55 protein-coding genes and 1 tRNA gene (2 of these 56 running past the window's edge) are annotated in these 56,206 nt (G+C 65.6%); 38 read left to right on the forward strand and 18 right to left on the reverse strand.

The window, feature by feature from the left end; all coding sequences use genetic code 11:
• Together DXK94_RS01090 and DXK94_RS01095 are read left to right on the forward strand one after the other, a co-directional pair.
• A protein-coding gene (locus tag DXK94_RS01090; protein WP_079596093.1) for a sulfite exporter TauE/SafE family protein crosses the window boundary here: on the forward strand, positions 1-4 show its 3' end. The gene continues 782 nt to the left of window position 1, outside the view; only the last 4 of its 786 coding nucleotides appear in the window; its start codon lies beyond the left edge, outside the window; its stop codon occupies positions 2-4.
• A gap of 7 nt (positions 5-11) precedes the next feature.
• The gene (locus DXK94_RS01095) at positions 12-863 is read left to right on the forward strand and encodes an RNA methyltransferase (RefSeq protein ID WP_079596094.1); all 852 of its coding nucleotides are present in this window, start codon (positions 12-14) and stop codon (positions 861-863) included.
• On the opposite strand, the gene DXK94_RS01100 is transcribed toward DXK94_RS01095, so the two are convergent.
• On the reverse strand, positions 766-1,482 hold the full coding sequence (locus DXK94_RS01100) for a DUF2306 domain-containing protein (protein WP_115523449.1): 717 nt from the start codon (positions 1,480-1,482) through the stop codon (positions 766-768). The genes DXK94_RS01095 and DXK94_RS01100 overlap by 98 nt on opposite strands.
• Positions 1,483-1,595: 113 nt before the next feature.
• On the opposite strand from DXK94_RS01100, the gene DXK94_RS01105 reads away from it, so the two are divergent.
• The 3 genes from DXK94_RS01105 to DXK94_RS01115 all read left to right on the forward strand — a co-directional run bounded on the left by DXK94_RS01105 (position 1,596) and on the right by DXK94_RS01115 (position 3,928).
• Entirely contained in the window at positions 1,596-2,330 is a 735-nt protein-coding gene (locus DXK94_RS01105) for a TetR/AcrR family transcriptional regulator (RefSeq protein ID WP_115523450.1), read from the forward strand.
• A 145-nt stretch (positions 2,331-2,475) separates the two neighbouring features.
• On the forward strand, positions 2,476-2,733 hold the full coding sequence (locus tag DXK94_RS01110; RefSeq protein ID WP_003802336.1) for a type B 50S ribosomal protein L31: 258 nt from the start codon (positions 2,476-2,478) through the stop codon (positions 2,731-2,733).
• Between the two features lie 97 nt (positions 2,734-2,830).
• Positions 2,831-3,928 carry a biotin/lipoate A/B protein ligase family protein gene (locus DXK94_RS01115; protein WP_115523451.1) on the forward strand — a complete coding sequence of 366 codons (1,098 nt, stop codon included), beginning with the start codon at positions 2,831-2,833 and terminating at the stop codon, positions 3,926-3,928.
• Positions 3,929-3,938: 10 nt separating this feature from the next.
• Here the strand turns inward: DXK94_RS01115 and pepN are convergent, their stop codons facing one another.
• Both pepN and DXK94_RS01125 read right to left on the reverse strand, forming a co-directional pair.
• On the reverse strand, positions 3,939-6,575 hold the full coding sequence (gene pepN, locus DXK94_RS01120) for an aminopeptidase N (protein ID WP_115523452.1): 2,637 nt from the start codon (positions 6,573-6,575) through the stop codon (positions 3,939-3,941).
• A gap of 34 nt (positions 6,576-6,609) precedes the next feature.
• The gene (locus DXK94_RS01125; RefSeq protein ID WP_115523453.1) at positions 6,610-7,665 is read right to left on the reverse strand and encodes a YeiH family protein; all 1,056 of its coding nucleotides are present in this window, start codon (positions 7,663-7,665) and stop codon (positions 6,610-6,612) included.
• A gap of 113 nt (positions 7,666-7,778) precedes the next feature.
• Here DXK94_RS01125 and DXK94_RS01130 point away from each other — a divergent pair, with 113 nt between their 5' ends.
• Genes DXK94_RS01130 through DXK94_RS01140 form a run of 3 tightly spaced genes read left to right on the forward strand, consistent with a single transcriptional unit; the run spans position 7,779 to position 11,170 of the window.
• Positions 7,779-9,335, forward strand: a complete 1,557-nt coding sequence (locus tag DXK94_RS01130) for a circularly permuted type 2 ATP-grasp protein (protein ID WP_115523454.1) — start codon at positions 7,779-7,781, stop codon at positions 9,333-9,335.
• 60 nt (positions 9,336-9,395) lie between these two features.
• Complete coding sequence (locus DXK94_RS01135) at positions 9,396-10,322, forward strand: alpha-E domain-containing protein (protein ID WP_079596101.1); 927 nt, start codon at positions 9,396-9,398, stop codon at positions 10,320-10,322.
• Entirely contained in the window at positions 10,319-11,170 is an 852-nt protein-coding gene (locus DXK94_RS01140; RefSeq protein ID WP_079596102.1) for a transglutaminase family protein, read from the forward strand. The genes DXK94_RS01135 and DXK94_RS01140 overlap by 4 nt, the downstream gene beginning before the upstream one ends.
• A gap of 19 nt (positions 11,171-11,189) precedes the next feature.
• On the opposite strand, the gene DXK94_RS01145 is transcribed toward DXK94_RS01140, so the two are convergent.
• The 3 genes from DXK94_RS01145 to glgC all read right to left on the reverse strand — a co-directional run bounded on the left by DXK94_RS01145 (position 11,190) and on the right by glgC (position 14,659).
• Positions 11,190-11,675, reverse strand: a complete 486-nt coding sequence (locus tag DXK94_RS01145; RefSeq protein ID WP_115523455.1) for a pyridoxamine 5'-phosphate oxidase family protein — start codon at positions 11,673-11,675, stop codon at positions 11,190-11,192.
• Between the two features lie 16 nt (positions 11,676-11,691).
• On the reverse strand, positions 11,692-13,143 hold the full coding sequence (locus DXK94_RS01150; protein ID WP_115523456.1) for an SDR family NAD(P)-dependent oxidoreductase: 1,452 nt from the start codon (positions 13,141-13,143) through the stop codon (positions 11,692-11,694).
• A gap of 94 nt (positions 13,144-13,237) precedes the next feature.
• The gene (glgC, locus tag DXK94_RS01155) at positions 13,238-14,659 is read right to left on the reverse strand and encodes a glucose-1-phosphate adenylyltransferase (protein WP_115523457.1); all 1,422 of its coding nucleotides are present in this window, start codon (positions 14,657-14,659) and stop codon (positions 13,238-13,240) included.
• A 102-nt stretch (positions 14,660-14,761) separates the two neighbouring features.
• Here glgC and glgA point away from each other — a divergent pair, with 102 nt between their 5' ends.
• Positions 14,762-15,967 (forward strand): glycogen synthase, encoded by a 1,206-nt coding sequence (glgA, locus tag DXK94_RS01160; protein WP_115523458.1) that lies wholly within the window; start codon positions 14,762-14,764, stop codon positions 15,965-15,967.
• Between the two features lie 110 nt (positions 15,968-16,077).
• Here glgA and DXK94_RS01165 read toward each other — a convergent pair whose 3' ends face one another.
• On the reverse strand, positions 16,078-18,186 hold the full coding sequence (locus tag DXK94_RS01165) for an acyl-CoA dehydrogenase (protein WP_115523459.1): 2,109 nt from the start codon (positions 18,184-18,186) through the stop codon (positions 16,078-16,080).
• A gap of 48 nt (positions 18,187-18,234) precedes the next feature.
• Positions 18,235-18,915: a TetR/AcrR family transcriptional regulator gene (locus DXK94_RS01170; RefSeq protein WP_395927802.1), complete on the reverse strand. Its 681-nt coding sequence runs from the start codon at positions 18,913-18,915 to the stop codon at positions 18,235-18,237.
• 61 nt (positions 18,916-18,976) lie between these two features.
• On the opposite strand from DXK94_RS01170, the gene DXK94_RS01175 reads away from it, so the two are divergent.
• From DXK94_RS01175 to DXK94_RS01185, 3 genes are read left to right on the forward strand one after another with little or no spacing between them, the layout of a single operon-like run.
• Positions 18,977-20,338: an acetyl-CoA C-acetyltransferase gene (locus DXK94_RS01175; protein WP_115523461.1), complete on the forward strand. Its 1,362-nt coding sequence runs from the start codon at positions 18,977-18,979 to the stop codon at positions 20,336-20,338.
• 10 nt (positions 20,339-20,348) lie between these two features.
• Positions 20,349-21,689 carry a 3-oxoacyl-ACP reductase gene (locus DXK94_RS01180; protein WP_115523462.1) on the forward strand — a complete coding sequence of 447 codons (1,341 nt, stop codon included), beginning with the start codon at positions 20,349-20,351 and terminating at the stop codon, positions 21,687-21,689.
• Positions 21,686-22,597 (forward strand): MaoC/PaaZ C-terminal domain-containing protein, encoded by a 912-nt coding sequence (locus tag DXK94_RS01185; protein ID WP_115523463.1) that lies wholly within the window; start codon positions 21,686-21,688, stop codon positions 22,595-22,597. The genes DXK94_RS01180 and DXK94_RS01185 overlap by 4 nt, the downstream gene beginning before the upstream one ends.
• Here DXK94_RS01185 and DXK94_RS01190 read toward each other — a convergent pair.
• The 5 genes from DXK94_RS01190 to DXK94_RS01210 form a co-directional block, all read right to left on the reverse strand.
• Entirely contained in the window at positions 22,594-23,646 is a 1,053-nt protein-coding gene (locus tag DXK94_RS01190; RefSeq protein WP_115523464.1) for an aromatic acid exporter family protein, read from the reverse strand. The genes DXK94_RS01185 and DXK94_RS01190 overlap by 4 nt on opposite strands.
• A 145-nt stretch (positions 23,647-23,791) precedes the next feature.
• On the reverse strand, positions 23,792-24,916 hold the full coding sequence (locus tag DXK94_RS01195) for a serine hydrolase domain-containing protein (protein ID WP_115523465.1): 1,125 nt from the start codon (positions 24,914-24,916) through the stop codon (positions 23,792-23,794).
• A 30-nt stretch (positions 24,917-24,946) separates the two neighbouring features.
• Positions 24,947-26,038 carry a glutathione S-transferase family protein gene (locus DXK94_RS01200; RefSeq protein WP_115523466.1) on the reverse strand — a complete coding sequence of 364 codons (1,092 nt, stop codon included), beginning with the start codon at positions 26,036-26,038 and terminating at the stop codon, positions 24,947-24,949.
• A gap of 9 nt (positions 26,039-26,047) precedes the next feature.
• The gene (locus DXK94_RS01205) at positions 26,048-26,788 is read right to left on the reverse strand and encodes a M50 family metallopeptidase (RefSeq protein WP_115523467.1); all 741 of its coding nucleotides are present in this window, start codon (positions 26,786-26,788) and stop codon (positions 26,048-26,050) included.
• A 163-nt stretch (positions 26,789-26,951) separates the two neighbouring features.
• Positions 26,952-27,254: a DUF4193 domain-containing protein gene (locus DXK94_RS01210; protein ID WP_066275770.1), complete on the reverse strand. Its 303-nt coding sequence runs from the start codon at positions 27,252-27,254 to the stop codon at positions 26,952-26,954.
• Positions 27,255-27,464: 210 nt separating this feature from the next.
• On the opposite strand from DXK94_RS01210, the gene DXK94_RS01215 reads away from it, so the two are divergent.
• Both DXK94_RS01215 and DXK94_RS01220 read left to right on the forward strand, forming a co-directional pair.
• Positions 27,465-28,610: a glycosyltransferase family 9 protein gene (locus DXK94_RS01215; RefSeq protein WP_115523468.1), complete on the forward strand. Its 1,146-nt coding sequence runs from the start codon at positions 27,465-27,467 to the stop codon at positions 28,608-28,610.
• Positions 28,607-29,578, forward strand: a complete 972-nt coding sequence (locus DXK94_RS01220; protein ID WP_115523469.1) for a glycosyltransferase family 9 protein — start codon at positions 28,607-28,609, stop codon at positions 29,576-29,578. The genes DXK94_RS01215 and DXK94_RS01220 overlap by 4 nt, the downstream gene beginning before the upstream one ends.
• Before the next feature lie 284 nt (positions 29,579-29,862).
• On the opposite strand, the gene DXK94_RS01230 is transcribed toward DXK94_RS01220, so the two are convergent.
• The gene (locus DXK94_RS01230; RefSeq protein WP_115523471.1) at positions 29,863-30,531 is read right to left on the reverse strand and encodes an SGNH/GDSL hydrolase family protein; all 669 of its coding nucleotides are present in this window, start codon (positions 30,529-30,531) and stop codon (positions 29,863-29,865) included.
• A 149-nt stretch (positions 30,532-30,680) separates the two neighbouring features.
• Here DXK94_RS01230 and DXK94_RS01235 point away from each other — a divergent pair, with 149 nt between their 5' ends.
• From DXK94_RS01235 to DXK94_RS01260, 5 genes are all read left to right on the forward strand, one after another.
• Complete coding sequence (locus DXK94_RS01235) at positions 30,681-31,178, forward strand: DUF805 domain-containing protein (RefSeq protein ID WP_181884706.1); 498 nt, start codon at positions 30,681-30,683, stop codon at positions 31,176-31,178.
• A 182-nt stretch (positions 31,179-31,360) separates the two neighbouring features.
• A complete protein-coding gene (locus DXK94_RS01240; protein WP_258868389.1) occupies positions 31,361-31,954 on the forward strand; it encodes a hypothetical protein in 594 nt (197 codons plus the stop codon).
• Positions 31,954-32,184 carry a helix-turn-helix transcriptional regulator gene (locus tag DXK94_RS01245; protein ID WP_079596119.1) on the forward strand — a complete coding sequence of 77 codons (231 nt, stop codon included), beginning with the start codon at positions 31,954-31,956 and terminating at the stop codon, positions 32,182-32,184. Before DXK94_RS01240 ends, DXK94_RS01245 begins: the two co-directional genes overlap by 1 nt.
• Positions 32,185-32,795: 611 nt before the next feature.
• Positions 32,796-33,701: a DNA/RNA non-specific endonuclease gene (locus DXK94_RS01255; protein WP_115523511.1), complete on the forward strand. Its 906-nt coding sequence runs from the start codon at positions 32,796-32,798 to the stop codon at positions 33,699-33,701.
• A gap of 91 nt (positions 33,702-33,792) precedes the next feature.
• Complete coding sequence (locus tag DXK94_RS01260) at positions 33,793-34,644, forward strand: phosphotransferase family protein (protein WP_115523475.1); 852 nt, start codon at positions 33,793-33,795, stop codon at positions 34,642-34,644.
• A gap of 112 nt (positions 34,645-34,756) precedes the next feature.
• On the opposite strand, the gene DXK94_RS01265 is transcribed toward DXK94_RS01260, so the two are convergent.
• Positions 34,757-34,839: transfer RNA gene (locus tag DXK94_RS01265), tRNA-Leu, on the reverse strand.
• Positions 34,840-35,009: 170 nt separating this feature from the next.
• On the opposite strand from DXK94_RS01265, the gene DXK94_RS01270 reads away from it, so the two are divergent.
• Together DXK94_RS01270 and DXK94_RS01275 are read left to right on the forward strand one after the other, a co-directional pair.
• Positions 35,010-36,314 carry a M20/M25/M40 family metallo-hydrolase gene (locus DXK94_RS01270; protein ID WP_079596120.1) on the forward strand — a complete coding sequence of 435 codons (1,305 nt, stop codon included), beginning with the start codon at positions 35,010-35,012 and terminating at the stop codon, positions 36,312-36,314.
• Between the two features lie 11 nt (positions 36,315-36,325).
• Positions 36,326-37,486, forward strand: coding sequence for an acyl-CoA dehydrogenase family protein (locus tag DXK94_RS01275; protein WP_115523476.1), 1,161 nt, complete (start codon positions 36,326-36,328; stop codon positions 37,484-37,486).
• A 50-nt stretch (positions 37,487-37,536) separates the two neighbouring features.
• On the opposite strand, the gene DXK94_RS01280 is transcribed toward DXK94_RS01275, so the two are convergent.
• Entirely contained in the window at positions 37,537-37,770 is a 234-nt protein-coding gene (locus DXK94_RS01280) for a DUF5703 family protein (protein ID WP_013600973.1), read from the reverse strand.
• A gap of 39 nt (positions 37,771-37,809) precedes the next feature.
• Between DXK94_RS01280 and DXK94_RS01285 the strand changes: the two genes are divergently transcribed.
• Positions 37,810-38,076: a hypothetical protein gene (locus tag DXK94_RS01285; protein ID WP_079596122.1), complete on the forward strand. Its 267-nt coding sequence runs from the start codon at positions 37,810-37,812 to the stop codon at positions 38,074-38,076.
• Between the two features lie 10 nt (positions 38,077-38,086).
• Here DXK94_RS01285 and DXK94_RS01290 read toward each other — a convergent pair whose 3' ends face one another.
• Positions 38,087-39,022: an aldo/keto reductase gene (locus DXK94_RS01290; protein WP_115523477.1), complete on the reverse strand. Its 936-nt coding sequence runs from the start codon at positions 39,020-39,022 to the stop codon at positions 38,087-38,089.
• Positions 39,023-39,074: 52 nt separating this feature from the next.
• Between DXK94_RS01290 and DXK94_RS01295 the strand changes: the two genes are divergently transcribed.
• Both DXK94_RS01295 and mshC read left to right on the forward strand, forming a co-directional pair.
• Entirely contained in the window at positions 39,075-39,908 is an 834-nt protein-coding gene (locus DXK94_RS01295; protein ID WP_079596124.1) for an undecaprenyl-diphosphate phosphatase, read from the forward strand.
• Positions 39,909-39,923: 15 nt separating this feature from the next.
• Positions 39,924-41,201, forward strand: a complete 1,278-nt coding sequence (gene mshC, locus DXK94_RS01300; protein WP_115523478.1) for a cysteine--1-D-myo-inosityl 2-amino-2-deoxy-alpha-D-glucopyranoside ligase — start codon at positions 39,924-39,926, stop codon at positions 41,199-41,201.
• Positions 41,202-41,252: 51 nt separating this feature from the next.
• Here the strand turns inward: mshC and DXK94_RS01305 are convergent, their stop codons facing one another.
• Positions 41,253-42,158 (reverse strand): PAC2 family protein, encoded by a 906-nt coding sequence (locus DXK94_RS01305; RefSeq protein WP_079596126.1) that lies wholly within the window; start codon positions 42,156-42,158, stop codon positions 41,253-41,255.
• 152 nt (positions 42,159-42,310) lie between these two features.
• Between DXK94_RS01305 and DXK94_RS01310 the strand changes: the two genes are divergently transcribed.
• From DXK94_RS01310 to tatA, 14 genes are all read left to right on the forward strand, one after another.
• Positions 42,311-43,054, forward strand: coding sequence for an HAD family phosphatase (locus tag DXK94_RS01310; protein WP_115523479.1), 744 nt, complete (start codon positions 42,311-42,313; stop codon positions 43,052-43,054).
• The gene (locus DXK94_RS01315; protein ID WP_115523480.1) at positions 43,047-44,213 is read left to right on the forward strand and encodes a site-2 protease family protein; all 1,167 of its coding nucleotides are present in this window, start codon (positions 43,047-43,049) and stop codon (positions 44,211-44,213) included. Before DXK94_RS01310 ends, DXK94_RS01315 begins: the two co-directional genes overlap by 8 nt.
• 98 nt (positions 44,214-44,311) lie before the next feature.
• A complete protein-coding gene (locus DXK94_RS01320) occupies positions 44,312-45,376 on the forward strand; it encodes a tRNA (adenine-N1)-methyltransferase (RefSeq protein WP_079596129.1) in 1,065 nt (354 codons plus the stop codon).
• A gap of 81 nt (positions 45,377-45,457) precedes the next feature.
• The gene (gene arc, locus DXK94_RS01325) at positions 45,458-47,209 is read left to right on the forward strand and encodes a proteasome ATPase (RefSeq protein WP_079596130.1); all 1,752 of its coding nucleotides are present in this window, start codon (positions 45,458-45,460) and stop codon (positions 47,207-47,209) included.
• Positions 47,206-48,879, forward strand: coding sequence for a depupylase/deamidase Dop (gene dop / locus DXK94_RS01330; RefSeq protein WP_115523481.1), 1,674 nt, complete (start codon positions 47,206-47,208; stop codon positions 48,877-48,879). The genes arc and dop overlap by 4 nt, the downstream gene beginning before the upstream one ends.
• 86 nt (positions 48,880-48,965) lie before the next feature.
• Positions 48,966-49,169 carry a ubiquitin-like protein Pup gene (locus tag DXK94_RS01335; protein ID WP_015937113.1) on the forward strand — a complete coding sequence of 68 codons (204 nt, stop codon included), beginning with the start codon at positions 48,966-48,968 and terminating at the stop codon, positions 49,167-49,169.
• 80 nt (positions 49,170-49,249) lie between these two features.
• Complete coding sequence (gene prcB, locus DXK94_RS01340; RefSeq protein WP_079596132.1) at positions 49,250-50,071, forward strand: proteasome subunit beta; 822 nt, start codon at positions 49,250-49,252, stop codon at positions 50,069-50,071.
• Between the two features lies 1 nt (position 50,072).
• Positions 50,073-50,783: a proteasome subunit alpha gene (prcA, locus tag DXK94_RS01345; protein ID WP_115523482.1), complete on the forward strand. Its 711-nt coding sequence runs from the start codon at positions 50,073-50,075 to the stop codon at positions 50,781-50,783.
• A gap of 8 nt (positions 50,784-50,791) precedes the next feature.
• Positions 50,792-52,156, forward strand: a complete 1,365-nt coding sequence (gene pafA / locus DXK94_RS01350; RefSeq protein ID WP_115523483.1) for a Pup--protein ligase — start codon at positions 50,792-50,794, stop codon at positions 52,154-52,156.
• A 114-nt stretch (positions 52,157-52,270) separates the two neighbouring features.
• Positions 52,271-53,197 (forward strand): FKBP-type peptidyl-prolyl cis-trans isomerase, encoded by a 927-nt coding sequence (locus DXK94_RS01355; RefSeq protein WP_115523484.1) that lies wholly within the window; start codon positions 52,271-52,273, stop codon positions 53,195-53,197.
• An 86-nt stretch (positions 53,198-53,283) separates the two neighbouring features.
• Positions 53,284-53,679, forward strand: a complete 396-nt coding sequence (locus tag DXK94_RS01360; RefSeq protein WP_079596136.1) for an FKBP-type peptidyl-prolyl cis-trans isomerase — start codon at positions 53,284-53,286, stop codon at positions 53,677-53,679.
• A gap of 113 nt (positions 53,680-53,792) precedes the next feature.
• The gene (locus tag DXK94_RS01365; RefSeq protein ID WP_115523485.1) at positions 53,793-55,790 is read left to right on the forward strand and encodes a YafY family protein; all 1,998 of its coding nucleotides are present in this window, start codon (positions 53,793-53,795) and stop codon (positions 55,788-55,790) included.
• Positions 55,791-55,800: 10 nt separating this feature from the next.
• Positions 55,801-56,148 (forward strand): hypothetical protein, encoded by a 348-nt coding sequence (locus tag DXK94_RS01370; RefSeq protein ID WP_115523486.1) that lies wholly within the window; start codon positions 55,801-55,803, stop codon positions 56,146-56,148.
• A 32-nt stretch (positions 56,149-56,180) separates the two neighbouring features.
• Positions 56,181-56,206 carry the beginning of a Sec-independent protein translocase subunit TatA gene (tatA, locus tag DXK94_RS01375; protein ID WP_079596139.1) on the forward strand. The gene runs 247 nt beyond the window's last position, so only the first 26 of its 273 coding nucleotides appear in the window; its start codon is at positions 56,181-56,183; its stop codon lies beyond the right edge, outside the window.

Genomic DNA, 56,206 nt, shown 5'->3' on the forward strand with positions numbered 1-56,206 from the left:
ATAATCACCCGGTGACGTTCCACTATCTAGAGTCCGCCGATGATCCCCGGGTGGGCGACTACACCACACTGACCGATGTGCACCTGCGGAAGCTCCGGGAACCACGCGAAGGCATGTACATCGCCGAATCCTCCCGGGTCCTGCGCCGTGCCCTGGCGGCCGGGCACCAGCCGCGGTCGTTCTTCCTGGCCGAGAAGTGGCTCGCAGACCTCGACGACGTCTTCCAGGCATACCCCGACGTTCCGGTTTTCATCGGGAAGGCAGCCCTGCTCGAGGAAATCACCGGCTTCCACTTGCACCGCGGGGCCATGGCCGCCATGCACCGCCCCGCCCCCGTGCCGCTGCCCGAACTGCTGGCGGGCGCGCGCCGGGTAGCAGTCCTGGAGGACATCGTGGACCACACCAACGTGGGCGCCATCTTCCGGTCCGCCGCCGCCCTGGACATCGACGCCGTCCTGGTCTCACCCCGCTGCGGGGACCCCCTGTACCGCCGCAGCGTCCGGGTCAGCATGGGCACCGTCTTCCAGGTCCCCTGGGCACGCCTCGAAAGCTGGCCGGCAGACCTCCAGGTGCTCAAGGACCACGGCTTCACCGTTGCCGCCCTGGAGCTGACGGCGGACGCCCAGGACGTGGATGTGGTGGCCGCCCGGAACCCGGACAAGCTGGCGCTGGTGCTCGGCACGGAAGGTGCCGGCATGAGCGCCGAAACGCTTGCCGCCGTCGACCTCGCCGTCAAGATCCCCATGCGCAATGGCGTGGATTCGCTCAACGTTGCTGCCGCATCTGCTGTGGCCTTCTGGGAGCTGCGGGCGCGGCCCCAAGCCTCTGCCGCCGAATTGCATACTCTGCCACAGCCACGTTGATGACCCACCCGGCGCCCATGAGCAGTGCCCGCCCTGCCTCACCGGGCTGGCCTGCGAGCACCATCCACGGGATCGATACGAGAGCCTGGGTCCCGGCTGCGATCCCGATGGCGTAGGCGCGGGTCATCCATGCCCCGTGGTGCTGATACCTGCGCCTGGCGAGGGCCATTACCCCCAGGATGATGCTGGCAAGCATGGCGGTTCCGAAGATCAGGCGCAGGATGAAAAGTGCGGGGCCGTCCCCCTGTGGAAGGTCGTAGAATGCGGCCATCCAGAGGCCGGACAGGGCCACCAGGAGGCCGGCGGGTATCAGGACAACGCCGGCTGCCCGGTGCCAGGCGGTACGGCCGGAGCGTCCCCTGCGGAGGCCGGGGACAAACTGGAACGCCCCCAGCAGGCTGTAGAGAATGGCAGCGGGTATGTGCACCATCACGGGTATGGGCGAGGCAAAGAACCGTGCATTGGCCGGCGTAACGGGAGCGCCCCCGGTCAACTCGGCCATGCGCAGGGAACCGAAAATGACGGGGATGAGGCTGACAAAGATGAGGCCTGCCGGTACCAGCCAACCTGCCTGCCTGCGCCGGGCCGGTGCCTGAGTCGCTATCGATTGAGTCGCCATGTCTCGTCTTCTTTCCGCAGCTGCCGCGTCGAGGTGTACGGCGTACACCCGTTCTCCGACCAAATCTAGGTGTACGCTGTACACCTGTCAATGGCTATCACGGGCGGGAAGATATGACAGACCTCAACGAACGGCCTGCACGGGCACCCAGGGGTCCGCTTAGCAGGCAACGGGTGCTTCACGCTGCGCTCCTGCTGGCGGACCAGGCTGGGGTGGATTCATTGAGCATGCGCAGGCTCGCCGGGGAGCTGGGTGTGGTGCCGATGGCCCTTTACAAGCATGTGGCGAACAAGGAAGAACTGCTGGACGGCATGGTGGACGCCATCATTCAAGAGATCGCACCTCCTCCGCCGGGCCTTCCATGGAAGGAGGCCGTCCGGGTGCGCGTGCTCTCAGCCAGGACGACCCTCCGCCAGCACCCCTGGGCCCGCCGCGTCATCGAAACCAGGACATCGAAGACCCCCGCCGTTCTCGATTACATGGACTCGTTCACCGGGATATTCCTGGCCGGCGGGCTGTCTGCGGACCTGACCCACCACGCATTGCACGCACTGGGCGGGCGCATGTGGGGCTTCACGCAGGAATTGTTTGACGAACCCGCGGCAGCGGAACAAGCCGCCCACGTCCCGCCCGACGTGCAGCTGGCCATGATCCGGCAGATGGCCAGGCTGTACCCGAATATTGCCGCTGTCGCGGCGCCCGGAGCCCATGATGGAGGCACCGTGGTTGCTTACGGCTGCGACGACCAGTTTGAGTTCGAATTCGCCCTTGACCTGCTGCTGGACGGCATTGAGCAGCTTCACGCCCAAGGCTGGACGTCCCCGCGCTCCCTCCCGCCCGGGGAGTAGCGGCGCGGTTCGTCAGGCCCGCCGGCATCCGCTATGATTGATAGCTGGTTGTCCTGCTTTTTCAGCCTCGGCTGCAGCAGCCGCAGCCATCCCATTCATACCTGGCAACTGGCAAAATCCAGTTGCGTTGAACAAAGGTCCCATTATGAAGTCTGATATCCACCCGAAGTACGAAGCTGTTGTTTTCAACGACCTGGCCTCCGGCACGAAGTTCCTGACCCGCTCCACCGTGTCTTCCTCGAAGACCATCGAGTGGGAAGACGGCAACACCTACCCGGTCATCGACGTCGAAATCTCCTCCGAGTCCCACCCGTTCTACACGGGCAAGCAGCGCATCATGGACTCCGCAGGCCGCGTCGAGCGCTTCAACGCTCGCTTCAAGGGCTTCGGCGGCAAGAAGTAATCCACTTCCCCCAAGCTTCATGACGAAAGCCCGCACCGGCAACGGTGCGGGCTTTTCGCGTTAACGGCCAGGCCGCTTCTGCGGCAGGATGGATGGCATGACGCACCCTCCGCTTCCTGAAACCCACCCTGCCGCAACCGAACGCCTGCACGGTGAATACAAGGTGCCGGGCGGGAAACTGGTGGTGGCAGACCTCACCGTCGCCGATGGATCACTGGCGGACGTCTCCATCAGCGGTGACTTCTTCCTGGAACCCGACGAGGCCCTACTGGACATCAACCGGGCCCTCACCGGCCTGCCGGAAGCAACGGCCACCGCCGAGCTTGCCGAGGCCGTGACTGCCGCGCTTCCGGCTGATGCCGCCTTGTTCGGCTTTTCGGCAGACGCCGTGGCGATCGCTGTCCGCCGTGCCCTGGCCAAGGCCACATCGTGGGCGGACCATGACTGGAACATCATGGGACCCACCGTCCTGCCCACCGAAATCAATGTCGCCCTGGATGAGGTCCTCACCGAGGAAGTGGGTGCCGGCCGGCGCAGTCCCACCCTGAGGTTCTGGGACTGGGAGGAGCCCTCCGTGGTGATCGGCAGCTTCCAGTCCTTCCGCAACGAGGTGGATCCCGACGGCGTGGCGAAGCACGGCATCAAGGTTGTCCGCCGCATCAGCGGCGGGGGAGCGATGTTCATGGAGGCCGGCAACTGCATCACCTACTCGCTGTACCTGCCCCAGACCCTGGTGGACGGCATCAGCTTCGCGGATTCCTACCCGTTCCTGGACGCCTGGGTCATGGCCGCCCTGGAGAAGCTCGGCATTACGGCCTTCTATGTACCGCTGAATGACATCGCCACGGACCAGGGAAAGATCGGGGGCGCCGCCCAGAAGCGCCTTGCCAACGGCGGGATGCTGCACCATGTCACCATGAGCTATGACATCGACGCGGACAAGATGGTGGAAGTCCTGCGCATCGGCAAGGAGAAGCTGTCCGACAAGGGGACCCGCAGTGCCAAGAAGCGGGTGGATCCGCTGCGACGGCAGACCGGCCTGGCGCGGACTGCCATCATCGCGGCGATGATGGATGTGTTTGCCGAACGGTACGGCGCCACCCCGTCAGAGCTGTCCGAGGCGGAACTGGCCGCAGCCAGCGACAGGGTGGCCGCCAAGTTCGGCACGGAGGAGTGGCTCCACCGGGTCCCCTGAGTGCCCGAAGTCAGGGAGCAGGTGAACCAACGACGGCGGCCTGCGCCGTGAGTGCCCGCAGCAGGTGGCTGCGCTGCTCCACGATGATGCGGCGCAGGGCCCGCGGAGCACCGGTATGGGCCGCCAGCCACTCGTCGGTCCTGCGGAGCACCGGATGCTCCGCAGGCTGCATCCCTTCCGCCAGGTCCTGGTCCAGAGGAAACAGGCCGCGGACAATCCGGCTGGCGATTTCGATGCTGCGGCCCTCCCACACATCCAGCAGGCGCTCAAAGTACGGTTCCACATACGGCTCCAGCAGCGCAGCCGGTGCCGTGGTGAAACCGCTGATCGTCGCGCTGAGCAGCTGATTGGAGAGCGTGTCACCGTGGACAGCCTCCTTCCACGCCGCGGCCTTGACCCCGGGCTCTGGGCGGGCAGCGAGCGCTGTGGCATGCCCCGCCCTACCTGACGCCGTGGTGTCCCGTGCCAGCTCGGCGTCGAGTTCCGCTACGGTCGCTTGGCCATTGGCCGCGAGTGCATGCCAGAAGTGCCAGCGCAGTTCGGCGTCCACCGCCAACCCCTTCACCGGGGCTGAGCCGTCCAGGAGGCCTTTAAGCCGGGGCACCAGGGTTCCGTCGTGCCTGCTGAGTGTGCCGAGGGTCCGGGCCCAGGCGAGCTGGTGGTCGGAACCCGGGACGGCCCGGTCCAGTTCCGCCGCCACGGTTGCCAGGAAGGATGTCCGGACGGCTTCCCGTCCGGGGGCCGGTGTGTAGCGTTCGACGGCGGTACAGGCGTTTTCGAGGATGTTCAGCAGGACGCCGATGCCGGTTTCCGCCGGCCCAAACGCAGCCACGGCGTCCACATATAGCGCCGCAGGGCTTTCGCCGTCCCTTGCGGAGTTCCAGAGCGCAGTCCAGCAGAGGGCGCGGGCCATCGGGTCGGAGATCCTGTCCAGCGATGCCAGGACGGTTGCCAGGGACACCGGGTCCAGCCGGACCTTGGCGTACGTCAGGTCGTCGTCATTGAGGAGCAGGAGTGCGGGACGTGGCATTCCTGACAGCTCCGGCACAGCGGTGAAGGCACCGCTGACATCGGTTTCCACGCTGCCCGCGCGGACCAGCGCTCCTTCGCCGTCGACGTCGTACAGCCCCACCCGGAGCCGGTGCGGCCGCGGCTCGTTACGTCCCGTGACCGGATCCGTGGCGTCCTGGACGATGCGCACGTCGCCCAGGACGCCGTCGTCGTTCCCCTGGCCGGCGGCGATGTCCAGCGAAAGGGTGGAAATCCCTGAGGTCTGCAGCCATTGCTGCGCCCAGCCGGTGAGGTCCCGCCCGGAGGAGGCACTGAGGGATTCCAGGAGGTCCGCCAGGGTGGTGTTGGAGTAGGCGTGCTTGCGGAAGTACTCGCGGGAGCCGGCGATGAACGCGTCAAAGCCGACGTAGGCCACCAGTTGCTTCAGTACCGAGGCGCCCTTGGCGTAGGTAATGCCGTCGAAGTTCTGCTTGGCGGCCTCGAGGTCCGGGATGTCCGCGACGATGGGGTGCGTGGTGGGCAGTTGATCCTGGAGGTAGGCCCAGGCCTTGCGCTTGTTGGCGAAGCTGACCCAGGCGGAATCCCAGTCAGTGGCCTTGTCCACGCCCAGCGTGCCCATATAGTCGGCGAAGGACTCCTTGAGCCAGAGGTCATCCCACCACTGCATGGTCACCAGGTCCCCGAACCACATGTGTGCCATCTCGTGCATGAGCGTGTTGGCGCGGCCCTGGTACTGGGCGTCGGTGGCACGGGACGTGAAAACGTAGCTGTCCGTGAATGTCACCAGGCCGGGGTTTTCCATGGCGCCGAGGTTGTATTCGGGGACGAAGGCCTGGTCGTACTTGCCCCAGGGGTAGGGGTAGGCGAACAGCCGGTTGAAGAAGTCCAGGCCGTTCTTGGTCAGCGTGAACAGCCGTTCCGCGTCGAAGGATTCCGCCATGGACGCCCGGCAGTAGAGGGCCAGCGGGATGTCGAGGGAGGTCCCGTCGTCGAGCGTTGCCTGCCAGCGGTCCTCGGCCTTGAAGTACGGGCCGGCCAGCACTGTGGTGATGTACGTGGACATCGGCTCAGTCGCGGCAAAGTCCCAGCGTGCGGTGGCAGGGTCGCTGGTGAGGAGCGTCCGGGCGGTTTCCACCCCGTTGGAGGCGACCTGCCACCCGGCGGGCGCCATGACGTGGAAGGCGAAGGTTGCCTTGAGGTCCGGCTGCTCAAAGTTGGCAAATACGCGGCGGGCGTCAGCCGGCTCGTACTGGGTGTACAGGTAGCACTGCCCGTCTGCCGGGTCCACGAACCGGTGCATCCCCTCGCCGGACCGGCTGTACAGGGCGGTTCCGGTGACGGTGACCTGGTTCCGGGACTGCAGGTTGTCCAGCCGGATACGGGCGCCGTCCACCACGTCCTCTACGGGCAGCGCCTTGCCGTTGAGGACCACGCTGTGGACGCTGCTGCCAATAAAGTCCAGGAAGGTAGAAGAACCGGGCTCCGACGCGGTGAAGGTGATGACGCTGCGACTGGTGTAGCCGGCAACGCCCGGGTCAGCCGCCTGCCGCACGTCCAGCGACACGTCGTAGCTGTCGGTGCTGATCAGGGCAGAACGTTCAGCGGCTTCATCGCGGCGCAGTTTTTCATTTGACACCGGGCTATCTAATCACGGGCCGGGTGCCCGGGTGTCAGGCAGCGATCAGCAGGGCCGCCGCCAGGCCCAGCACGGCGATCAGCAGCCAGGATGCCAGCGCGGCCAGCAGTGCACGCCCGCCGGTCAGCAGGAGCGTCCGGATGCGCACCGCGGAACCCAGCCCGAACAGCGCGGCGCCGAGCAGGACGTCCTGCAACGCGGCCCCTGCCTCGAGCCAGTCCTCCGCCAGCCAGCCTGTGGACCGGAGCCCCACCATGGCCACGAATCCCAGGACGAACAGGGGCACCACCGGCGGAAGTTTCGTATGCCCGCCGTCCGTGTCCGCGTCCGTCCGGACGGTGAGGCGCTGGTGCGTTCCGGCCAGGGCTGCCACGGGTGCCAGCAGGAGCACCCGGGTGAGCTTGACCACGACGGCGATGCCCAGTGCCGCCGTCCCCGCGGTTTGCGCGGTGGCCACCACCTGGCCGACGTCGTGCACGGAGGCGCCGATCCAGGCACCGAAGACCGGGGCTGTGAGCTGCAGGGGGTGGACGAACAGCGGCAGGACGCCAATGGCAAGGGTTCCGCAGAGCGTCACCAGCGCCACGGGCAGGACGGTGTCCACGTGACGGATCCGCCGCACGGCCGCCATGGCGCCAATGGCGGATGCGCCGCAGATCGAGAATCCGGTGGCCACCAGGAGGGACGTGACCGGGGGAAGCCGGAAGAGCCTGGAAATCAGGTAGGTCCCGCCAAAGCTGGCAGCCACAACCCCTACAATCAGTGCCAGGGCCAGCCAGCCCAGCCCGAGGACGTCCATGATGCTGACCTTCAGGCCCAGCAGGACAATCCCGCCGCGCATTAGGTGCTTACCGGCAAAATCCAGGCCGGGCCGTGCCCGGCCCGCTGTCCACATGCCGGCTGCCGGCAGGTTGGCCGCCAGGACTCCCAGCACCACGGCCAACGTCATGGCGGGCAGGACCGGCACCAGCCAATGCACAAGGAAGGCGGCCACCAATGCGGCGGCTGCCGTGGCCAGTCCGGGAAGCAGCCTGTCAGCGCGACGGGGGTTGCCCGGACCCGGCGCTGGGAGGCTTCTGCTGACTGGCACTCACCTACTGTGCCGGAAAAGGCCCGGAATGCACGAACCCGTGCCGCTGCGCCAACACGCCAGAAGGGACGGCAGTAATGAATTCGAAACAAAAAGATGGTTGGCTATTGGGCATGTCAGACCTTTTTCAGGAATACTCCGAGGCCGCCGGCCGGACCGGAGCCTACGATGAGATGTTCGCCCCCGGGCAGCAAGCCAGGGGCTCCTACGGGCAGGTGGCGGACGCCCTTCGCAAGCTTTCCCTGGCCGATGTCAGTGCCCGGGCCGATTCGATGGCGCGCACGTTCCTGGACCGCGGTGTGACCTTCGACTTTGCCGGCGAGGAGCGGCCCTTCCCGCTGGATATCGTCCCCCGTGTTATTCCTGCCGCGGAATGGGATGTCCTGGAACGGGGCGTCGCCCAGCGGGTGCGGGCGCTGGAAGCGTTCCTGAACGACGTGTACGACAAGATGACCGTGGTGTCCGACGGCGTGATTCCCCGGCAGCTGGTAACCACCAGCGCACACTTCCACCGGCAGGTCCACGGTTTTGAACCCGCCGGCGGCGTCCGCGTGCACATCTCCGGCATCGACGTGGTCCGGGATGCTGCGGGAACGTTCCGTGTCCTGGAGGACAACGTCCGCGTCCCCTCGGGCGTCAGCTACGTGCTGGAGAACCGGCGGGCCATGGCCAAGGGCCTTCCCGAAGCCTTCGGACAGCAGCTCATCCGGCCCGTGGAGGAGTACCCCCGCCGGCTGCTCTCGGCCCTGCGGAAGACCGCGCCTGCCGGTGTGGACGATCCCACCGTCGTCGTCCTGACCCCCGGCGTCTTCAACAGCGCCTACTTCGAGCACACCCTGCTGGCAGGCCTGATGGGCGTTGAACTCGTGGAGGGCAGGGACCTCATTTGCCGCGGAAACCGGGTGTACATGCGCACCACGGCCGGTGAGCAGCGCGTGGACGTCATCTACAAGCGGATCGACGACGACTTCCTCGATCCGCTTCAGTTCCGGGCCGACTCCATGCTGGGCTGCCCCGGGCTGGTCAACGCCGCACGCGCCGGCGGCGTCACCATCGCGAACGCCGTGGGCAACGGCGTCGCGGATGACAAACTGGTTTACAGTTACGTTCCTGACCTGATCCGCTACTACCTCAGCGAGGAGCCCATCATCGCGAACGTTGACACGTTCCGCCTCGAAGAGAAGGAAGCCCGGGAGTACACCCTGGACAACCTCGCCGAACTCGTGGTCAAGCCGGTGGACGGTTCCGGCGGCAAGGGACTGGTCATCGGGCCCGACGCCTCCAACGACGAACTGGACGCGCTCCGGCAGCGGATCATCGGTGACCCGCGCGGCTGGATCGCCCAGCCCGTCCTGCAGCTTTCCACGGTTCCCACCCTGAGCGGTGACAAGTTCGGCCCCCGCCACGTTGACCTGCGTCCCTTCGCAGTGAACGACGGCGACAACGTCTGGGTGCTGCCCGGCGGACTGACGCGGGTGGCGCTGAAGGAAGGCTCCCTGATTGTGAACTCCAGCCAGGGCGGCGGGTCCAAGGACACCTGGGTGCTCGCCGACTCGCCGCAGGTGCCGGTGGAAACCGTTCCCCGGCCCTCAATTTCCCTGCGTGAGCGCGTGTCTGTCTGGCCCGTGGAAAGCAACTGGCGCGACCGCCAGTCGGAGCAGCAGCAGTGAGCCGGACCGTGATCCGGCAGATGTCTTTTCCCGTTTCGGGCCCGCAGGAGGTAGCCGAGAATGCTTAGCCGTATAGCCGAATCCCTTTTCTGGATCGGGCGTTATGTGGAGCGGGCCGATGGCACCGCCCGCATCCTTGATGTGCACCTGGAGCGGCTGAACCACCTGCCCATGGACGAACGCAAGAGCGTGGCCAAGGAGCTCCTGGCCGTCATGGGCGCCCGGCCGCAGAGCGAGGACTTCGGCCTGCCGGAACTGCTGCACGCCCTGGCTTATGACAAGACCAGTGCCACGTCGATCGCCGGTTCCCTGGGGGCGGCCCGCGAGAACGCCCGGCGTGCCCGCGAGACGGTTTCCTCGGGCCTGTGGGAGAGCCTCAACACCACGTACTACGGGCTGAGCCAGCACCGCAAGGACGTGGTGGGAACCTACCGCTTCTGCAACTGGACGCTCGAACGGACTGCCATGGTCAGCGGGCTTGCGGACACCACGGTCAGCCATGACGAGAGCTGGCTGTTCCTGGTGCTGGGCCGCTCCCTGGAACGGGCGGACATGACCGCACGCATGCTCTCCACCCGGGACGTCCTGTCCGCAGGCATGTCCTGGGTCAACATGCTCCGCTGCGCCGGCGCCTACGAGTCCTTCCTGCGCACCCGACGGGCCGCCTTCGGCGACCAGCACGCCGCGGAGTTCCTGCTGCTGGACCGCCTCTTTCCGCGGTCCATCGTCTACGCCCTGCGCGATGCCGACGAATGCCTCGCCAAGCTTGACCCCTCCGCCCAGCGGGTGGGCTTCATCAACGACGCGCGCCGGATCGTGGGCCAGGCCCGGACCTTCCTTGAGTTCCACCGCACGGACGACCTCATGTCCGAGCTGCCCGAACACATGGAACGGGTCCAGAAGGCCGTTTCCCAGGCCTCGGACGCCATTTCCCGTAAGTACTTCAATCAGGCGGACGAACTGGCCTGGGTGGGAGAAGTTTCATGACCCGGCTGAGCATCGTGCACAAGACGGCGTACAAGTACAACAAGCGTGTCACCCTGTCCTACAACGAGGCCCGGATGACCCCGCTGACCGATTCCCAGCAGGTGGTCCTCGAGTCCGTCGTGAAGGTCTCGCCGTCGCAGGCGGCGGTGAGCACCTACCGTGACTACTGGGGCACCAGGGTCACGGCGTTCGACATGCAGATGCCGCACGAGCACCTTGAGGTGGTGTCCAACATCACGGTGGAGGTGCACCGGGCGGAGAAGATTCCGTCCGAGTCCGACATTGTGGGCTGGGACGTCCTCGCCTCGCCGGAGACCCTGAACACGTTCAGCGACTGGTTGCCCCAGTCCCGGCTCAGCGGCCCCGGGGACGAAGTCCTGGGCATCATTCCCAAGGTGGTGGCCGGCAAGAACCCGCACGAGGCCGCGCTGGCCGTGTTCTCGTGGATGCGCGGCGAGATGACCTACATGTCTGGTTCAACTGCCGTCACCACCAATGCCGAAGAGGCGTGGGGCCAGCGCCAGGGCGTGTGCCAGGACCTGGCCCACCTGGCCATCGGAGCGCTGCGCAGCTGCGGCATTCCTGCCCGTTATGTCTCCGGTTACCTGCACCCGCGCTCCAGCGCCGGGATCGGCGAGACCGTGGCGGGGCAGTCCCACGCCTGGCTCGAGTGGTGGGACGGTGACTGGCGGAGCTGGGACCCCACCAACCACAAGCCCGCGGGCGACTTCCACGTCACCGTGGCCAGGGGCCGGGACTACCGCGACGTGCCGCCGCTGAAGGGCATCCTGTCCGGTGGCGGCGGGTCCGCCCTGAGCGTCAGCGTGGAGATCACGCAGCTCGCCTGAACCCTTGGTTCCGGCCCGCCTATTCCGGCGCGGTCTTCACCGAGCCGCTGAGCTGGGTCCACCAGGTCAGCGGCTCGGTTACCTTGAAGCGGCGCCCGGTCACGGAGTCCGGGGTGATCCGCACGAAGGCGTCCTTCCGGCCGGCCTGCCAGGGAAACAAGTACAGCTGCGAGGTGTCCAGGACTTCGTCCGTCCCGGTGACCACCCTGCCCGTGCCCTTGACCACCACGCTCCAGGCCAGGCCGGTGGCGGAATCGACGCCGTCGGCTTCAAGTGCCACAGCCGCATCGCCGGATGCACCGGAGAGCTTGGTGCCTTCGCCGGTGCGGAACACCAGGGTGCCGCCGTCCACGGCGTAGTTGATGGGGAAGCTGTCCGGGCGCCCGTCCACCAGGACGGCGAGCCGTCCCACGGACACGGTCCGGAGCATCGCCCAGCATTCGTGGTGTTCGAGGTTCTGGACGGGGGATGAGGGTTCGTCAGTGGAGGCTCGCTCGGCGTTCATGGCGCCGAGCTTACGCCTACCAGGGGCTCGGCTTGTAGTCCTTGAGGAACACTCCGTACTGGTCCTCGCCGTTCTCACCCATCACGATGGGATCGTAGACGCGGGCGGCGCCGTCCACCAGGTCGAGGGGCGCGTGGAAGCCCTCCTCCATAAGCCGGACCTTGGTGAAGTGCGGGCGTTCGTCGGTGATCCAGCCCGTGTCCACCGCGGTCATCAGGATGCCGTCGGCCTCCAGCATCTCCTGGGCGCTGGTCCGCGTCATCATGTTCAGCGCCGCTTTGGCCATGTTGGTGTGCGGGTGGCCCGGCCCCTTGTAGGCACGGGAGAACTGGCCCTCCATGGCTGAGACGTTCACGATGTACTTCCGGCGTGCCGTGGAACGCTTCATGGCCTCGCGGAGGCGGCTTACCAGCAGGAACGGGGCCGTGACGTTGCAGAGCTGGACTTCGAGCATTTCCAGCGGATCCACCTCGTCCACCACCTGGGTCCAGCTGTTGATGGTGGCCAGGTCCGGGACCAGGCCACCGGCGTCGATTGCCGTCCCGGACGCGATCCGCTCAAGTGATGCGGAGCCGGTGGACAGGGCCAGCGACGTGATGGCGTCACCGGCGAGCACCGGATGTTCGGTGACGCTGCCCGCAAGTGCCAGGGGGTGCTTGTCGTGCGCGTGGCCGAACGTCAGGAGCTCCGGACCGCCATTGGCATGCTCAAGGGCGGCGGGAAGCGGTTCGTCCTCGGCATCAATCAGGGGCTTGTAGGCGTTGCCGGAGCGGCGGACCGTCTGAGCTGCGTTGTTGATGATGATGTCCAGCGGGCCGGCCTCGTTGAGCGAATCTGTCAGCGCCATGACCTGGGCGGGATCGCGCAGGTCGATGCCCACAATGCGGAGCCGGTGCAGCCATTCCCCGCTGTCCTCCATGGCCGCGAACCGGCGGGCAGCGTCCTTCGGGAACCGGGTGGTGATGGTGGTGTGGGCGCCGTCCCGGAGCAGCCGGAGTGCAATGTACATGCCGATCTTGGCGCGGCCGCCCGTGAGCAGGGCGCGGCGGCCGGTGAGGTCGGTGCGTGCGTCGCGTTTGCTGTGGCTGAAGGCGGCGCACTCCGGGCAGAGCTGGTGGTAGAAGGCGTCCACCTGGGTGTAGTGCTGCTTGCAGATGTAGCAGGGGCGGGACCGGATGAGGTGGCCGGCCACCTTGCCGGTGGCGGAGGGGGCCAGCTTGTTGCCGCGCGTTTCGTCATCGATGCGGTCCGGGGCGGCCGTGGCGGTCTGGGCCAGGACGGAGCGGTCGGCTTCGGCGATGAGGTCGCGCTTGGTGACCCTCCGGTGCCGTTTGACGGCCTTGAACATTTTTCCGGTGGCGCGCCGGACCGAGACGTAGTCCGGGTGCTCCTCGTCGTAGGCGTGGATCGTATTCAGGACCTTGAGGCAGGCCTGGATTTCCTCAGGCGTCAGATCGGGGGAGCTCATTAGGCCAATTTTACAGCCTGGAGCTCCCGCTTTAAGCGACGGCCGGCCGCACCGAAAATGGTGCAGCCGGCCGTCGCGAAGAGTCCTGGAGGGTTTAGGAGATCCGCGCCCCGGGACGCGCGCCGGGAACGGCATCCGCGGCGGCCGCGGCATGCGTCTGGGCCACCTTGTCAACGGATTCGCGGACGTCCGGGTACTGGGCCGCCGCAGCCTTGACGGCGTTGGGAACCAGGTGGAGGTTCTTCGCGGCGAGCTGCCGCTCTTCCTCGCCCGGTTCCGGGACTTCCTGGCCCTTGGCGAGCACGGTGATGCCGGACTCGGTGACTTTGAAGCCGCGGGCCCGGTCCAGTTCCGGATCCAGGCCGATGGCTGCGCCCGCGGGGACCTTGACGTTCTTGTCGATGATGGCGCGGTTGACCACGGCCCCTTCGCCGATCTGAACCTTGTCCATCAGGACGGAGTCGATGACCCGGCTGCTGGTTGCAACGAACACGTCGTTGGAAAGGACGGAGCCTTCCACCACGCCGCCGGAGATGACCACGCCGCTGGAGACGATGGAATCCAGGGCGGTGCCCACGGTGTTGTTCTGTCCGCGGACGAACTTGGCCGGCGGGGAAATGCTCTGCCGGGTGTAGATGGGCCATTCGGAGTTGTACAGGTTGAAGACCGGCAGCGGGGAGATGAGGTCCATGTGGGCGTCGTAGAAGGAGTCGATGGTTCCGACGTCGCGCCAGTAGGTCCGGTCGCGTTCGGTGGAGCCGGGGATCTCGTTAAGCGTGAAGTCGTAGACGCCGGCCTCGCCCTGGTTGACGAAGTAGGGGATGATGTCCCCGCCCATGTCGTGCTTGGTGTCCAGCCGTTCGGCGTCCACATGCAGTGCTGCAACCAGCGCGTCGGCGTCGAACACGTAGTTGCCCATGGAGGCCAGGAACTGGGTGGGGTCCGCTGCCAGGCCGGGGGTGCTGGCCGGCTTTTCCACGAACGCCGCGATTTTCTGCGGATCGTTCTGGTCCACCTCGATGACGCCGAACTGGTTGGCCATGTTCAGAGGCTGGCGCACGGCGGCTACCGTTGCCTTGGCGCCGCTGTGCACGTGCTGGGCCACCATCTGGGCGAAGTCCATGCGGTAAACGTGGTCGGCGCCGACCACCACCACAATGTCCGGGTTTGCGTCATGGATCAGGTTCAGGGACTGGTAGATGGCGTTGGCGCTGCCGAGGAACCAGCTCTTGCCCACGCGCTGCTGCGCGGGAACCGAGGCAACGTAGTTGCCGAGCTGGGTGGACATACGCCAGGTTTCGGAGATGTGCCGGTCCAGGCTGTGGGACTTGTACTGGGTCAGGACCACGATCTGCAGGTAGCGGGAATTCACCAGGTTGGACAGGGCGAAGTCGATCAGGCGGTAGCTTCCCGCGAAGGGCACCGCCGGTTTCGCGCGGTCTGCCGTCAGTGGCATCAGTCTGTTTCCCTCGCCGCCTGCGAGGACAATGGCCAGGACTCTTTTGTTCAACGGCATAATGGTCGCTCCTGTACGCCTTCGTAACTCCCCAAGACAGTCCGGCATGCCCGGACTCCTTCACACTAGAACAGTTATGCGTGAAGGACTACCTTGGGTCTTGTGCGAATAGACATTGTGACTAAAGAGTTTCCGCCGGAGATCTATGGTGGCGCCGGGGTCCACGTGGCCGAATTGAGCAGGGTGCTTAGTAAGCACGTTGACCTGCAGGTTCGTGCATTTGGGGCTCCCCGCGACGCCGACTATCATGGCGCGGCGGTGACGTCCTACTCCGTGCCGGAGGATCTTGGCTCAGCCAACGCTGCCGTGCAGACGCTTGGGGTGGACCTGCGGATCGTACCGGACGTCGAAGGCGCGGACCTGGTCCATTCGCACACTTGGTACGCCAATATGGCCGGGCACCTCGCCTCGCTCCTGCACGGCATCCCGCACGTGCTGAGCGCCCACAGCCTGGAACCGCTGCGCCCGTGGAAGGCAGAGCAGCTCGGCGGCGGATACGCGCTCTCATCCTGGGTTGAGAAAACTGCCTATGAGGCCGCCGCGGCCATCATCGCGGTCTCCGAGGGCATGCGGCAGGACATCCTGCGCAGTTACCCGAACGTTGACCCGGCCAAGGTCCGCGTGGTCCACAACGGCATTGACGTCGAACTGTGGAACCGTGACGAGAACGACGACGCCGTCCGCGCCCTGGGGATCGACCCCACAAAGCCGAGCGTCGTCTTTGTGGGCAGGAACACGCGCCAGAAGGGCGTTCCCTACCTCCTTCGCGCCGCCGCCAAGCTGCCCGACGACGTCCAGCTGGTCCTGTGCCTCGGCGCGGCGGACACGCCGGAACTTGCTGCGGAGACCGCCCGCCTGATCGAGGAACTGCAAAGCCAGCGGACCGGCGTCGTGCTCATTGAACGCATGCTGCCCCGCAATGAGCTGATCCAGGTGCTGAGCCACGCCACCGCCTTCGCCTGCCCCTCCATCTACGAGCCGCTCGGCATCGTCAACCTTGAGGCCATGGCCTGCGGGGCTGCGGTCGTTGCCAGTGCCACGGGCGGTATTCCCGAGGTGGTGGACCACGGAAAGACGGGCCTGCTCGTGGACCTGGAGCAGGTGACGGACGGCACCGGCACCCCGCTGGACCCGGAAAAGTTCGTCAGCGAATTCGCCGCGGCACTCACCGAGGTGGTGTCGGACCCCGAGCGTGCCCGTGCCATGGGGCAGGCGGGCCGGCGGCGCGCCGAGGAGCACTTCTCCTGGGAATCCATCACGGAAACAACGCTCGAGGTGTACCGCTCGGTGCTGCCGGCACAGGGCTGACCGCCGCTTAGCCAAGAACGACGACGGCGCCGTTCCCCTGCGTGGGGAGCGGCGCCGTCGTACGTTCAGCAGTCAGCAGACGAAGTCCTGCACCTGCCGGCCAGGCCCGGTCACTTGGTCCGGCCGGCCGCTGTCCTGGCGATCAGCACCTTTTCGTCAACCGGGGACTGTCCACTTGCCCGCTGGCTCCGGAAGTGGGCCCTTGCCTCGTCCTGGCGTGTCTTCTCGGCGCCGGTGGCGATGGCGGCGCGGACGTGGTCCTCGCCGTACCCGAAGGCATCCACCAGGTCCAGGGCGTGCGGGCGGATCTTCACCAGCAGCCTGTTGATGTACTCGCCCACGGTGCGGCCCCGCTGCATGGAAAGGCGGCCGTTCATCAGGTACCAGGAAAGGTTTTTCTCAATGAGGGAAAGGCCGAAGAGGTCACGCAGCCAGGTCAGGACAGTCCTGGTTCCGGGGTCGGTCACGTCGCGGAGCGTGTCCGTGAAGGCCTCCCACTGCAGCAGTTCGGCGTGCGCCTGCGCGGCGTCGATGAGTTCATTCTGGTGCCGGTTGAACAGGGCGGCTCCCTTTTCGTGGGAAAGCCGGTTGCTGCCCTTCAATGCGGCGCCGGCCTCGGCCACCATGGTCTGCACCCTGTCGGTCAGCAGGGCGCGCTGGCTTTCCTCGTCACGCAGGGCAATGGCGGCTTTCTGGACCGAGCCGTTGTCAGCAACAAACTGTGCCACCTGGCGCAGGCCGGTCCGGTGGATGGCAGCTCCGGTTGCCTGGCCCACCACATAGCGGGCCAGCACACCGAAGTCGACGCTCCGGAATTCCCTGGCGTAGTCGGCCAGGAGGCGTTTGGCCACGAGCTGCAGCAGGACGGTGTTGTCGCCTTCGAAGGTGGCGTAGACGTCCAGGTCCGCGCGGAGCGAGGCGAATCGGTTCTCGATCAGGAAGCCGGCCCCGCCGCAGGCCTCCCGGCACTCCTGCAGGGTATCCAGGGCGTGCCAGGTGCTCAGCGGCTTCAGGGCCGCGGCCAGGGTTTCCAGGTCCTGGCGGTCCTCGTCCGTGTCATGGGCGCCGGAGAAGACATCATCGAATTTCTGCAGGAGCTGCTCGTGGGCGAAGCCGGCCGCGTAGGTGGTGGCGAGGCGTGTGAAGAGCCGGCGCTGGTGGCGCTGGTAGTCGAGCAGGACTTCCTCGTCGGTGTGTGAGGAGGCATTGAATTGCCGTCGCTCGGTGGCGTACTGAATGGCCGCCTTCAGGGCAACCTTGGACGCGGCGACGGCGGCGCCATCCAGTGAGACACGCCCCTGGACCAGGGTCCCCAGCATGGTGAAAAAACGGCGGCCGGGGCTGGCGATGGGTGAGGAGTAGGTACCGTCCGCGGCCACGTCCCCGTAGCGGTTTAGGAGGTTGGTCCGGGGGATCCGGACGCGGGTGAAGTGGAGCCTGCCGTTGTCGATGCCGTTGAGGCCGCCCTTGATGCCGTCATCTTCACCGCCGATGCCGGGGAGGAATTCCCTGGTTTCGGGGTCGCGGAGGTCCACGTAGAAGGCGTGGACCCCGTGGTTGACGCCCCGCGTGATGAGCTGCGCGAACACCACCGCGCCCAGGCCGTCGATGGCGGCGTTTCCGATGTAGTCCTTCCAGGCTGCGCGGGAGGGGGTGTGGACCACGAATTCCCCGGTGGCGGGATCGTAGGTGGCCGTGGTGGCGATGCTGGCAACGTCGGAGCCGTGCCCGGTTTCGGTCATGGCAAAGCAGCCGGGAATTTCCAGGCTCATGATGCCCGGAAGCCACTTGGCATGGTGTTCCCCCGTTCCGAGGTGCATTACCGCCGAGCCGAAGAGGCCCCACTGGACGCCGGCCTTGATCTGCAGCGACGGATCGGCGACCACGAGCTCTTCGAAGCCGGCGATGTTGCCGCCGTGGTCGTCACTGCCGCCGAGGGCGGAGGGGAAAGCGCGGTGTACGGCGCCGTTGTCCACCAGGTACTGCAGCTGCCCGGATACCCTTGCCCGGTGGTCCGTGTGGGTCAGTCCCTCGGTCTTGTGAAGTTCAGGACGTGCGGCCAGGTCGCGTGCCTGGAGCCGGACGGCGGCCCATTTGCCCAGCAGCTGTTCGCCGAGGGCATGGACGTCGACGGCAGGCTGGGCGGAGCCGGGAACCAGGCTCGGTGCGGGCACGGGGGCATGCCCCTTTGCGGCGGAGCGGTCCACTACTTCAGTCATGTCAATGTCCTTCGTTGGTGCTGACAGGGGCTTGTGGTGCGGGAGTGTTCAGGTTCGGGGGGCAGGCGACAGTTCGGGGGCGATCCCGACGCACAGCCATGCGGTGATCTGCAGTGCCATGGCTTCCTGGCCGGGTTTGGCGGGGGAGTCCGGAGTGCTGAGCCATTGTTCGCCCGCGTTCCTGACCAGTCCGATGGCGGCCTTGGGCCAATAGCCGATGACGGCTTCCTTGCCGTCGCCCAGGTGGGAACGCATGGGGGTGGCAATCATGTCCGCAATCGCATCAAAGAAGTGGCCCAACGCGCCCGAGTTGGGGGAATCTCCGGATTCCCCGGAGGTGGAGCGGGTGACGAAGGTGTACACGTTGGGGCTGGTGTCAGCCATCTGCAGGTACGCCGACACCATGGCCAGCAGCCCTTCGCGTGGGGTCAGGGCGTTCTGTGCAGCTTCCTGGATGCGCCGCTGCATCTGGCTGAGGACCACTTCACCCACAGCCTGCTGGAGGCCGGCCTTGTCGCCGAAGTAGCGGTAGAAGACTGACTTGGACGTTCCCGCTGCTGCGGCGATTTCCTCCATGGACGCGTCGCTGCCCAGCACGTGCACGGCACGCCGCGCCTGCTTGATCAGTTCCCGGCGCCGCTCCTCCCGGTGGCTCTGCCAGCGGGAGGAGCGGCCGTCAGGCTCCGAACCGATGGAGGGCGCAGCAATTCCCGTTTCCGAAATGTTCACGATACCCAGCGTATCAGGTACGCTGGGTATCGGTAACCGCATGTGACCAGAGGAGACAGCCATGTCCATTGACGGACAGTCCATTACCGGCCCCGGAGAATCAGGCGTAACCAGCGCTTCCGGCCCTGCCCTTCGGAGGGCCGTGGTCGTCGGAGGCAACAGGATTCCCTTCGCCCGCGCCGGCGGTTCCTACGCCAAGTCCTCGAACCAGGACATGCTGACAGCTGCCCTGGACGGCCTTATTGCGCGCTTCGGCCTGCAGGACGAGCGGGTGGGGGAGGTAGCCGCGGGTGCAGTCCTCAAGCATTCAAGGGATTTCAACCTCACCCGTGAGGCGGTGCTTGGCTCGGCCCTGTCCGCCGAGACTCCTGCCTACGATCTCCAGCAGGCATGCGCCACGGGACTTGAGACCGTGGTGGGGCTGGCGAACAAGATCAAGCTGGGCCAGATCGAGTCCGCAATTGCCGGCGGAGTGGATTCCGCTTCGGACGCCCCGGTGGTGGTGAGCGAAGGACTCAGGGAAGTCATTCTCGACCTGAACCGCGCCAAGACCATTCCCCAGCGGCTGCAGATCCTCAGCCGCCTGCGGCCCAAAGACCTGGCTCCACTGGCGCCCGGCACCGCCGAGCCCCGGACCGGCCTTTCCATGGGGGAGCACCAGGCGCTGACAACTGCACAGTGGAAAGTTTCCCGTGAGGCCCAGGACGAAGTGGCACTCAACAGCCACCGCAATCTCGCCGCCGCCTACGAGTCCGGGTTCTTCGACGATCTCGTCACCCCATACCGCGGCCTGGCACGCGACGGAAACCTTCGAGCCGATACGTCCATGGAAAAGCTGGCCGCCCTGAAGCCTGTCTTCGGCAGGAACCTCGGTGCGGACGCGACCATGACTGCCGGCAATTCCACCCCTTTGACGGACGGCGCCTCAACCGTTCTGCTGGCGTCCGACGAGTGGGCCGACGCCCGGGACCTTCCCAAACTGGCAGCGATAGTGGACGCCGAGGCTGCAGCGGTGGACTTCGTACACGGCAAGGACGGGCTGCTGATGGCACCAGTCTTCGCAGTGCCCAGGCTGCTGGCACGGCACAACCTCACCTTGGCGGACATCGACTTCTTCGAGATCCACGAAGCGTTCGCAGCTACCGTACTCAGCACACTGGCGGCGTGGGAGGACGAGGAGTTCGGCCGTACGCGCCTTGGCCTGGATGGTGCCTTCGGCAAAGTTGACCGCGCACGCCTTAATGTCAACGGATCGTCACTGGCGGCCGGCCACCCCTTCGCCGCCACCGGTGGCAGGATTGTGGCCACCCTGGCCAAGCTCCTCCATGCCAAGGGCACCACCGACGGCCGGCCGGCACGGGGACTGGTCTCGGTCTGCGCGGCCGGCGGCCAGGGCGTCGTCGCGATTCTCGAATCTCTGTAAGGGGTCACCGATGACGGACAAATATGCACAGCTGGTGAACCAGGGCCTGGGCAGGAACGTGGCCAGGAAACTGGGGTTGCCCCAGCCGGCGGTGCTGCGCAGGTACAAGCCCGGCCAGCCGCTGATCACCGGACCCATTGTGGTCCAGGGAGACTCGGCGGCCGCCGACAAACTCGCTGCAGAGCTGCTGGCGTGGGACCTGGATGTCCGGCGGCACGCGGTTCCCCGGGAAAAGCTTGGTGCCATCATCCTGGTCCTGGACGACGTTGCGCGGCCGGAGGACCTCGAAAAGCCGGTCCTTGCCGCAGGGGCCTCGCTGCGCGACCTTGCGCCCGGCGCCCGGGTCCTGACAGTCTCACGGCCGGCTTCCGAGGCGGATTCTCCCGCCGCCGCTGCCGCCCGGCAGGGTGTGGACGGGTTCCTGCGCTCGTTGGCCAAGGAACTCCGGGCCGGCGCCACCGGGAACGGCATCCTCCTCTCCGGGGACGTGGAGCCGACCAGCCCGTCAGCCTTGGCGGCTGTCCGTTTCTTCCTGTCCGGCCGCTCGGCCTTCGTGGACGGCCAGTTCCTGACTGTGTCCAGCACCGACGGCCAACTTCCGGACGATTTCGACAGGCCGCTGGCGGGCAAGGTTGCCGTCGTGACCGGCGCCGCCCGGGGGATTGGCGCGGAGATCGCCCGCACCCTGCACCGTGACGGCGCCACCCTGGTCCTGGTGGACCTGCCTGCGGCGGGGGACCATCTGGCGGCAGTGGCCAATGAGGTAAAAGGCACCGCACTCCAATTGGACATCAGCCGGGACGATGCCGGCCAAAGGATCATCGAGCACGCCGTTCAGCGGCACCGGCGGCTTGGCATCATGATCCATAACGCGGGAATTACCCGGGATAAGCTGCTCGCCAACATGGACCATGCACGGTGGAGTTCCGTGATCAATATCAATATCGCCGCACAGCTGCGGATCAACGAGGCACTGCTGGCGTCCGAACACTTTGGGCCCGCACCCCGTATTGTTTCTGTTGCTTCCACCAGCGGCATCGCCGGCAACAGGGGGCAGACCAACTACGCGGCGTCAAAGGGGGGAGTGATGGGAATGGTACGGGCAACAGCCCCGCTGCTGGCCGCATCCGGCGGCACCATCAACGCCGTGGCGCCGGGCTTCATCGAAACTGAGATGACCGAACGGATTCCGTTCGCGCTGCGGGAGATTGCCCGCCGTGCGAACTCCCTCCAGCAGGGCGGTAAACCGTCCGACGTCGCAGAAGCCATTTCCTTCCTGGCCAGCGGTGCCGCCGGCGGAATCAATGGCGAGGTGCTGCGGGTATGCGGGCAGAACATGGTGGGGGCATGACGCCCCTGCAGCCGGTCATCCTCGGGGATATGCCGTCGCTGTCCAAGCTGTACGTCAACGCCGCTGCGCAGGCGGCCAGGCGCAGGCTGCTGGGAACGCATGATTCGTCGGTTCTGCCGCTCGAAAGCCACGAGGTCAGGGGTGTCACGGTGGACGTTGCCAACCTGACCGCGTACCAGCACCTGCTGGGCGAGACGGCCAGTGATGTGCTGCCTGCCGGTTTCATCCATGCCCTGGCTTTTCCGCTTGCCATCAGTGTGATGAACAGGGACGACTTCCCGCTGCCCTTGCTCGGCATGCTCCACCTGCGTAACAGCGTTGAGCAACGCGCCCCACTGCTCTTCACCGACGCGCTGGACATCACTGCGAGGGTGGAGAATCTCCGTGGGCACCGCGCAGGCACTCAGGTGGACGTGGTGGCCGAGGTGCGGGTGGCCGGCACGCAGGACGTCTGTTGGCGGGGTATCTCCACCTACCTTGCCAAGGGCGTCTTCCTGCCCGGGGTGGATAAGCCCTCCTCGGCACCGGTCCGAAGAGACTTCAAGGCACCGGACCCCACCGGTGTGTGGCAGCTGGGCGTCGACGCGGGACGGGCTTACGCAGCTGTGTCCGGTGACTTCAATCCGATCCACCTCAGCGTGCTCTCAGCCAAGGCCTTGGGCATGCGCCGGTCCATCGCCCACGGCATGTATCTGGCGTCGCGGGCGCTGGCGGACGTTGGCTCGGTCCGTGGGGATTCCTTCACATGGGACGTTGACTTCGACGCCCCGGTGTTTCTTCCCTGCCGTGTGGCCCTGGAAATCAGCAGCGACCAGGGTGGGTCCGGGACATGGAAGCGTTCGGACTTTGTGGCCTGGAACCCCAGATCAGGCCGCTGTCATTTCAGTGGTTCCGTCGCTGCGCTTTAGGCGGCGGGCCGAAGGGCGCGCAGGATGCGGTGGAGGCTGAGCAGGATCGATTCGGACGCCGGAACAGTTCCCTGCTCGGCTTCCCTGCCTGCGGTGGCGGCCATGCAGGCTTCCACCGCTGCCCGCGCCGTTTCGAAGCGCTCCCGCTGTGCAGGCTCATCCGTGTCGCGGTAGGAATGCAGCAGTTCCCCGGTGGCCGTCATGGCGTCCGCCAGCGGCCCGCTGTCCTGCACGGGCACCTGGTAGGGAACGTCGCTTTCCCAGATCACGTCCGACAGGACGTCCGTCATGTCCTGGATGTGGAACGTCACCCGTTCGAGCTCGCGCAGGTTGCGGTAGTCGAGATCCACGTCACGGGGGTGGAGCTTTCGGCGCGGGTTTGCCCGTCGGCTCGCGTCGGCCTCCTTGACCAGGTGCCGTACCGACCGGGCAGCTGAGGCCAGTTCATCTGAACGGCGCGACCATTCTTCGTGCTCAGGGGGCCACTCCTCCTTGAGGGCCGCCCCCATGTCCGTCAGCTGGGTCCCGAGCGCACGCCGAAGTTCATCCAGGCTTTCCGCGGCTGCGTTCAGGTGCAGCGGGGGAAAGACCAGGAAGTTAACGCCAATTCCCACCGCTACGCCCACGCCCATCTGCACCAGGTACCCGAACGAAAAGTCGTCCGGGTTGCTGCCGCCTACCAGCAGAACCAGCAGGGCCGCCGTCGGGATCCAATCACTTCCCGAGCCAATGCGCGGGAGCCCGCCCAGCAGGACGCCTACGCCCATAAAGACGGCAACCGTGAGCGGGGATGGATCGGTGAAGTTGACGAGCACAAAGGCGAGCCCGATACCCAGGGCCAGCCCGGTAAGTGCCTGAAGCCCCTGCCGCACGGAGCCAGCCACGTTGTGGTACATCACCACCAGTGCGCCCAGGGGCGCGTAGTAGGGATAGTTGGCGGCAGCCCCCGGCATCAGCGGAGCGATCATGAATGCCAGCCCGGCCGCCAGAGCCGCTTTCGCCGCCAGCTGCAGGCGCTGGGCGGCGAAAGCCGCCGACAACCCGGCCACCGCCTGTTTCAGAATTTGGGTTCCCCTGGCCCACCTCAGATTGGGGCGTGCTTGAGACTTGACCATCCGCCCAACCCTAGGGCGCCGCTTCCTGCATAACAACACGGCTGGTCAGGGCGTCAAGAAACCCTGGGGAACGGGGGACCTAGGGAAGTTTTGCTGCCGAGCGGCGGACCTCAGCAGCCAGCCGGTGGGCCTTCCCGGGCGTTCGCCCGTCCTCCTGCCGCCGCGGAATGTAGCCAAAGGCCAGCGCGTAGGCGGGATCAGCGAAGCCCAAGGCGGCGTTGGCTCCCTCGTGGCCGAACGCGCGGTGGCTGCCGAAGTTCCGCGAGGGGTGCGGCTTCATGAAGACGACGGCGAAGGCATTGTCCAGCCCTGAGGAACGGTCCAGGCCCCAGACCTGTTCGCAGGACATGACGTCGACGGTTTCGGGGGTGAGGAACGGATGCCGGTTTCCGACGCCGGTGGTTGCGGCGGCATACAGCCTGGCCAACCCTTCGGCCGATCCCACACCTCCGGCCGCCGACATTCCCGCAGCACGGACGGACCGGATGTTGGGGAGCTCCATGATGCCGCTGATGGGTGCATTGCTGTTCAGGCCCTCGAGGCTGAGCGGATCCAGCCATGGCAGCTCCGCGGTATCTTGGTCCACGGCGGGCTGGTAGAGGACGTCCCGGTAGCGCCGTTCCACGTCCGCGGGCAGGCCCAGGAAAAAATCAACCCCCTCCGGTGTGCGGATCCTCCGCTCGTAGACGCTCTGAAGCGATTCCCCTGCGGTGCGGCGGCAGAGCTCTTCCATGATAATGCCGATGGTGAGGGCGTGATAACCAAACTGCCGGCCCGGCTGCCATGAGGGGCGGGCCGCCGCCAGCCGCGCCGCTGCGGCAGGAGTTGTGAATTCGTCCAGGCCAAAGCCGCCCTCCAGTCCCATAAGGCCGGCCTGGTGGGAGAGTGCCTCGCGCACCAGGAGCCGGTCCTTGCCATGCACGGCAAACTCGGGCCAGTAGTGGGCCACCGTGGTGTCGAGGTCCAGCAGGCCGTCCTGGACCAGCAGTGCGATCACCATCGCCGCGACACCCTTGGAGCAGGAATAGGCGCCGGTCACCGTCTCCGGTGTCATATCGGGACCGCCGGTGAGGTTAACCACGGGCGCTCCACGATGGTAGGCGGCAAGCTGTGCGCTGTAATTCGGATCGTCTAGAAGGAGGGACTCGAACAGTTCAAGCACGTTGTCGAATCCGGGCGCTACGAAGCCTTGAAAAGTCTGCACCCGGACAGTTTAGCTAGAAAGCGCTTTCCGCTACGTCTGCGGACCGTGTCCCGCTGCTACTTCTTCTCCTTGCCTGACGGGGCCCGGAGGCGTCCCGTCCCCAAACGGCCGGCCGCCCAGGGATTCCCTGCCGTGATCCTCCAGCCATCCGCGCAGGTCTGGTCCGGCTGGAACAATGCCCGTGGGGTTAATGTCCTCGTGGACGATGTAATAGTGCTGCTTGATCTGGACGAAATCCGTGGTGTCACCAAAGCCGGGAGTCTGGAAGAGGTCCCTCGCGTAAGCCCACAACATGGGCATCTCGCTCAGTTTCTGCCGGTTGCATTTGAAGTGCCCGTGGTAGACCGCATCGAACCTGGCCAGCGTGGTGAAAAGCCGCACATCGGCTTCCGTAATGGTGTCACCCACCAGGTAGCGCTGGCGGGTGAGCCGCTCTTCCAGCCAGTCTAGAGCTGCCCAGAGGCGTTCGTACGCGGAGTCGTAAGCCTCCTGTGAACCTGCGAAACCGCAGCGGTACACCCCGTTATTTACCTCGGTGAAAACCCGCTTGTTCACCTGGTCGATCTCTTCCCGCAGGTGCACGGGGTACAGCTGCGGCGCGCCGGGCCGGTGGAATTCGGTCCACTCGGTAGAGAAGTCGAGGGTGATCTGAGGGAAGTTGTTGGTTACTACGGCGCCCGTTGGGACGTCCACTATCGCCGGGACGGTAATCCCCCGGGGATAGCCGGGGAAGCGTTTAAAGTAGGCCTCCTGCAGGCGTTCGATGCCCAGGACCGGGTCCACGCCGCCGGGATCAAGGTCGAAGGTCCACGAACGTGAATCATGGGTGGGACCTGGTTGGCCGAGGGAAATGGCGTCCTCCAGGCCCAGCAGCCGGCGGACGATCACGGCCCTGTTGGCCCACGGGCATGCCCGCGCTGCGATGAGGCGGTAACGCCCCGCTTCAACCGGCCAGCCCGGTTCGCCATTGTCGCCCGGCCTGCCGTCCCGGGTGATGCGGTCCTCTATGTAGTTTGTGTCCCGGGTGAATTCTGCCCCGCCGGTCACATACGCGCCGCGGGTGCTGTGCTCGGCCGTCTTACCATCGGCGGCCTGCTGGATGCTGTCCGTTTCCTGGCTCATGGCATAAGCCTATGCGCCCCGGAGCAGGACCGTGGAGATCGGCTGCCACGCCACGAACCAGGAGCCGCCGACCAGGGCAGCAAAAAGGGTGATCCAGATGGCGGAAGGCACGGCAGTAGCCCGGTAGAGCAGGTATGCATCAGACGTGGAAAGCCGCTCCCTTCTGCGGACGTGGACGTTTGCCAGTTTGATCAGGTCCCGTACGGCGCCCACCAGCAGTGCCAGGCCCAGGATGACCGCCACATGCCCCACAAAGGCATCCGGCACCACGAGGATCATCGTCAGCCCGCCAACAATCGCGACGGCAGTGATGAGGAAGCCTGCCAGGTTGCGGATGAAAAGAAGCGAGGCAGCCAAAGCGACGGCGCTGCCCGCGATGGACGCTGGCCCCCACCCGCTGAAGCCGCACATCACAAACGCCGCACCGACGATCGCCGGAACCGGATACCCCCAGAAACATGACCAGGCGGCGGCAAGCCGGCTCCGGCTGTAGGAGGTGGTGGTTCCCGAGTGGTCCAGCCGCAGCCGTATTCCGGACAACCGCTGCCCGCTCGTGAGGGCGGCAACGGCATGGCCCAGCTCATGGACAGTCGTGGCCAACAGGCCAAAGTACTTCCAGGACCGGCTGGGAATGGACAGGGCGGTTGCCAGCACGACCGCCAGCAAAAGCTCAGTGAAGGAAATGGCAGGAAGGTCCGTGCGGCGGAATGATTCAGCCAACGCCTGCCAAAGATCGCCGGGGATGTTCATCCGGGCCTCCGGAAAGACGCGTTGCCACTCTTAGCCATAAACGTCCACGTTACTGGAGCAGGCTGTGTGCAGGCTTAAAGCCGAAAGGCACGCCGGCGTGCAGCGTGCCTTTCGATCCGGCAGTGCCGCGGACGTGTCCGCAGCACATTGGCGGCTGTGTTTACTAGCCCTCGCACTCGGTGCAGTAGCTGTGGCCATCTTTCTGGCGGGCAATCTGGGACCGGTGACGGACCAGGAAGCAGGAGTAGCAGGTAAACTCGTCCTCGGCCTGCGGAATGACCTGCACCACGAGCTCCTCGGCGACAAATTCGCCTCCGGGAACGCCCGCGCCGTCGAGCCCGTCAGCCTCATCCAGCTCAAGGACAACGCTGCGCGCGTCGGGAGCATTTGCTGACTGGAGCTGCTCGAGTGAGTTGTCCTGCGATTCCTTGACGTCGGAGCGCAGTTCATCGTAATCGGTTGCCACTTTGGGTGCTTCTCTTTTCTTTGGTTCGCCTGTCGCGTATGAAACGTACAGCATCAAGCGGGTATTCCCCAATAGACGGAGTATATTTGCCGCCGTCTGGGTAAAGGTTCAAAGGAGGCGGCCTTCAGGGGAATAACCCTGTTGTGGCCACACGAGCAGCGGAGGGCGCGGCATAGCGACGCGGTCTCCGCCCGAATCGAAGGGGCGTTTGTGGAGCAGCTCACTGCGGAGTTCGGCGGTGCCGGGCAGGTTGGCACAGGTGTGGGGCCGGTGCTGGAAAAGTTCGATGACGTGTCCAGGATCGTTGTGCTGCGCGGCGGCGGGCTCGGTGACCTGATTTTCGCCATCCCGGCGATGGCCGCCCTCAAGGCTGCCTATCCCGGAGCGGACATCACACTCCTGGGTACTCCTATACATAGGGCACTGCTCGCGGCCGTTAAGAGCCCGGTGGACGAAGTGTGCGTCCTTCCTTTTTCCGAGGGTGTCCGGCCCGGAAGCGAAGACCCTGTGGAACTGGACACGTTCTTCGAGGACATGCGCGCACGCAGGTTTGACCTCGCCGTCCAGGTTCATGGCGGCGGCCGGTATTCAAACCCGTTCCTGCTGCGGTTGGGCGCGCGCCACACTGTGGGTACCAGAACAGCGGACGCCGCCAGCCTGGAACGGACCGTTCCCTACCTCTACTACCAGCACGAGCCCCTGCGGGCGGTGGAGGTGGCGGGATTTGCGGGGGCTTTCCCCGTTGACCTTGAAGCGCGGCTTGAGCCTGTTGAGGGACTGTCGCCCGGTCCTGCAGGGAAGGACAACGACGCCAGCCAGCCCCTCGTGGTGATCCATCCGGGCGCAACTGATCCCCGCCGTCGTTGGCCGGCTGAGCGGTTCGCTGAACTTGCCGCCGCCTGCGCCGCGGACGGCTACCGGGTGATGGTTGTCGGGGACACGAGCGAGCAGGAGTTGGCGGAACGGATTGCCGGCCTTGCGGCATCAGGGGCCGTCAAATCCGTGGCCGGGAAATTGGAGATGTCCGGGCTCGTGGCGCTTTTGGCTAATGCGGCCGTGGTGGTGGGCAATGACAGCGGCCCCCGCCATCTTGCGCAGGCACTCGGGGTGCCCACCGTAGGAATTTTTTGGGCAGGAAATGTTATCAACGCCGGGGCACTGGGCCGCAGTCTGCACAGGATCCATGCGTCCTGGGTGACTGCCTGCCCTACCTGCGGGATAGACGTCACCCAGGTTGGCTGGACGGCGCCCCGCTGCCCCCACGATGACTCCGTTGTGGCAGGGATCGAGGTCCGTGATGTTTACGAGGACGTCCGGAGCCTCGTGGCCACCGGAGCAGCAAAGCAGGATGCATGAGCGGCGGGGAAGGGTTGGAGCGTGCCGGCACCAACAGCGTGATCGACGGGAAGCCGGAGCTCCTGGTTCTGCGCGCCTTGAAGCTGGGTGATCTGCTGGTTGCGGTGCCCGCGCTGAAGGCACTCCGCCGGGCATTCCCGGAGCACCGGCTCCGGTATGCCGCCCAGGGTTGGCTATCTGAGGCACTGGGACTGGTGGGCGGCTATGAACTGCTGCCCACCCACGGCCTCGACGAGCCGCTCGCCATGGAACCAGGCGTGGTGGACGTTGCCGTCAACCTCCACGGCAGCGGCCCCGAGAGCCAGGGGCGGATTGAAGCCCTCCAGGCGCGGCACACCATAGGGCATCGGAGCCAGTTCCGGGACGGCCCGCCCTGGCGTGGTGAACTCCATGAACGGGAACGGTGGGTCCGGCTCCTGGAGTGGCACGGCATTGAAGCGGACCCGCTGGATGTGCAGCTGAACCTGCCGCACGTTCCCAGCCCTGTTCCGGGCGCCACGGTCCTGCATGTGGGGGCGGCATACGGCAGCCGGCTTTGGCCGGCGGAGCGGTTTGCTGCCGTTGCCGCCGCGCTGGCTGACGCCGGCCACAATATTGTCTTTACTGGAGGCAACTCAGAAAAGGAACGTGCGGTGGAGGTATGCAGCCGTGCCGGGTTGCCGCCGGAGGCGGTACTGGCCGGTCACCTTTCACTGGGGGAGTTCGCGGCCACCATCGCCGCCGCCCGGCTGGTGATCTCGGCTGATACCGGCGCGGCACACCTGGCTTCGGCGTACGGTACGCCGTCGGTGGTGCTGTTCGGACCCGCGCCTCCCGAGATTTGGGGACCACCGCCGGGACCCCATGTTGTCCTGACGAAGGCCGAACTGCGGCTGGGGGATACGTTCTCCGGACAACCGGATCCCGCGTTGCTGGCAGTACAGGTGCCCGACGTCCTGGCAGCAGTCCGGGAGCTGGGATTGTTCTAGCAGCACGGTGCATCAGGTCTGTGGAAGCCTAAAATGGAGGCATGGGCACTGACATGGAGATTGCCTTGGTGTTGTTGGCTGCGGTGCTGTGGGTAGCGGTAACGCTGAGCATTCTGTCTGCCATTGATCGCTCCGAGAGGAAGGCCCGCCGGCAGCAGAAGCGGGAGGACCGCGCTGGAACGCGAAGGGTCGAGTACCGGCCCGTTGCAGCCGGCCCGCACCACGAGGGACATGGCAGGCGTCTCCGGCGGAGGCTGCGGCCGCACTGATTGCCGATTCCGCCGCTACTGTGGCAGGCCGCCTGTCACCACGATGGGTGGACGGGTGCCGTGGTCCCCTGCTGCGAACGCAGCGATGGCCCGCGCAATCTTCAGGCCGCCCCGGGACGACGGCTCTATCGCGTTGGCGTAGTCACCATCCTCGGTGCAGACGAGCCGGAGATCGATCAGGCCCGCTCCCCGCGAAAAGGCCGCCCTGGTGATGGAATCGTTGAAGAGGCACAGGGCCGCCTTGATGATGGCCTGGTCCGGCCCTGACGGGGGAGTGTCGTAGATCGTACAGACGGCAACCGGCAGCCCCGTATTCATCAGCGCGTCAGTTACGGCGTCGTATTCTGAGCCGAACCTCTTTTGGGCGTTGGCCAGGATGGCGAGGGCCACTGCCACCGATGGTGCCGGCTCCTGCAGCAATGGCGCGTACCCGAGTGCGTCGTTTCCGCCAACGCTGACCACCAGATGCGTTGCATCCCGGGGCACGGCAGCCAGCTGCCGCTCCACGCCCGCCATGACGTCGCCGTCGACCGCCACCAGGCTGCACCGCCACCCTGGGAGTTCCTGGCGTAGCTGCGTGACGACGTCGGGATCGCCGCCGACGTAGGCGGCGTTGTCAAAGATGGAATCGCCGAGCAGCACGACGTGGCCGGGACCGGGCTCGACTGCCAAAGGTGCCTCCATGTACCCATACTGCCCGGACACTCGATCCGGTGCCACTGGTGGCGCGTGGGGAAGAATTTCAGATGAAGTTTATCCATCGAAAGGACTTTTTAAGGCTGCTGGCTCTAGGATGGGCTGGTCTCATCACTTTGACATTCCGGGGGGAATCCTTGAGCTATCCGCAATACCCCAGTCCGCAGCAACAGTCCTACCAGCCTGCAGCCGGCGAGCCGCCGTTATGGGCGCCGCACTACGGCGCCAGCCTGCCCGTAGCGGTGCGCCGCTTCTTCAAGAAGTACGCCACGTTCTCGGGCCGCGCCAGCCGGAGCGAATACTGGTGGTGGGCGCTTGTCGCTTTCCTTGTCGGCGTGGTCCTCAACATCATCACCTCGGTGGCCGGAGCCCCCGGCGCTACGGTGGCCGCAAACGGCACGGCGCTGCCCGGGCCCGGTGCAATCGTGGGCAGCATCCTGATGATCGTGTGGGGCCTGGCGGTCATTGTTCCGTCCATCGCGCTGCTGGTCCGCCGGCTGCACGACGCCAACCTGAGCGGCTGGCTCGTTCTGGTGATCCTGGTGCCGATCCTTGGCGCCCTGGCTCTTCTGGTTATGGCCATCCTGCCGTCGAACCCGGCGGGACAGCGGTTCGATCAGCCCACCGGCTACTGACGCCGGCCTTGCAAGAGGGAGCTCGCCTGAGGCGGGCTCCCTCTCGTTTGCCGGCGTTGCGGGAAGCTTGATTCCGCCCATGCCGGGCACTAGGTTATCGATTACCGGTAATAGCGGTAGTCGATAATTCTGGGGGAAAAATGAAACTGGTCAGGCCTGCGGCGACAGATGCCAGGTGGAAGATGATTGTGTCCGGGACTGACGCGCTGCTGGTCATGATTTCTGTGGCCGTTGCCGCGGTCATCACCACAACATGGACGGTAGTGAGCATTCTGGGATCCTTTACCGGAGCGGCCACTGTCACTCTTCCCGTTACGACCGATAACCGGGTAGCGGATGGCTTGTCCCTGGGGGCAACCGGGCATGCTACTGCCCTCGAGGTAACCTTCCCCGTGCTTCCCTCCGGCCCGGCAGGGCTGCTGGCGTGGGCGGGGGCGTTAAACCAGGTGGTTGTCTTGGTAATTCTGGCCATCGTGTTCCTGCTGGCGTACCGGCTGCGCAGCCAGGTCCTGTTTACCCCGCGTTCGGGCTGGATCATTGGTTCCGGCGGTTTTGTCCTCGTCGTCGTCGGGGCCATTGCCCAGTTCCTCGATGGGTGGGGCCGGAGCTTGCTTGCGGACCTGGCCGGAGCCAATGGGCGGATTCCGGGGGAGTCTGCCCATTTCTCGATGGAGTTCAGCGCGGTCCCGTTTTTGCTGGGCACCGCCATGCTGCTTGTGGGCGGCGTGTTCCAGTTCGGCGGCCGGCTGCAGAAGGACACCGAGGGCCTGGTCTGATGCCGGCAGAGGAATCCTCGAACATCCACTGCCGGCTCGATGAACTGCTGGCGGACCGCGGAATGACCCTGACTGAGCTGAGTAAGCGGGTTGGCGTCAGCCTGGTGAATTTGTCCGTCCTGAAGAATGACCGGGCTAAAGCCATCCGGTTCTCAACCCTCACGGCCATCTGTGAGGTGCTCGACTGTAACGTAGGTGATCTGTTGACCACCGCGCATCCGCGCCCGTGATTGCCTGCTCAGCTGCCATCCATCAGGAGCTTGATGGGAGGGGTGGTGATCGGCCCCGGGCAAGGCGGAGTGCCGCCGACCCTTGTCCAGATCAACGCGTTGTCCTGCTGAGCGAACACCCCACCGTCAGTCGTGAGCGCACGGACCGTGACGTGCTGGGGCGCGCCAAATGGGAATGTGAAAACCCACCTGGCTGTCTCCGCCCTACGCCCATACATTAAATTCGGAGGAGGGCTGTCCACTGCCGGTGCCGGGGACGCCCTTGGATCCAGCGACTCCGTTGTGATTGTCCTCCTGGGAACGGGTTGGCCTGCCGTCGGTTCCGGTTGCGAGCAACCTTGTTCGTTGCACAGCTGGACCTCATTGACTGCCCCGGCGTTCCCTTCCAGGTGAACTTCAACCGTGCTGATGTAGCCGATCGCCGGACATGCCGTGCTGCAGCCCGTTGTCGCGGAGCACAAGGCCAGCGCGATGATTCCCAGGATCCCCCACCCCTTCCTCATAACCTGAGTCTAGGGCTGCATGGGCAACTGGAGTGCCAGCACATGGTCTCCATCGACCGCAGCCCTCTGTTCGGTTGGCTGTCACATGGTGCTGGTATGGTCCGGGCCATGGATGAACTTCTGGCAGCCCAGTCTGCGACCGCCAACGACTACTCGGACCGACGGGGCTTTGATGCGGACTTCTTAGGCGTGACGGTGCCAATGCCGGGGTTGAAAAATGTGGAGTCGGTCCTGCTGCCATACACACACTTCTCCGTGCTGATGCGCCCGGACAAACGCCTTGCCGCCGTTACAGGACTCGGGATCGATGGAAGCAAGCTCAGGGACCTCGGCAGGTCCGGAATCACTTGGCGCATGGATCCCAGGCTGAGTGAGGACCAGCAAACGGGGGAGAGAGTGTATGCCCGGAACGATATTGACCGCGGGCACCTGGTTCGTCGCGCGTCCGCGGTGTGGGGGGATACCCTGGCTGAGGCTGCCCGGGCGAACCAGGACACATTCCACTACACCAATGCGGCACCCCAGGCAGCCAAATTCAACCAGGGGCTGGAGCTGTGGCTGGGCATGGAATCCTATCTTTTGGACCACGCGGCTGACCACCGCCGGCGACTGGTGGTGTTTACGGGACCGATCTTCAGCGACATCGATCCGGTCTACCGGGGCGTTGAGATTCCCCTGCGCTTCTTCAAGGTCGCCGTATTCGTCCACCAGGGGAATCCCGCAGCCACCGGGTACGTTGTGGACCAGTCTCCCGAGCTTGCGGGCCTGCCGGACGTGCCGCGGCCTGGAGCCGTAGACGACGTTCCGCCATTGGGCCCTTTCCGGACCTTTCAAGTGCCGATCCGGGATATCGCAGAACTCACCGGCCTGGAGCTGGAGCAACTCGTGGAAGCGGACCGTATGCCGATCGCCGCCAGCCTCGGCGAGGTCCGCGTCGGTTCCACCTGGCGCCTGCTGACATCGCCGGAGGACCTTGACCTGGATTTCGACCTGCTGGGCGCAGGTGTGCCCTAAGCCTGGCTGTTCTTCCGGCGCCGCTCGTCCGCCTGCCCGATCCCGTCGCGATGCCGGTCCCGGTTGGTGAGGTCCGCGATAAACTCCGGGGATGGCACGGTGGGATGGCGGGCGGTTGTCGGAGCAACAGGCCAGGCTCGCAGAAGGATGGCTCGGCGCCCCGGCGCTTATTGCCGACATGTCCTGGAGGCAACTCGAAACAACTGTGCTTCACGTCAAGGCGTCCGGCACCACCGTGATTATCAAAGCTGCCGGGCCGGGAAACCATCACATCGGCAGGGAGATCACGGCTCACGGCTCCTACACGCGTCCGCTCCTCACCCGGGGCCGGGTGGGTGAAATGCTGCACGCAAGCCGAAGCTCCAACCTCTTGGTGCTCCAGTACCTCGAAGGGGAACTTGTCGAGGGTACGGAGGATGAACTGTCCCCAGGCATCCATGCCCAAGCAGGTGAATTGCTGAGGCTGATTCACAGCCAGGAGACCCGGGTTGACGAGCACTATGAGGCGCGGGCAACAGCGAAGGCGGCGGGCTGGCTGGAGCACAAGCATCGGATCGCTCCAGCAGTGGAACAGCAGGCCCGTGAACATCTGCGGAAGTATCAGCCGATGCCCATTCGCGTTGTTCCCACCCACGGAGACTGGCAGCCGCGGAACTGGATCAGCAACAAGGGCAGGCTTCGGGCAATAGACTTCGGCCGCTTCGATTTTCGACCCGCAGCTACGGACTTTTGCCGGTTGGCGGTGCAGCAGTGGCAGAAAATGCCGGCGCTCGAGGAGGAGTTCCTGAACGGGTATGGTGACGATCCCCGTTCCGCCCACGTATGGCGAATCGACCTGCTGCGGGAAGCGATTGGTACATCCGTGTGGGCACACCTTGTAGGGGATGAGGCATTCGAGGCACAAGGTCACGAAATGCTCGGCCAGGCACTGCAGCGTTTTTAGTTCGGGTAGCCCGCAGCCGGGGACGCGCACTGTGAGCAACGCCTCAATGGAAGTTGCCGGCAAAACACAGAAAAGCCCCGGAAAATCACTGATTTTCCGGGGCTTCCGTTTGTGCGCGGAGGGGGACTTGAACCCCCACCCCCTTTCGAGGACTAGCACCTCAAGCTAGCGCGTCTGCCATTCCGCCACCCGCGCAGGTGGTAATTCGGGGAACCGTTCACACCTTTCAGTGTTTCGCGCCTCTCCGAAGCAGCGAGAAAAACTCTAACACGACTTTCCGGGAACAACGAATCGGGCCAAGTGGGTAGGCTGAGGGCAGCGAATTCGCGCATACCAACCAGTCATTCCCTAACGAGGAGCTCCCAATGCCTGACGTCCTGCCCGAGGATGAAGTTGTCCGGATCTGCCAGGAACTCATCCGGATCGATACCTCGAACTACGGCGACGGCTCCGGGCCGGGGGAGCGGGCTGCTGCGGAATACGCTGCCGGACTGATTGAGGAAGTCGGCATGGAGGCGGAAATCTTCGAATCCGCCCCCGGCCGGGCGAATGTTGTGACCCGGATGGCCGGCGAGGATCCTTCCGCCAGTGCCCTGGTGGTGCACGGCCACCTGGACGTCGTGCCCGCCCTCCGGGACCAGTGGTCGGTGGACCCCTTCGGCGCTGAACTCAAGGACGGCCTCATCTGGGGCCGCGGCGCCGTCGACATGAAGGACATGGACGCCATGATCCTCTCCGTCCTGCGGAGCTTCGCCCGCTCGGGCAGGAAGCCCAAGCGGGACATCATCTTCGCTTTCTTCGCTGACGAGGAAGCCGGCGGCGCCTACGGAGCCCGCTACGCCGTCGACAAGCGCCCCGAACTGTTCGAAGGCGCCACCGAAGCCATCTCGGAGGTGGGAGGCTTCTCGGCCACCATCGGCGGCCAGCGCACGTATCTGCTGCAAACCGCCGAAAAGGGGATCTCCTGGCTCCGCCTCGTGGCCCACGGCCGGGCGGGCCACGGTTCCCAGATCAGCACGGACAACGCCGTCACCCGCCTCGCGGCCGCGGTGACCCGCATCGGCGAATACAAGTGGCCCATCGAACTGACGCCCACCACCCGGCAGTTCCTGGACGGCGTGACGGAACTCACGGGCGTTGAGTTCGACGCCGACAATCCGGACCGCCTGCTGGACCAGCTGGGCACGGTGTCGCGTTTCGTCGGCGCCACCCTGCAGAACACCACCAACCCCACGCTGCTCAAGGGCGGCTACAAGCACAATGTCATCCCCGAATCGGCCGAGGCCCTCATCGACTGCCGCACTCTTCCCGGGCAGCAGGAACATGTCCTCGAGATCGTGAGGGAACTCGCCGGCACCGGCGTGGACGTCAGCTACGTCCACCAGGACGTCTCCCTCGAGGTGCCGTTCGCCGGCAATCTGGTGGACTCCATGATCGACGCACTCCATTCCGAGGACCCGGGCGCCAAAGTCCTGCCCTACACCCTCTCCGGCGGGACGGACAACAAGTCACTCAGCCGGCTCGGAATCACCGGCTACGGATTCGCGCCGCTGATGCTGCCGGACGAACTGGACTTCACCGGAATGTTCCACGGCGTCGATGAGCGCGTCCCTGCCGACTCGCTCAAATTCGGCGCCAGGGTGCTGAACACCCTGCTTACCAACTACTGACAGGGGCGGGCATGACCCCCGAAGAGCTGCTCCCGGATTCCCTCCTGGAGCGGATCCGCGGCCGAGCTGCCGGCTACGACAGGGACAACACCTTCTTCCATGAGGACCTTCGGGAGTTGGCTGCCGCCGGCTACCTGAAGTTATTTGTTTCCACGTCCGACGGCGGCATGGGCTTTGGGCTCGAAGCGGCGGCGCAGTGCCAGCGGAGGCTGGCAACGGCTGCCCCGGCCACCGCCCTCGCCGTCAACATGCACCTGGTGTGGACCGGCGTCGCGCAGGTTCTCGGCGCCCGCGGGGACCAGTCCCTGGACTTCGTCCTGAAGGAAGCGGCCAACGGGGAGATCTTCGCCTACGGCAACTCCGAAGCGGGCAACGACTCTGTGCTCTTCGACTCCCGTACCACCGCAACGCCCTCACCCGACGGCGGGTACTCCTTCACCGGCACCAAAATCTTCACAAGCCTGTCTCCGGCCTGGACCCGTCTCGGGATCTTCGGGAAGGATTCCGAGGCCAGGGACGGTGACGGGGAACTGGTTCACGGGTTCATCACCCGGGACACGGCCGGCTACCGCATCCTCGATGACTGGGACACCCTGGGCATGCGCGCCAGCCAGTCCTCCACAACGGTCCTCGAAGGCGTTCGGGTCCCGGCGGAGCGGATCTTCCGCAAGCTCCCCGTCGGACCAAACCCTGATCCCCTGATTTTCGCCATCTTCGCCTGCTTCGAAACACTCCTCGCCGCCGTCTATACCGGCCTGGGGGAGCGCGCCCTCGCCGAAGGGGTCGAAACCGTCAAGCGCCGCACCTCGTTCAAGAACGGCGGACGCAGCTACGCGCAGGACCCGGACATCCGCTGGAAGGTTGCCGAGGCTGCCATGGCCATGGACAACCTTTACCCGCAGCTCAAAACCGTCGCGTCCGACGTCGACGCACTGGCGGACCACGGCCCGCAGTGGTTCCCCAAACTCGTAGGACTGAAAGTCAACGCCACCGAAACGGCGCGGCGGGTGGTGGACCTGGCCATCCGGGTCAGCGGCGGATCGAGCTACTTCCGGGGATCCGAACTGGAACGGCTCTACCGGGACGTCCTCGCAGGCATGTTCCACCCGTCCGACGACGAATCGGCCCACAACACCGTGGCGAACGCCTGGCTGGGTCCACTCGAGCCTTAGTCGGTCTGCTGGACCGCGATCCCTTAGACGGTCCGCTGGACAGGCAACCACTAGACGGTCCGCTGGACCTGCATCACGCGTCGGCGGAGCCAGAAACGCCGTCCGCCGCCCACATACAGCTTGCTGCGCTCCAGCTCCCACTTGCCGTACTCGGAGTGTTCCACCAGCCGGCGCCGCGCCTCGTGCAGTGAATCGTCAGGGCTTACCGTCAGTACGAGGTACTCGTACTGCCTCAAATAATCCCGTTCCCGCTGGACCGAGCTGGTGAGAAATTGTTCCTTCATTGCTCTCCATTTTCGTCCTTTTCCGGCTAACGTGAAGTCATGAGCATCGATCCGCGTGTCGCGCTTCAGTCCCTGACCACCGCTTTGGAAGAACACCTTATAGCAGCATCCAACCGCCGCGGAGATGGTGACCCCTCCGTGGAGGCAGCGTTTTTTGCCGTCGCAGACGCGTTCGAAGTGTACGAGGACGCGCTCTATGAGGCCTACAACGAGGTGACGCCGCTTCAGGTCTTTGATGACGAGGATGAAGAGGACGAAGAAAGCGGAGTGGACGACGACGAGGACCTGGAAATCGTCCAGGAATAGGACCGCGAATCTATTGCGGTGCTGACACATCCTCCAGCGCCCGGGCAATCTCGGGCGGCAGCGGCGTCAGCTGGGCTTCGAGTATTTCCTTCAGCTGCACCGGCGTCCGCGGACCCACAATCACGGTGGCTACCCCGTGCTGGGACAGCAGCCAGCTGAGCGAGACGTCCTGCGGGGTCCGGCCGAGCCCTTTCGCTGCCATGCAGACTGCTTCGACCGTCCGCGAAGGCTTCTCGTCAAGGTAGGGCGACACGTAGGCGGAACCGGACGCGGATGCCGCGCGGGACCCCGCCGGGATGCTGCCGCGGTACTTTCCGGTGAGCACCCCGCGGCCCAACGGCCCCCACGCCATCAGGCCCAGGCCGGCATCCTCCACCGCCGGGATCAGCTCGGCTTCCGGCTTGCGCTGCAGAAATGAGTATTCGGCCTGCGCCGCCACCAGCGGGAACCCGGCGATCGCCGCTGCCTTGGCCGTTTGCCAGCCGTTGAAGTTGGACACGCCGGCGTATCGGGCCCGTCCCGTCCGGACGGCGAATTCCAGGGCGGACAAAGTTTCCTCCAGCGGAACATTGCCGTCCCAGGCCTGCGCGAACCAGATGTCCACGTAGTCCGTCCCGAGCCTGGCAAGGCTCGCATCCAGGCCGGTGAGCATCGCGTTACGCGAGGTGTCGACGGCGCGCCGGCCATCCGGCGTCGTCATTCCCGCCTTGGTGGAGATGGTCACCTCTGTCCGCGCCACCACGTCTCCCAACAGGGAACCCAACATCGCCTCGGCACGCCCGTCCGAGTATGAGGCAGCGGTGTCCACGTGCCGGCCGCCCGCGGTGAGGAAGGTGCGCAGCAGTTCCGATGCGTCCTGTTCATCGGTTTCGCCGGCCCAGTCCATGGTCCCAAGTGAGAGGGATGAAACTCGCAATCCACTGTTGCCGACGTAACGCTGCTGCATAGCAGCAAGCTTACGGGCAGAACCCCTGCTGCCCATGACGTAGGGTCTTAGCGTGAACTGGTTTGAGGCGGCCCTGCTGGGCCTAGTGCAGGGACTGACCGAATTTCTTCCGATTTCATCAAGTGCGCATCTGCGGATCGTGGGGCAATTCCTGCCCAACGCCGCCGACCCGGGCGCCGCTTTTACCGCCATCACCCAACTGGGCACCGAGACTGCCGTGCTGATCTATTTCTGGCGGGACATCGTCCGGATCGTCAAGGCCTGGGCCGGTTCACTCAGCGGAAAAGTGCCGCGCCAGGATCCTGACGCCCGGATGGGCTGGCTGGTCATCATGGGAAGCCTGCCGATCATCGTCCTGGGACTGCTGTTCCAGGACCAGATCGAGTCCGTCCTCCGCAGCATGTGGATCGTGGCCACCATGCTGATCGTCTTCGGCCTGTTCCTCGCCGTCGCCGATGCCGTCGGCAAGCAGAAACGCGACCTCAACATGCTGACGTACAAGCACGGCATCCTGTACGGCTTCGCCCAGGCCATGGCCCTGATTCCCGGCGTCTCCCGCTCCGGCGGGACCATAACAGCCGGCCTCCTCATGGGCTACACCCGCGAGGCTGCGGCACGCTACTCCTTCCTGCTCGCCATCCCGGCGGTGTTCGGCAGCGGGCTGTTCCAGCTGTACAAGGTGGTGTCCAAGGACGGCATCACCGGCCCCTACGGCCTGGCGGAAACCGCACTGGCCACCGCCATCGCGCTGGTGGTGGGCTACGTCATCATCGGCTGGTTCCTGAAGTTCGTGTCCACCCGCAGCTACCGGCTGTTCGTCTGGTACCGGATCTTCCTGGGCCTCGCGCTGTACCTGCTTCTCGGTTTCGGTGTCATCAGCGCCTAGCACTAGGCTTGGTCTGTGAAATCCTGGACTTCCCGCCCCGTTCCTGCCCTGCCCGGAAACATGCCTGCCATCCGGTTGTTCGACACCGCGGCAGGCCGCGAGGTGGAGCTGGAGGCCGAAACGGCGCCCTCCATGTACGTCTGCGGGATCACCCCGTACGACGCAACACACATGGGCCATGCGGCCAGCTATGTGGCGTTTGACCTCCTGAACAGGGCGTGGCGGGACGCCGGCCAGGACGTCTCCTACGTCCAGAACGTGACAGACGTGGACGACCCGCTCCTGGAACGCGCTTCCGCCACCGGCGTCGACTGGCAGGACCTGGCTGCCAGCCAGATTGAGCTCTTCCACACGGACATGGAGGCGCTGAATGTCCTTTCCCCGGACCGTTACGTGGGTGCCGTTGAATCCATCGGGCTGATCGTTCCCGAGGTGGAACGCCTGGTCAGCCTCGGGTTGGCTTACAAGGTGCAGGGCAGCAACGGTGATCCGGACGGGGATGTCTATTACGACGTCGAGGCCGCAGGCAAGCAGTCCGTCTCTCCGGAAGCGTGGACCCTGGGCAGCATTTCCGGGCTGGGCGAAAGTGACATGCTGGAGCTTTTCGCAGAACGCGGCGGCGACCCCGGGCGGGCCGGAAAGCGCCAGGCGCTGGATCCGCTGCTGTGGCGGGTGGAGCGCGAAGGCGAGCCGAGCTGGCCCGGCGGAAGCCTGGGGCCCGGCAGGCCCGGCTGGCACATCGAATGTACCGTCATCGCGCAGAAGTACCTGCCCTCGCCGTTCACCGTCCAGGGCGGCGGCTCCGACCTGATCTTCCCGCACCACGAGATGGGCGCCGGGCACGCGTTTTCACTGGCAGGGGTGCCGCTTGCCAGGCACTACGCCCACGCGGGCATGGTGGGGCTGGACGGCGAAAAGATGAGCAAGTCCAAGGGCAACCTGGTGCTCGTCTCCAAGCTGCGGGCGGCAGGGGAGGATCCCGCCGCTATCCGGCTTGCCATCCTTACCCACCATTACCGCTCCGACTGGTCCTGGACGGATGAAGGTTTCGCGGCCGCCAAGGCTGACCTCACGGCATGGCGGCGGGCACTTGACCACACCCCTGCAGGCTCCGCCGGGCCGCTGATCGCAGAGATGCGGGCGGCGCTTGCCGCGGACCTCGACGCCCCCGGGGCTGTTGCGGCTGTCTCCGGCTGGGCCCGGCAGGCGAACGACGGCGGCGCTGCCGCCAACGCCGCGGACCAGGCCTTGGTCAGGGACGCGGTGGACGCGCTCCTGGGCATCCGCCTCTGACCTTTCCGTTCCCGGCCTTACGCGCCGGGAACGGGTGCGGCCCAGCCCGGCTCAGGGCCTGTCCTGGCCCCGCCGCTTCAGATAGCGTTCAAACTCACGCGCAATGGACTCGCCCGTGGCTTCCGGCAGGTCGGCGGTGTCCTTGGCTTCCTCCAGTTGCCGGACATAGGCCGCGATCTCCGGGTCCTCGGTGGCCAGCTCGTCCACGCCGCGCTCCCAGGCGTCCGCTTCCTCCGCCAGCTCGTGGGTGTCCAGCGGGACCTGCAACAGCTCCTCTATCCGGTGCAGCAGGGCCAGCTGGGCCTTGGGTGACGGCGCCTGCGCCACATAGTGCGGAACGGCGGCCCACAGCGAGACCGTAGGGAGCCCCGCCAGCAGGGCAACTTCGGACAGGACACCCACGATGCCCACCGGGCCTTCATACTGCGAAGCTTCCAGGTTCATGCGCTCCCGCAGCGGGGCGTCATCGGACGACGTGCTCACCGGAATCGGCCTGCTGTGCGGAACATCAGCGAGCAGCGCCCCCACCAGTACCACGTAATCCACGTTCAAGGCTTCCGCGTGCACCAACAACTCGGCGGTGTAGGCGCGCCATTTATAGGATGGCTCGGTGCCCTGGACAAAGATCACGTCCACGTTGGAGTCCGGCGCGCTGGCCTTGTAAATCCTCGTGGAGGGCCACTTGATTTTCCGTTCGCCGGCGGCATTCCTACGGACAGTGGGCCGGGTGAACTGAAAGTCGTAGTACTCGTCGGCGTCTATGGACGCTACCTTCTTGCCGCCCCACAGCTTGTTCAGGTACCGCAGCGAATCGCTCGCCGCCTCGCCGGCGTCGTTCCAGCCTTCAAAGGCGGCAAGCATCACAGTTACCCGCTGTCCGTCAGCCACTGGCTGCAGGAACCGTTCCCGCTCGGGTCCGGCACCCGGTTCGGTGGTGTCTCCCTCGAAGCTATTCATTTCTTCACCCTACGTCCAAGGACGTTCCCAGTGCATGGAATGAAGCGCCGCAAAATGCGCGGAAGCCGGGGCCGGCAGCAGGAATTGGGCCCGGATTCGCCAAGGGCGTAGCCCGCAGGAGGCGTCCAGCATGTCCCCGTAGACTTGGGAGCATGCAACCGCCAGCTTCCAGTACCCCGCTCAAAGCCGTCCTCTGGGATATGGACGGCACCATCGTGGACACCGAGCCCTACTGGATCGCCGCCGAACGTGCGCTGGTGGAAGCCCACGGAGGAACGTGGTCCCATGAGCAGGCCATGCAGCTGGTGGGCCAGTCCCTGACCTTTTCCGCGGGGCTCCTCCAGCAGGCAGGCGTCGGCCTGGAGATACGCCAGATCATCGACACCCTCACAGCAGCGGTCATCAACAGCGTCCAGCAGCAGGTGCCGTGGCGGCCGGGTGCCCGTGAACTGCTGGAAGATCTTCATCTCGCCGGGGTGCGCTGCGCCCTGGTCACCATGTCCGAGGGTCCGCTCGCGCGGCAGGTGGTTGCCAGCCTTCCCCGCCCGTACTTCGAAATCCTGGTCACCGGCGACACTGTCTCCCAGGGGAAACCGCACCCGGAGGCATACCTGGCAGCCGTGGAGCGGCTGCGGGAAACCGATCCGGACCTGGACATCGAGCACTGCGTGGCACTGGAAGACTCCGCGCCAGGCGTGGCAGCCGCCGTCGCCTCCGGCGTGGCCACCGTCGCAATACCCCACATTGTTCCGCTGCCCCATGATGGCCGCTACACCCTGTGGGATTCGCTGGCCGGCCGCACCGTGGCCGACCTTGAATCCTTGCTCGCGGACACCCCGGCGTCCGGTTCACAGCAGGCAGAAGCCGCTTCCGCCGTCGGGACTTCACGTGACTGAAACCCGCGCTCCGGCCCGCCGCGAAGGCATTCCCCTCGGCAGGATCGCCGGGGTTCCGGTGGTGCTCGCCTATTCGTGGTTCATCATTGCCGCTTTCACCGTGCTTGTTTACGGACCGGTGCTTGACCGGAGCAACCCCGCCCTCGGCGCTACGGCGTACGTGGTGGCGTTCGCCTACGCGGTCCTGCTGCTGATTTCGGTCCTGGTCCACGAACTCGCCCATGCGCTGACCGCCAAGATCTACGGGTGGCCCACCCAAAAAATCGTGCTCAACCTCTGGGGCGGCCACACCCAGTTCGAAAGCTTCACCGCTTCACCGGGACGATCCGTCCTGGTGGCGCTGGCGGGTCCGGCAGCGAACTTTGTCCTGGCCGGAGGCGCCTGGCTTGCCCTCAGCACTGACAGCATGGGCAGCGTCGCCGAAATCCTCACGAACATCTTTATGTGGGCCAACTTCCTGATCGCGGTCTTCAACGTGCTTCCCGGCCTGCCGCTCGACGGCGGGCGACTGGTTGAGTCGGCCGTGTGGAAGGCCACCGGGAGCCAGGCAAAGGGAACCGTCGCGGCCGGCTGGGGCGGCCGGATCATCGTTGTCGCAATATGCGCCTGGTTCATCGTCAGGCCACTCCTCGCCGGGGACGAGCCTGATTTCAGCCTGGTCATCATCACCGTCCTCGTCAGCGGATTCCTCTGGATGGGGGCCTCCGCGTCCATCCAGCAGGGAACGCTGCGCGCCCGGCTGCCCCTGGTGACTGCGGCGGGGTTGGCGACGCCCGCCGTCGGACTTCCGTCCACTGCTTCAGTGCAGGAAGCCCTCCGCCACGGTGCAGCCGGAACCACCTCCCTCGTCGTCTACGGGCCTGACGGGCGGCCCCAGGGCGTGGTGGATCCCGCAGCGCTGGCCTCCGTGCCGCCCGCCGCAGCAGATTCCACTCCCGTCACGGCAGTCTCCTTTGCCTTGGCTCCGGGCGCCTATGTCCCCGAATGGTCGAAGGGACAGGAGCTGATCACCTTCCTGTCCCAGCTCGAGGGGCGCCACTACGCTGTGGTGGACCACAACGGCAGGGTGACCGGGCTGCTCTCCCAGGACGCGGTAGTTGCTGCCATCACCGGAAAGCGGCAGCGGACCGATAAGCGACCCCAGGGCCAGAACCGGTAGAGTTACGTGCCGGTGTGCATTGCCGCCGCAGAAGCCACAATGTCTGTACCAGGACATGCATGCGTTGGCACCCCAGGTTTACAGGAGCGAGGAACATCATGAGCAGCGAAACTGCCGTCAATGAAGCAACGGCAGCAGCCCAGGCCGGTGCTGCCCCCGGCAGCTCGCAGCCGGTGGGAGCTGCCCGGCGCCGGGGACCCTTCCGGGAGGGTGAGCGCGTCCAGCTGACCGACGAGCGCGGGCGCATGAACACCATCACCCTCGAGCGCGGCGGAGCCTTCCATACCCACCGCGGCTTCCTGAACCACGATGAAATCATCGGCAAGGTAGACGGCTCCGTGGTGGTGAACAACGTTGGCCAGCAATACCAGACCCTGCGCCCGCTGCTTTCAGACTTCGTCCTCTCCATGCCGCGTGGCGCCGCCGTCGTCTACCCCAAGGACGCCGGCCAGATCGTGACGATGGCTGACATCTTCCCGGGCGCACGCGTCGTGGAAGCCGGTGTGGGTTCCGGCGCCCTCTCCATCTCCCTGCTCCGCGCTGTTGGCGACCAGGGCTACCTGCACTCCTTTGAACGGCGAGAAGAGTTCGCGGACATCGCGCGCGGAAACGTGGAAACGATTTTCGGCGGCCCGCATCCGGCCTGGCAGATCTCCCTGGGCGATTTCCAGGAAGAGGTTGTCCGCAGCGAGGCACCCGGCTCGGTGGACCGCGTGGTCCTGGACATGCTGGCACCGTGGGAATGCCTCGACGCCGTAGCCACCGTCCTGGCGCCGGGCGGCGTCTGGATCAACTACGTCGCCACCGTCACCCAGCTCTCACGGACGGCGGAAGCCATCCGGGCCGACGGCCGGTTCACCGAACCCGACGCCTGGGAGTCCATGGTCCGCGGCTGGCACCTTGAAGGACTCGCGGTCCGTCCGGACCACCGGATGGTGGCCCACACCGGGTTCCTCCTTGTGACACGCAGGCTGGCTGACGGTGTCACCGGAATTTCGGTAAAGCGCCGCCCCTCGAAGACGGAATTCAACGAAGAGGACGTCAACGCCTGGACCCCGGGGGCCGTGGGGGAGCGGCTTGTGTCCGACAAAAAGCTGCGGCGCGCCGCACGCGACGCCATTGCCGGCACCAACGTCAAGGACGCACCGGAGATCACGAACTAGTCCAGATTTCGGGAGTCTCCATCCCTACCTGCCATCTTGGGGCTAATGTCTTAATAGAAGCGCAGGAAGGGGCTGATACACATGGAGACTCCAAACCAGGACTCCGGACGTACACCGGCAGAGCACTCTGCCGCCAATGACCTCTCGGTTGCCGACCGCCAGGTCAACATCCTCCGGGACAAGCTCAGGCATATCGACCGCCAGTTGGCTGCGGCAACGCAGAACAACACCAAGCTGGTCAGCATGCTGGAGACCGCGAAAGCCGAGATTCTCAGGCTCAAGAACGCGTTGGACCAGGAAGGACAGCCGCCGTACAGCTTCGGCACCATCCTCCAGCTGAACCCCAAACGGCCGCCCTCTCCGGGCAGTAGCGGGCAGGCGGCCACGGAGGAATCCGTGGACATCTTTAACGCGGGCCGGAAAATGCGCGTGGGCATCAGCCCGCTGGTCAACATCAACCAGCTGGCCGTGGGCCAGGAAGTCCTGCTCAACGAGGCGTTGCTCATTGTGGCCGGGCTCGGCTACGAGCGGGCCGGCGAGCTGGCCACGCTGAAGGAGATGCTCGGCGCCGACCGCGCACTGGTTGTTGGACGGGCCGACGAAGAGCGCGTGGTCCGGCTCTCCGGAGCCCTCCTCACTGAAAAGCTCCGCGTAGGGGACGCCCTGTCCATCGATTCGCGGACGGGCTACGCCCTGGAAAAGGTCCCCCGCTCCGAGGTGGAGAACCTGGTCCTGGAAGAAGTCCCGGACATCACCTACGAGGACATCGGAGGCCTGGGGCCGCAGATCGAGCAGATCCGCGACGCCGTCGAATTGCCGTTCCTCCATCCTGACCTTTACCGGGAACACGGTCTCAAGGCGCCCAAGGGCATCCTCTTGTACGGCCCTCCCGGCTGCGGCAAGACCCTCATCGCCAAGGCCGTGGCCAACTCGCTCGCCGCCCGCGCCGCCGAACGCTCCGGCAACGTGGACCTCAAGAGCTACTTCCTGAACATCAAGGGCCCCGAACTCCTCGACAAGTATGTCGGTGAGACCGAGCGCCACATCCGGCTGATCTTCTCCCGTGCCAGGGAAAAGGCATCCGACGGCAGCCCCGTGGTGGTGTTCTTCGACGAAATGGATTCCCTGTTCCGCACCCGCGGCACCGGCATCTCCTCCGACGTCGAGACAACCATCGTGCCCCAGCTGCTCAGCGAGATTGACGGCGTGGAGCGCCTCGACAACGTGATCGTTATCGGTGCCTCCAACCGCGAGGACATGATCGACCCCGCGATCCTCCGCCCCGGCCGGCTGGACGTCAAAGTCAAGATCCACCGTCCGGATGCCGAAGCGGCAGCGGACATCTTCAACAAATACATCACTCCGGACCTTCCGTTCCACGAGTCCGACCTCGCCGAGCACGACGGCGATGTCCAGGCCACCGTGGACGCCATGGTCCAGCGAACCGTGGAAGCGATGTACTCCACGGACAAGTCGAACGAGTTCCTGGAAGTCACCTACGCCAACGGTGACACCGAGATGCTGTACTTCAAGGACTTCAACTCCGGCGCCGTGGTCCAGAACGTGGTGGACCGGGCCAAGAAGTACGCCATCAAGGACCTCCTGACCACGCAGCAGAAGGGGCTCCGGATCGAGCACCTCCTGCGGGCCGTGGTGGATGAGTTCCGCGAACACGAAGACATGCCCAACACCACCAATCCCGATGACTGGGCCCGTATCTCCGGCAAGAAGGGCGAACGGATCACCTACATCCGTACCATCGTCCAGGGCAAGGCCGGCCAGGAACCCGGCAAGTCCATCGAAACCATGCCCACCACGGGACAGTATCTATGACCGCTGCACCGGAGCCCGCCGCCGGGGGATCACTCCCGGCCGGCGGGGCCATGCGGGTGATGGGCGCCGAAACCGAGTACGGCATCCACGCCCCCTCCGCCCCCTCGGCCAACGCGACCATGATGAGTGCCCGGGTGGTCCAGGCCTATGCCCAGGTCACCCGGCAGCGCGCCGCCGGAGGAGCTGAAACCCGCTGGGACTACACGGATGAAGAGCCGCTGCACGACGCCCGTGGATGGACGGTGGACCGGGGCTCGGCACATCCCAGCCAGCTGACGGACCAGCCGCCGGTACTGGACGCGGAAGCCGTTGCCCTCGCGTACGGCCGGGAGGAACTCGAGCTCGACGGGCAGGACGAGTCCGGCACACTCCTGATGAACATGGTCCTCGGCAACGGGGCGCGGCTGTATGTGGACCATGCCCATCCCGAGTACTCCAGCCCGGAAGTCACCAACCCGCGTGATGCCGTCATCTGGGACGCCGCCGGAGATCTTGTGGGCCTGGCAGCGGTACGGCGGCTGGCGTCGGACCCCGACCTTCCGCCCGTCAACCTCTACAAAAACAACACGGACAACAAGTCGGTGTCCTACGGCTCCCACGAGAACTACCTCATGCCGCGCTCGGTCCCGTTCGGGGAAATTGTGCGCGGCCTGACGCCGTTCTTCGTGACCCGCCAGATCATCTGCGGCGCGGGACGGCTGGGGATCGGACAGGACAGCTCGGGGCCCGGGTACCAGATCAGCCAGCGGGCAGACTTTTTCGAAGCCGAAGTGGGGCTGGAAACAACCATCCGCCGGCCCATCATCAATACCAGGGACGAGCCGCACGCCACCGCGGACAAGTACCGGCGCCTGCACGTCATCATCGGTGACGCCAACCTCAGCCAGGTGTCCAACTACCTGAAGTTCGGGACCACGGCCATGGTGCTCAGCCTCATCGAGGCGGGGCTGGCGCCGAAGGTCGAGGTATACGAACCTGTCCAGGCGCTGCAGGCGGTCAGTCACGACACATCCCTGACGGCCACACTGCGGCTGCTCGACGGCCGGCGGGTCACGGCCCTTGACCTGCAATGGATGTACCACGAGGCCGCAGCCAAGCTCGCACAGGACACCGGAGTGGGCGACGCCGTGGACGGCGACGGACACACGCACGATGTCCTGGACCGGTGGGCAACCGTCCTTACCCAGCTGGACAGCGACAGGGCCGCGGCGTCCAGTTCGGTGGAATGGCTCGCCAAGCTCTCGCTCCTGGACGGGTACCGGCAGCGGGACGGCCTGGAATGGAACGACGCCCGGCTGGGCCTCGTCGATCTGCAGTGGGCCGACATCCGGCCGGAAAAAGGCCTGTACTACCGCTTCCTGGCCCGGAACCGGATGCAAAGGATTGTCGACGACGCCGCCATCGCTGCCGCCGTCGGGGAACCGCCGCCGGACACCCGCGCGTTCTTCCGCGGCAAGTGCATCAGCAGCTTCGGTAAGGATGTGGTGGGCGCGAGCTGGGACTCGGTCATCTTCGACGTACCCGGCTACGGGCGCCTGCAGCGCGTCCCCACACGCGAGCCGCTGCGCGGAACCAAAGCATTGACGGGAGCGTTGTTCCAGCGCTACCGGGAAGCGGGTCCGTTCCTCGCGGAACTCCTGGGACACAACAACGCTCCGCCTGCGGCGTAAACCGCGCCGGACGGCCGCTGCCGTGGCAGGATGGGCATATCGGAGGATCCGCCGGATCCGATGACTGATTAAAGGGAGGGATAACAATGGCAGGTCAGGAGCAGCAGCAGCCGCAATCACGCGACAGCCAGGTCGACGAGGACATTCCTGAGGCGCCGCCCGCACCACCGGAAGCCCAGGCTTCGGCATCAACCGAAGGGGTGGACGATCTCCTTGATGAGATCGACGGCGTCCTGGAATCCAACGCCGAAGAGTTCGTCCGGGCCTTCGTCCAAAAAGGCGGCCAGTAACCCGGACCGGAGGGTGGCGGAAGCCCCGGACGGCCGGAATCTGTACAGACGTTGAAGTACCACGTTCAAGGAGTGCATGAGTGCAGGAATCAACCGCCAACCAGGTAGCCGCCAACGCCACCTCGTCCTTTACCGAACACCTGCAGCGGGACCGGCCGGAGCTTCTGCCCTTTAGCCGGTCCCCCCAGGGCGGCGCGTCCGCGGCCGCTCCGCTGCAGGTTCCGCACGCCACCACCATCGTTGCCTTGAGCTACGACGGCGGCGTGCTGATGGCAGGGGACCGGCGGGCCACCATGGGCAACGTCATCGCCAGCCGGCATATCGAGAAGGTGTTCCCCGCAGACCGGTTCTCGGTGCTGGGCATCGCTGGAACGGCCGGCATAGCAATTGACCTGACGCGGCTGTTCCAGGTGGAGCTCGAGCACTACGAAAAGATCGAAGGCACGCTCCTCAGCCTCGAAGGCAAGGCCAACAGGCTTGGGGCCATGATCCGCGGCAACCTCCCGCTGGCGCTCCAGGGCCTGGCCGTGGTGCCGCTCTTCGCCGGATTCGACACCAGCGCCGGCGTGGGCCGGCTGTTCTCCTACGATGTCACCGGTGGCAGGTACGAGGAACACGAACACCACACGGTAGGGTCCGGGTCCGTCTTCGCCCGCGGCGCCCTGAAAAAACTGTGGCGGCCCAACCTCACTGCCGCCGAGGCCCTCGCCGTTGCGGTGGAATCCCTGTACGACGCCGCCGACGACGATTCGGCAACCGGCGGCCCGGACACCGTCCGCCAGCTGTGGCCTGTGGTCTATACGGTGGACAGCTCGGGCGCCCGCCGGGTTCCCGAGCCGGAACTCGCAGCCGCGGCAAGGAACGTCATCGAAGCCCGCACCATCGCCGGACGGGAGGCCTGAGATGACCCAGCAGTTCTATGTCTCGCCCGAACAGCTGATGAAGGACCGTGCCGATTTCGCACGGAAAGGCATCGCCCGCGGCAGGTCCGTGGTGGTCATCAGCTGCGCGGAGGGGATCGCCCTGGTGGCGGAAAACCCCTCCCCGTCCCTGCACAAAATCGGTGAGATCTACGACAAAATCGCGTTCGCCGCCGTCGGGAAATACAACGAGTTCGAAAGCCTCCGGCAAGCCGGCGTCAGGTACGCGGACGTCCGCGGCTACTCGTACGACCGTGAGGACGTCACCGCCCGGGGCCTGGCCAGCGTCTACGCCCAAAGCCTGGGCGCCGTGTTCACCGCCGAACAGAAACCCTTCGAAGTGGAACTGGCGGTGGCCGAAGTCGGCCCCACCCAGGAAGAGGACCATCTCTACCGGCTGACCTTCGACGGTTCCATCGCCGATGAGCACAGTTTTGTGGTGATGGGCGGCCAGGCGGACAAGGTGTCGTCTGCCATCGAGGGCGGCTGGCGCAGCTCGCTCAGCTTCTCGGAAGCCGTGCGGCTGGCCATGTCCGGCCTGGCCCCCGCAGGTGAAGCAGATGACCAGGCCAAGGCATTGCCGGCACGGGCGCTGGAGGTTGCGGTCCTGGACAGGATGTCCGAGCGCTCACGTGGGTCCCGCCGCGCCTTCCGCCGGCTCAATGACGCGGATATCACTGCACTGCTGGCCTAGGAGGACACATGGACAAGAGAATCTTCGGTATTGAAACCGAATTCGGGATTTCCTATTCGAGCCCCGACTCGAGGCCTCTTGCCCCGGAGGAAGTTGCCCGCTATCTCTTCCGCAAGGTCGTCAGCTGGGGACGCTCTTCCAACGTGTTCCTGACCAACGGCTCCCGGCTGTACCTGGACGTGGGTTCCCACCCCGAATACGCCACCGCCGAATGTGACGATCTCGCGCAGCTGATAGCCCATGACCGGGCCGGGGAACTGATCCTGGACGACCTCGTGGACGAGGCCCAGGCGCGGCTCGCCGCTGAAGGTTTCAACGGCACGGTCTACCTGTTCAAGAACAACACCGATTCCGCCGGAAACTCGTACGGCAGCCACGAGAACTACCTCATTCCCCGCCGCGGCGAGTTTTCCCGGCTGGCGGAGATCCTGATTCCGTTCCTGGTGACCCGCCAGCTCATTGCCGGGGCTGGAAAGATCCTCAAGACCCCGCATGGGGCAACGTACGCTTTTTCCCAGCGGGCCGACCACATCTGGGAGGGCGTTTCCTCCGCCACCACGCGGTCGCGGCCCATCATCAACACCCGGGATGAGCCGCACGCCGACGCCGAGTTCTACCGGCGGCTGCACGTCATCGTGGGCGACTCGAACATGTCGGAGGCCACCGCCCTCATGAAGGTGGGTACCGTCGACCTGGTACTGCGCATGATCGAGGCGGGTGTGATCATGCGGGACATGCGGATGGAAAACCCCATCCGCAGCATCCGCGAGATATCGCACGACCTCAGCGGCCGGGCCCTTGTCCGGCTGGCCAACGGCCGCCAGCTCACCGCCCTGGAAATCCAGCAGGAGTACCTGACGAAGGTCACGGCCTTCGTGAAGGAGCACGGCGCCCACAACCCGCATGTTCCGCTGATCCTCGACCTGTGGGAGCGGACGCTCAGGGCCATCGAAAGCGGCGACTCCCGCAGCATCGACACCGAAATCGACTGGGCCATCAAGAAAAAGCTGATGGACAAATACCGCGAACGCCACGGGCTGGGCCTGGACGCCCCGCGGATCGCCCAGCTTGACCTGACGTACCATGACATTTCCCGCGGCCGCGGCCTCTACTACCTGCTCCAGTCCCGGGGTGCGGTACGGCGGATCGTGGACGACACCGTCATCAAGGACGCCGTTGACGCGCCGCCGCAGACCACGCGGGCCAAACTGCGCGGTGACTTTGTCCGGCGCGCACAGGAGCTGGGCCGCGACTACACGGTGGACTGGGTCCACCTGAAGCTCAACGACCGCGCCCACCAGACCATCTTGTGCAAGGATCCGTTCCGCAGCGTGGACGATCGCGTGGATGCGCTTCTGGACTCTATGGGCTGACACCCAGCTTCAGGGGCTATTCTGGATAGGGCCCTTTATCAGGGCCTGCCGCGATTCTGTCCGCTGCCACGCGGGACCATCGCATCCACCCTGCCCCGACGAAAGTTCTCTTACGTGCGCCGACTACTAGCAATCCTTCTTCCCGGTCTGCTGCTGCTTACCGCCTGCGGTGGTTCAACCGCAGAGCCGGAACCCACCAGCCAGTCCGCTGGCGAGACTGCAAAGTTCGACTCCCTCAAACTGACTGACAACGGGGATAAAAAAGCTCCCGGCGTGGAATTCGCCAAGCCGCTCGAAGTGGCGGAACCCACCGTCAAGGTGATCACCGAGGGCAGCGGGGATACCGTCAAGGCGAACCAGATCGCCAACATTTCCATCCTCGCCCTCAACGGCACCGACGGCGCCACCCTCGAGGACACATTCCCGAACGATCCGGAGCCCCTCGAACTCAACGAGGAGCTGAAGACCGGCAGCCCCGTGATCTACAACGCCTTCGTCGGTGCAAAGGTGGGCTCCAGCCTCGCGCTGGCCGTCCCCGGACAGGCAGCTGCCGCCGGAGCCGAAGCCCAGCCCACCCAATTGCTTGTTATCAAGGTCCTGTCCACCACGGACGTAACCCCGGCCCTTGAAAAGCCTGAAGGCGAGACCGTCACCCCGCCCGCCGGACTGCCCTCGGTTACGGAAAAAGACGGCATCCCCGAAATCTCCGTCGACGGCGTGGCAGCTCCCACCGAGCTCGTTTCCCAGGACCTCATCAAGGGCAACGGTGCCACCGTCAAGGAAACCGATACCCTCACCGTCAACTACGTGGGCGTCAACCTCGTGGGCGGCACCAAGTTTGATTCGAGCTTCGACCGCGGTGAACCGGCAACCTTCGCGCTGAACCAGGTCATCAAGGGCTGGACCCAGGGACTTACGGGCAAGACCGTGGGCTCCCGCGTCCTGCTGGTCATCCCCAAGGACCTGGCATACGGCGAGGCCGGCCAGGGTGAAGCCAAGGGCGACCTGGTGTTCGTAGTGGACATCCTCGGCGCCAAGTAGCAACACTTACAAGCAGTCCGCGGTTTTCTTTTCCGCGGTACCCACCACGCGGTATTCAACACCAGCACTGACACAAAGGAGCAACCATGTCATTTGGACAGCGGGACTTTGACCGCCAGAAGCCCGAGATTGATTTCCCGGAAGGCGACGTTCCCACCGAATTGGTCATCACCGACCTCATCGAGGGCGACGGCCGCGAAGCCAAGGCAGGGGACACCGTCTCCACCCACTACGTCGGAGTGGCCTGGTCAACCGGCGAAGAATTCGATGCCTCCTGGGGCCGCGGAGCGCCCCTGGACTTCCGCGTGGGCGTAGGCCAGGTCATCCAGGGCTGGGACCAGGGACTGCTGGGCATGAAGGTTGGCGGCCGCCGCCGCCTGGAAATCCCCTCCGAACTGGCCTACGGTTCCCGTGGCGCCGGTGGAGCGATCAAGCCCAACGAAGCCCTGATCTTCGTGGTGGACCTCGTGGGCGTCCGCTGATCCGGCACCACTGACTGCACCGCCATGGAAAAGCGCGGCAACCCCCGGGAGAAACAGTCCCGGGCGTTGCCGCGCTTTCTGCGTTCCGCCCGGAGTTTAGTAACGTAACCAGAGTGTCCGTATCCCGCACTGAACGACTCCTCAACCTGCTGATCGCGCTCCTCAACACCCGGTATGGCCTGCGCCGCAGTGAATTGCGGGAGAAGGTCTACCATGACACTTCGGGCAACGACGTTGCGTTTGGCCGGATGTTTGAGCGTGACAAAAACGATCTGCGCCAGTTCGGCTTCGACGTGGAAACCCTCACCGACCTGGGGTGGAGCGAAGACGACCCCGCCACTACGCGCTACCGCATCGGCAAGGAATCCAACCGCCTCCCGGACGTCCAGCTTGAGCCCGAGGAGTGGACGGTACTCCTCCTGGCCTCACAGCTCTGGGAGCGCGCGGCCCTGGGCACGGCAGCACAGAGCGCCCTCCGGAAGCTCAAGGCGTCAGGCCAGCTGGCCGACGTCGAACTGCCTGCGGGCCTCCAGCCACGCATCAAACCCGCAGGGCAGGCCTTCGACGACGTTGTGGCCGCCATGCATTCCCGGCACCCCGTCACGTTCAGCTACCTCGCCGGCAGCACAGGCAAGGACGAGGTGCGCACAGTGGAGCCATGGGGCCTCGGCAGCAGGTTCGGGCAGTGGTACCTGGTGGGCCACGACAGGGCACGCCAGGCCGCCCGGCACTTCCGGCTGTCCCGATTCACCAGTGCAGTGGCCATCCTGGACAAGGAGCACTACTCGCCGCCGGCGGACTTCAACATCCGGCAGGAACTCGACCGGCTCCCCGAACTGCCGCTCCGCGCCGCCGTCGTGGATGTCCGGGAGGGCCGCCTGCTCGCCCTCCGGCGCCGGGCACTCGCCGCCGCGGAAACGCCGGCGGACGCTGCCGCGCCGGGCCGCCCCGACGCCGGCTTCGAGCGGATCGCCCTGCACTTCCGGGACCCGGAGATCCTCGCGGAAGAACTGGCATCCTACGGGCCTGATGCCCGGGCCGTAGCCCCGGAGGAGCTTGTTGTCGCCGTCCGGCGGCGGCTCCGGGCCGCTGCCGATTTCAGCGAATCTCCTACCCCCGACTACTCGTTTTCACCGGCCCGTTCCCGGCCGTCCCGGTCCAGGACCTCGGAGGACCAGCTCAAGCGGATGCTCCAGCTGGTGCCGTTCCTGGTGCACAACCAAGGCCTGCACATCCAGGAGGTAGCGGACCATTTCGGGGTGAGCCGGGACGAGCTGGAGGACGACCTGCGGATCCTCATCTGCTCCGGACTGCCGGAGGGCTACCCGGATGACCTGCTGGACATCCAGTGGGAGAACGACCACGTCTTCATCACCCAGGACCTGGACCTCAACAGGCCAGTCCGGTTCACCGTGGACGAAGCCTGCGCGCTCCTGACGGGCCTCGAAACCCTGAACGGGCTGCCGGGCATTGCCGAAGGCGGGGCGCTGGAGTCGGTGACGCTCAAGCTGCTTGCGGCCGCCGGTGAGGAAGGGCTGCGGGCAGCGTCCCTCGCCGGACCGGAAATGGGGCCGGCCGATGCCGCCATCCATGACACGGTGCGGCAGGCGATCGGCTCCCGCTCCCGGCTCCACCTGACCTACCTGTCGCCGCAACGGGACAAAGTGTCCGAACGGGACGTGGACCCCTTGCGGCTCTACTCCCTCGACAACACGTGGTACTTCGAAGCGTATTGCCACCTGGTGGACGGGCTGCGGAACTTCCGCCTGGACCGCGTGCAGGACGTTTACCCGAACGGGCAGCACGCGGCTGACGGGCTCACTGCGTCCGGCGCGGTCCCCGCCAAGCTTTTTACACCGAACGACGACGACACCACCGTCACGGTCCAGCTCACCCGGCAGGGGAGGGGGCTTGCGGACGACTACTACGCGGAGCGCACGGCAGAGCTTCCCGACGGCGGACTGGTCGCCGAGATACGGTTCGGCAACACCGCGTGGCTGCCCATGTTCGTCGCCCAGCATGGCGGTGCCGTCCGCATTATTGCCCCCGAGGACCTGGCCACGTCCGCACGGGTGTGGCTGGAGGCGTCGCTGGCCAGGTACGGAGGCTAGACTTCTCAGCATGCCTTGGTGGTCCTGGATCCTTTTATGGGTAGCGCTTGTTGCGCTGTCGCTGCTGTTCTATGTCCTGCTGGGCATCCGTCTTTTCCGCCAGTTCATGGCGACCGTCAAGGACCTCGGGGCAGCAGGTGAAAAACTTGGACACCTGGCCCCGCTGCAGGAGCACGCGGAGCCGGAAAAGTCCGGACAGGCACCGCCGGGTTCTGCTGTTTTTGCCTCACCCACCGTCATGCGACATGATTACGAGGCATCCACGTCAGCACGGCGGGAAGAACGCCGCCGCCGGAGGGTTCAGCGCAAGACGGACCGGGGCCAGCCGCAGGCGCTCGGGGATCTCGACTTCACATAGAAGTAGGATGTATTGAGAGGAAAGGATTTCCCATGGGAAGACTCTTTGATGGCCCCTG

The sequence above is a fragment of the Arthrobacter sp. RT-1 genome, from assembly GCF_003367205.1.
Classification (GTDB): domain Bacteria; phylum Actinomycetota; class Actinomycetes; order Actinomycetales; family Micrococcaceae; genus Arthrobacter.

Bases quoted from the DNA above. Each gene is read 5' to 3' on its own strand.
- DXK94_RS01100 (WP_115523449.1), bottom strand. From the start codon at position 1,482: ATGGCGACTCAATCGATAGCGACTCAGGCACCGGCCCGGCGCAGGCAG.
- DXK94_RS01105 (WP_115523450.1), top strand. From the start codon at position 1,596: ATGACAGACCTCAACGAACGGCCTGCACGGGCACCCAGGGGTCCGCTT.
- DXK94_RS01110 (WP_003802336.1), top strand. From the start codon at position 2,476: ATGAAGTCTGATATCCACCCGAAGTACGAAGCTGTTGTTTTCAACGAC.
- DXK94_RS01115 (WP_115523451.1), top strand. From the start codon at position 2,831: ATGACGCACCCTCCGCTTCCTGAAACCCACCCTGCCGCAACCGAACGC.
- DXK94_RS01130 (WP_115523454.1), top strand. From the start codon at position 7,779: ATGTCAGACCTTTTTCAGGAATACTCCGAGGCCGCCGGCCGGACCGGA.
- DXK94_RS01135 (WP_079596101.1), top strand. From the start codon at position 9,396: ATGCTTAGCCGTATAGCCGAATCCCTTTTCTGGATCGGGCGTTATGTG.
- DXK94_RS01140 (WP_079596102.1), top strand. From the start codon at position 10,319: ATGACCCGGCTGAGCATCGTGCACAAGACGGCGTACAAGTACAACAAG.
- DXK94_RS01145 (WP_115523455.1), bottom strand. From the start codon at position 11,675: ATGAACGCCGAGCGAGCCTCCACTGACGAACCCTCATCCCCCGTCCAG.
- DXK94_RS01150 (WP_115523456.1), bottom strand. From the start codon at position 13,143: ATGAGCTCCCCCGATCTGACGCCTGAGGAAATCCAGGCCTGCCTCAAG.
- glgC (WP_115523457.1), bottom strand. From the start codon at position 14,659: ATGCCGTTGAACAAAAGAGTCCTGGCCATTGTCCTCGCAGGCGGCGAG.
- DXK94_RS01165 (WP_115523459.1), bottom strand. From the start codon at position 18,186: ATGACTGAAGTAGTGGACCGCTCCGCCGCAAAGGGGCATGCCCCCGTG.
- DXK94_RS01175 (WP_115523461.1), top strand. From the start codon at position 18,977: ATGTCCATTGACGGACAGTCCATTACCGGCCCCGGAGAATCAGGCGTA.
- DXK94_RS01180 (WP_115523462.1), top strand. From the start codon at position 20,349: ATGACGGACAAATATGCACAGCTGGTGAACCAGGGCCTGGGCAGGAAC.
- DXK94_RS01185 (WP_115523463.1), top strand. From the start codon at position 21,686: ATGACGCCCCTGCAGCCGGTCATCCTCGGGGATATGCCGTCGCTGTCC.
- DXK94_RS01200 (WP_115523466.1), bottom strand. From the start codon at position 26,038: ATGAGCCAGGAAACGGACAGCATCCAGCAGGCCGCCGATGGTAAGACG.
- DXK94_RS01205 (WP_115523467.1), bottom strand. From the start codon at position 26,788: ATGAACATCCCCGGCGATCTTTGGCAGGCGTTGGCTGAATCATTCCGC.
- DXK94_RS01220 (WP_115523469.1), top strand. From the start codon at position 28,607: ATGAGCGGCGGGGAAGGGTTGGAGCGTGCCGGCACCAACAGCGTGATC.
- DXK94_RS01230 (WP_115523471.1), bottom strand. From the start codon at position 30,531: ATGGAGGCACCTTTGGCAGTCGAGCCCGGTCCCGGCCACGTCGTGCTG.
- DXK94_RS01240 (WP_258868389.1), top strand. From the start codon at position 31,361: ATGATTGTGTCCGGGACTGACGCGCTGCTGGTCATGATTTCTGTGGCC.
- DXK94_RS01245 (WP_079596119.1), top strand. From the start codon at position 31,954: ATGCCGGCAGAGGAATCCTCGAACATCCACTGCCGGCTCGATGAACTG.
- DXK94_RS01255 (WP_115523511.1), top strand. From the start codon at position 32,796: ATGGATGAACTTCTGGCAGCCCAGTCTGCGACCGCCAACGACTACTCG.
- DXK94_RS01260 (WP_115523475.1), top strand. From the start codon at position 33,793: ATGGCACGGTGGGATGGCGGGCGGTTGTCGGAGCAACAGGCCAGGCTC.
- DXK94_RS01270 (WP_079596120.1), top strand. From the start codon at position 35,010: ATGCCTGACGTCCTGCCCGAGGATGAAGTTGTCCGGATCTGCCAGGAA.
- DXK94_RS01275 (WP_115523476.1), top strand. From the start codon at position 36,326: ATGACCCCCGAAGAGCTGCTCCCGGATTCCCTCCTGGAGCGGATCCGC.
- DXK94_RS01280 (WP_013600973.1), bottom strand. From the start codon at position 37,770: ATGAAGGAACAATTTCTCACCAGCTCGGTCCAGCGGGAACGGGATTAT.
- DXK94_RS01285 (WP_079596122.1), top strand. From the start codon at position 37,810: ATGAGCATCGATCCGCGTGTCGCGCTTCAGTCCCTGACCACCGCTTTG.
- DXK94_RS01290 (WP_115523477.1), bottom strand. From the start codon at position 39,022: ATGCAGCAGCGTTACGTCGGCAACAGTGGATTGCGAGTTTCATCCCTC.
- DXK94_RS01305 (WP_079596126.1), bottom strand. From the start codon at position 42,158: ATGAATAGCTTCGAGGGAGACACCACCGAACCGGGTGCCGGACCCGAG.
- DXK94_RS01310 (WP_115523479.1), top strand. From the start codon at position 42,311: ATGCAACCGCCAGCTTCCAGTACCCCGCTCAAAGCCGTCCTCTGGGAT.
- DXK94_RS01320 (WP_079596129.1), top strand. From the start codon at position 44,312: ATGAGCAGCGAAACTGCCGTCAATGAAGCAACGGCAGCAGCCCAGGCC.
- arc (WP_079596130.1), top strand. From the start codon at position 45,458: ATGGAGACTCCAAACCAGGACTCCGGACGTACACCGGCAGAGCACTCT.
- dop (WP_115523481.1), top strand. From the start codon at position 47,206: ATGACCGCTGCACCGGAGCCCGCCGCCGGGGGATCACTCCCGGCCGGC.
- DXK94_RS01335 (WP_015937113.1), top strand. From the start codon at position 48,966: ATGGCAGGTCAGGAGCAGCAGCAGCCGCAATCACGCGACAGCCAGGTC.
- prcA (WP_115523482.1), top strand. From the start codon at position 50,073: ATGACCCAGCAGTTCTATGTCTCGCCCGAACAGCTGATGAAGGACCGT.
- pafA (WP_115523483.1), top strand. From the start codon at position 50,792: ATGGACAAGAGAATCTTCGGTATTGAAACCGAATTCGGGATTTCCTAT.
- DXK94_RS01360 (WP_079596136.1), top strand. From the start codon at position 53,284: ATGTCATTTGGACAGCGGGACTTTGACCGCCAGAAGCCCGAGATTGAT.
- DXK94_RS01370 (WP_115523486.1), top strand. From the start codon at position 55,801: ATGCCTTGGTGGTCCTGGATCCTTTTATGGGTAGCGCTTGTTGCGCTG.